This window comes from Streptomyces sp. NPDC051133 (genome assembly GCF_040682635.1).
In the GTDB taxonomy this organism is placed as follows: domain Bacteria; phylum Actinomycetota; class Actinomycetes; order Streptomycetales; family Streptomycetaceae; genus Streptomyces.
Map to the genome: position 1 here is coordinate 1 of NZ_JBFBBK010000038.1, position 56,879 is coordinate 56,879.

At 69.3% G+C, this 56,879-nt stretch carries 48 protein-coding genes and 6 pseudogenes; 35 read left to right on the forward strand and 19 right to left on the reverse strand.

Annotated features, from left to right (window positions below; genetic code table 11):
• Nucleotides 1-1,543: 1,543 nt before the first annotated feature.
• The gene (locus tag AB0N17_RS31690; RefSeq protein ID WP_366015015.1) at nt 1,544-4,465 is read right to left on the reverse strand and encodes a BTAD domain-containing putative transcriptional regulator; all 2,922 of its coding nucleotides are present in this window, start codon (nt 4,463-4,465) and stop codon (nt 1,544-1,546) included.
• A gap of 433 nt (nt 4,466-4,898) precedes the next feature.
• On the opposite strand from AB0N17_RS31690, the gene AB0N17_RS31695 reads away from it, so the two are divergent.
• The 6 genes from AB0N17_RS31695 to AB0N17_RS31720 all read left to right on the forward strand — a co-directional run bounded on the left by AB0N17_RS31695 (nt 4,899) and on the right by AB0N17_RS31720 (nt 14,077).
• A complete protein-coding gene (locus AB0N17_RS31695; protein ID WP_366015016.1) occupies nt 4,899-5,414 on the forward strand; it encodes a hypothetical protein in 516 nt (171 codons plus the stop codon).
• A gap of 732 nt (nt 5,415-6,146) precedes the next feature.
• A complete protein-coding gene (locus AB0N17_RS31700; protein ID WP_366015017.1) occupies nt 6,147-6,749 on the forward strand; it encodes a DUF6000 family protein in 603 nt (200 codons plus the stop codon).
• 491 nt (nt 6,750-7,240) lie between these two features.
• The gene (locus AB0N17_RS31705) at nt 7,241-9,187 is read left to right on the forward strand and encodes a prolyl oligopeptidase family serine peptidase (protein WP_366015018.1); all 1,947 of its coding nucleotides are present in this window, start codon (nt 7,241-7,243) and stop codon (nt 9,185-9,187) included.
• A gap of 887 nt (nt 9,188-10,074) precedes the next feature.
• Nucleotides 10,075-10,443, forward strand: coding sequence for a MerR family transcriptional regulator (locus tag AB0N17_RS31710; protein WP_366015019.1), 369 nt, complete (start codon nt 10,075-10,077; stop codon nt 10,441-10,443).
• A gap of 47 nt (nt 10,444-10,490) precedes the next feature.
• On the forward strand, nt 10,491-11,507 hold the full coding sequence (locus AB0N17_RS31715) for a zinc-binding dehydrogenase (protein WP_366015020.1): 1,017 nt from the start codon (nt 10,491-10,493) through the stop codon (nt 11,505-11,507).
• A 158-nt stretch (nt 11,508-11,665) separates the two neighbouring features.
• A complete protein-coding gene (locus tag AB0N17_RS31720) occupies nt 11,666-14,077 on the forward strand; it encodes an ADP-ribosyltransferase domain-containing protein (RefSeq protein ID WP_366015021.1) in 2,412 nt (803 codons plus the stop codon).
• A gap of 120 nt (nt 14,078-14,197) precedes the next feature.
• Here AB0N17_RS31720 and AB0N17_RS31725 read toward each other — a convergent pair whose 3' ends face one another.
• The 4 genes from AB0N17_RS31725 to AB0N17_RS31740 form a co-directional block, all read right to left on the reverse strand.
• Complete coding sequence (locus tag AB0N17_RS31725) at nt 14,198-14,416, reverse strand: hypothetical protein (protein ID WP_366015022.1); 219 nt, start codon at nt 14,414-14,416, stop codon at nt 14,198-14,200.
• Between the two features lie 387 nt (nt 14,417-14,803).
• On the reverse strand, nt 14,804-15,253 hold the full coding sequence (locus AB0N17_RS31730) for a hypothetical protein (RefSeq protein ID WP_366015023.1): 450 nt from the start codon (nt 15,251-15,253) through the stop codon (nt 14,804-14,806).
• The gene (locus AB0N17_RS31735; protein WP_366015024.1) at nt 15,250-16,239 is read right to left on the reverse strand and encodes a metallophosphoesterase; all 990 of its coding nucleotides are present in this window, start codon (nt 16,237-16,239) and stop codon (nt 15,250-15,252) included. The genes AB0N17_RS31730 and AB0N17_RS31735 overlap by 4 nt, the downstream gene beginning before the upstream one ends.
• Nucleotides 16,239-16,532 carry a cupredoxin family copper-binding protein gene (locus AB0N17_RS31740; protein WP_366015025.1) on the reverse strand — a complete coding sequence of 98 codons (294 nt, stop codon included), beginning with the start codon at nt 16,530-16,532 and terminating at the stop codon, nt 16,239-16,241. The genes AB0N17_RS31735 and AB0N17_RS31740 overlap by 1 nt, the downstream gene beginning before the upstream one ends.
• A gap of 661 nt (nt 16,533-17,193) precedes the next feature.
• Here AB0N17_RS31740 and AB0N17_RS31745 point away from each other — a divergent pair.
• The 8 genes from AB0N17_RS31745 (at nt 17,194) to AB0N17_RS31780 (ending at nt 23,359) form a co-directional block, all read left to right on the forward strand.
• Complete coding sequence (locus tag AB0N17_RS31745; protein WP_366015026.1) at nt 17,194-17,796, forward strand: sigma-70 family RNA polymerase sigma factor; 603 nt, start codon at nt 17,194-17,196, stop codon at nt 17,794-17,796.
• Between the two features lie 25 nt (nt 17,797-17,821).
• Entirely contained in the window at nt 17,822-18,616 is a 795-nt protein-coding gene (locus AB0N17_RS31750; protein WP_366015027.1) for a zf-HC2 domain-containing protein, read from the forward strand.
• Nucleotides 18,617-19,523: 907 nt separating this feature from the next.
• Nucleotides 19,524-19,946 (forward strand): ATP-binding protein, encoded by a 423-nt coding sequence (locus tag AB0N17_RS31755; RefSeq protein ID WP_366015028.1) that lies wholly within the window; start codon nt 19,524-19,526, stop codon nt 19,944-19,946.
• Nucleotides 19,947-20,233: 287 nt separating this feature from the next.
• Nucleotides 20,234-20,641: a hypothetical protein gene (locus AB0N17_RS31760; RefSeq protein WP_366015029.1), complete on the forward strand. Its 408-nt coding sequence runs from the start codon at nt 20,234-20,236 to the stop codon at nt 20,639-20,641.
• A 447-nt stretch (nt 20,642-21,088) separates the two neighbouring features.
• Complete coding sequence (gene tatA, locus AB0N17_RS31765; RefSeq protein WP_366015083.1) at nt 21,089-21,364, forward strand: Sec-independent protein translocase subunit TatA; 276 nt, start codon at nt 21,089-21,091, stop codon at nt 21,362-21,364.
• Nucleotides 21,365-21,613: 249 nt separating this feature from the next.
• Nucleotides 21,614-22,540, forward strand: a complete 927-nt coding sequence (tatC, locus tag AB0N17_RS31770; RefSeq protein ID WP_366015030.1) for a twin-arginine translocase subunit TatC — start codon at nt 21,614-21,616, stop codon at nt 22,538-22,540.
• 223 nt (nt 22,541-22,763) lie between these two features.
• Nucleotides 22,764-23,057, forward strand: coding sequence for a hypothetical protein (locus tag AB0N17_RS31775; protein WP_366015031.1), 294 nt, complete (start codon nt 22,764-22,766; stop codon nt 23,055-23,057).
• A gap of 134 nt (nt 23,058-23,191) precedes the next feature.
• Entirely contained in the window at nt 23,192-23,359 is a 168-nt protein-coding gene (locus tag AB0N17_RS31780; RefSeq protein ID WP_165939570.1) for a hypothetical protein, read from the forward strand.
• A gap of 237 nt (nt 23,360-23,596) precedes the next feature.
• On the opposite strand, the gene AB0N17_RS31785 is transcribed toward AB0N17_RS31780, so the two are convergent.
• Nucleotides 23,597-25,156: a helix-turn-helix domain-containing protein gene (locus AB0N17_RS31785; RefSeq protein WP_366015032.1), complete on the reverse strand. Its 1,560-nt coding sequence runs from the start codon at nt 25,154-25,156 to the stop codon at nt 23,597-23,599.
• Between the two features lie 293 nt (nt 25,157-25,449).
• Here AB0N17_RS31785 and AB0N17_RS31790 point away from each other — a divergent pair, with 293 nt between their 5' ends.
• Nucleotides 25,450-25,749 (forward strand): hypothetical protein, encoded by a 300-nt coding sequence (locus AB0N17_RS31790; protein ID WP_366015033.1) that lies wholly within the window; start codon nt 25,450-25,452, stop codon nt 25,747-25,749.
• Nucleotides 25,740-25,949, forward strand: coding sequence for a hypothetical protein (locus tag AB0N17_RS31795; protein WP_366015034.1), 210 nt, complete (start codon nt 25,740-25,742; stop codon nt 25,947-25,949). Before AB0N17_RS31790 ends, AB0N17_RS31795 begins: the two co-directional genes overlap by 10 nt.
• 316 nt (nt 25,950-26,265) lie before the next feature.
• On the opposite strand, the pseudogene AB0N17_RS31800 reads toward AB0N17_RS31795, so the two are convergent.
• A pseudogene (locus tag AB0N17_RS31800) lies at nt 26,266-26,629 on the reverse strand (radical SAM protein); the annotation flags it as partial.
• A 263-nt stretch (nt 26,630-26,892) separates the two neighbouring features.
• On the reverse strand, nt 26,893-27,102 hold the full coding sequence (locus AB0N17_RS31805; RefSeq protein ID WP_366015035.1) for a hypothetical protein: 210 nt from the start codon (nt 27,100-27,102) through the stop codon (nt 26,893-26,895).
• An 82-nt stretch (nt 27,103-27,184) separates the two neighbouring features.
• Here AB0N17_RS31805 and AB0N17_RS31810 point away from each other — a divergent pair, with 82 nt between their 5' ends.
• Entirely contained in the window at nt 27,185-27,496 is a 312-nt protein-coding gene (locus AB0N17_RS31810; RefSeq protein WP_366015036.1) for a TetR-like C-terminal domain-containing protein, read from the forward strand.
• 121 nt (nt 27,497-27,617) lie between these two features.
• Nucleotides 27,618-27,890, forward strand: a complete 273-nt coding sequence (locus AB0N17_RS31815) for a hypothetical protein (RefSeq protein ID WP_366015037.1) — start codon at nt 27,618-27,620, stop codon at nt 27,888-27,890.
• Nucleotides 27,891-27,946: 56 nt separating this feature from the next.
• On the opposite strand, the gene AB0N17_RS31820 is transcribed toward AB0N17_RS31815, so the two are convergent.
• Nucleotides 27,947-29,155 (reverse strand): GH25 family lysozyme, encoded by a 1,209-nt coding sequence (locus AB0N17_RS31820; protein WP_366015038.1) that lies wholly within the window; start codon nt 29,153-29,155, stop codon nt 27,947-27,949.
• Nucleotides 29,156-29,298: 143 nt separating this feature from the next.
• Nucleotides 29,299-30,243, reverse strand: a complete 945-nt coding sequence (locus tag AB0N17_RS31825; RefSeq protein ID WP_366015039.1) for a peptidoglycan-binding protein — start codon at nt 30,241-30,243, stop codon at nt 29,299-29,301.
• Between the two features lie 239 nt (nt 30,244-30,482).
• On the opposite strand from AB0N17_RS31825, the gene AB0N17_RS31830 reads away from it, so the two are divergent.
• The 9 genes from AB0N17_RS31830 to AB0N17_RS31870 all read left to right on the forward strand — a co-directional run bounded on the left by AB0N17_RS31830 (nt 30,483) and on the right by AB0N17_RS31870 (nt 42,968).
• Nucleotides 30,483-34,343, forward strand: coding sequence for a helix-turn-helix domain-containing protein (locus AB0N17_RS31830; RefSeq protein WP_366015040.1), 3,861 nt, complete (start codon nt 30,483-30,485; stop codon nt 34,341-34,343).
• Between the two features lie 219 nt (nt 34,344-34,562).
• Complete coding sequence (locus AB0N17_RS31835) at nt 34,563-34,943, forward strand: peptidoglycan-binding domain-containing protein (RefSeq protein WP_366015041.1); 381 nt, start codon at nt 34,563-34,565, stop codon at nt 34,941-34,943.
• A 247-nt stretch (nt 34,944-35,190) separates the two neighbouring features.
• Nucleotides 35,191-36,147 carry a peptidoglycan-binding protein gene (locus AB0N17_RS31840; protein ID WP_366015042.1) on the forward strand — a complete coding sequence of 319 codons (957 nt, stop codon included), beginning with the start codon at nt 35,191-35,193 and terminating at the stop codon, nt 36,145-36,147.
• Between the two features lie 247 nt (nt 36,148-36,394).
• Complete coding sequence (locus AB0N17_RS31845) at nt 36,395-36,790, forward strand: hypothetical protein (RefSeq protein WP_366015043.1); 396 nt, start codon at nt 36,395-36,397, stop codon at nt 36,788-36,790.
• 171 nt (nt 36,791-36,961) lie between these two features.
• Complete coding sequence (locus AB0N17_RS31850; RefSeq protein ID WP_366015044.1) at nt 36,962-37,504, forward strand: DUF4232 domain-containing protein; 543 nt, start codon at nt 36,962-36,964, stop codon at nt 37,502-37,504.
• Nucleotides 37,505-37,789: 285 nt separating this feature from the next.
• Nucleotides 37,790-38,833, forward strand: coding sequence for a hypothetical protein (locus AB0N17_RS31855; protein ID WP_366015046.1), 1,044 nt, complete (start codon nt 37,790-37,792; stop codon nt 38,831-38,833).
• 451 nt (nt 38,834-39,284) lie between these two features.
• Nucleotides 39,285-39,680, forward strand: a complete 396-nt coding sequence (locus AB0N17_RS31860) for a VOC family protein (RefSeq protein ID WP_366015047.1) — start codon at nt 39,285-39,287, stop codon at nt 39,678-39,680.
• A 518-nt stretch (nt 39,681-40,198) separates the two neighbouring features.
• Nucleotides 40,199-41,947, forward strand: coding sequence for a serine/threonine-protein kinase (locus AB0N17_RS31865; RefSeq protein ID WP_366015049.1), 1,749 nt, complete (start codon nt 40,199-40,201; stop codon nt 41,945-41,947).
• Between the two features lie 562 nt (nt 41,948-42,509).
• Nucleotides 42,510-42,968, forward strand: a complete 459-nt coding sequence (locus AB0N17_RS31870; protein ID WP_366015050.1) for a hypothetical protein — start codon at nt 42,510-42,512, stop codon at nt 42,966-42,968.
• A 64-nt stretch (nt 42,969-43,032) separates the two neighbouring features.
• On the opposite strand, the gene AB0N17_RS31875 is transcribed toward AB0N17_RS31870, so the two are convergent.
• Nucleotides 43,033-44,373 carry a hypothetical protein gene (locus AB0N17_RS31875; RefSeq protein ID WP_366015051.1) on the reverse strand — a complete coding sequence of 447 codons (1,341 nt, stop codon included), beginning with the start codon at nt 44,371-44,373 and terminating at the stop codon, nt 43,033-43,035.
• A gap of 627 nt (nt 44,374-45,000) precedes the next feature.
• Nucleotides 45,001-45,375: pseudogene (locus AB0N17_RS31880) on the reverse strand (DUF6083 domain-containing protein); the annotation flags it as partial.
• Nucleotides 45,376-45,707: 332 nt separating this feature from the next.
• Between AB0N17_RS31880 and AB0N17_RS31885 the strand changes: the two are divergent.
• Nucleotides 45,708-46,511 (forward strand): annotated as a pseudogene (locus AB0N17_RS31885) (helix-turn-helix transcriptional regulator); the annotation flags it as partial.
• Nucleotides 46,512-46,806: 295 nt separating this feature from the next.
• The gene (locus AB0N17_RS31890) at nt 46,807-47,064 is read left to right on the forward strand and encodes a hypothetical protein (RefSeq protein ID WP_366015052.1); all 258 of its coding nucleotides are present in this window, start codon (nt 46,807-46,809) and stop codon (nt 47,062-47,064) included.
• 583 nt (nt 47,065-47,647) lie between these two features.
• On the opposite strand, the gene AB0N17_RS31895 is transcribed toward AB0N17_RS31890, so the two are convergent.
• Nucleotides 47,648-48,049, reverse strand: coding sequence for a hypothetical protein (locus AB0N17_RS31895; RefSeq protein WP_366015053.1), 402 nt, complete (start codon nt 48,047-48,049; stop codon nt 47,648-47,650).
• 813 nt (nt 48,050-48,862) lie between these two features.
• Between AB0N17_RS31895 and AB0N17_RS31900 the strand changes: the two genes are divergently transcribed.
• Nucleotides 48,863-49,528: a Type 1 glutamine amidotransferase-like domain-containing protein gene (locus AB0N17_RS31900; protein WP_366015054.1), complete on the forward strand. Its 666-nt coding sequence runs from the start codon at nt 48,863-48,865 to the stop codon at nt 49,526-49,528.
• Between the two features lie 145 nt (nt 49,529-49,673).
• On the opposite strand, the pseudogene AB0N17_RS31905 reads toward AB0N17_RS31900, so the two are convergent.
• Nucleotides 49,674-50,021: pseudogene (locus AB0N17_RS31905) on the reverse strand (ATP-binding protein); the annotation flags it as partial.
• A gap of 209 nt (nt 50,022-50,230) precedes the next feature.
• On the opposite strand from AB0N17_RS31905, the gene AB0N17_RS31910 reads away from it, so the two are divergent.
• Nucleotides 50,231-51,022, forward strand: a complete 792-nt coding sequence (locus tag AB0N17_RS31910) for a hypothetical protein (protein ID WP_366015055.1) — start codon at nt 50,231-50,233, stop codon at nt 51,020-51,022.
• Between the two features lie 10 nt (nt 51,023-51,032).
• Nucleotides 51,033-51,446, forward strand: coding sequence for a hypothetical protein (locus AB0N17_RS31915; RefSeq protein WP_366015087.1), 414 nt, complete (start codon nt 51,033-51,035; stop codon nt 51,444-51,446).
• A 318-nt stretch (nt 51,447-51,764) separates the two neighbouring features.
• On the opposite strand, the pseudogene AB0N17_RS31920 reads toward AB0N17_RS31915, so the two are convergent.
• Both AB0N17_RS31920 and AB0N17_RS31925 read right to left on the reverse strand, forming a co-directional pair.
• Nucleotides 51,765-51,980: pseudogene (locus AB0N17_RS31920) on the reverse strand (NTP pyrophosphohydrolase); the annotation flags it as partial.
• A gap of 107 nt (nt 51,981-52,087) precedes the next feature.
• Complete coding sequence (locus AB0N17_RS31925; protein ID WP_366015056.1) at nt 52,088-52,816, reverse strand: TetR/AcrR family transcriptional regulator; 729 nt, start codon at nt 52,814-52,816, stop codon at nt 52,088-52,090.
• A gap of 87 nt (nt 52,817-52,903) precedes the next feature.
• Between AB0N17_RS31925 and AB0N17_RS31930 the strand changes: the two genes are divergently transcribed.
• Both AB0N17_RS31930 and AB0N17_RS31935 read left to right on the forward strand, forming a co-directional pair.
• On the forward strand, nt 52,904-53,764 hold the full coding sequence (locus AB0N17_RS31930; RefSeq protein WP_366015057.1) for an SDR family oxidoreductase: 861 nt from the start codon (nt 52,904-52,906) through the stop codon (nt 53,762-53,764).
• 189 nt (nt 53,765-53,953) lie between these two features.
• The gene (locus AB0N17_RS31935) at nt 53,954-54,298 is read left to right on the forward strand and encodes a transposase (RefSeq protein ID WP_366015058.1); all 345 of its coding nucleotides are present in this window, start codon (nt 53,954-53,956) and stop codon (nt 54,296-54,298) included.
• 259 nt (nt 54,299-54,557) lie between these two features.
• Here AB0N17_RS31935 and AB0N17_RS31940 read toward each other — a convergent pair.
• The 3 genes and pseudogenes from AB0N17_RS31940 to AB0N17_RS31950 form a co-directional block, all read right to left on the reverse strand.
• Nucleotides 54,558-54,656 (reverse strand): annotated as a pseudogene (locus AB0N17_RS31940) (IS5/IS1182 family transposase); the annotation flags it as partial.
• 163 nt (nt 54,657-54,819) lie between these two features.
• Nucleotides 54,820-55,245 carry a DUF4267 domain-containing protein gene (locus AB0N17_RS31945; RefSeq protein WP_366015059.1) on the reverse strand — a complete coding sequence of 142 codons (426 nt, stop codon included), beginning with the start codon at nt 55,243-55,245 and terminating at the stop codon, nt 54,820-54,822.
• Nucleotides 55,246-55,431: 186 nt separating this feature from the next.
• On the reverse strand, nt 55,432-55,878 hold the full coding sequence (locus AB0N17_RS31950; protein WP_366015060.1) for a DUF1772 domain-containing protein: 447 nt from the start codon (nt 55,876-55,878) through the stop codon (nt 55,432-55,434).
• A 90-nt stretch (nt 55,879-55,968) separates the two neighbouring features.
• Between AB0N17_RS31950 and AB0N17_RS31955 the strand changes: the two genes are divergently transcribed.
• The gene (locus AB0N17_RS31955; RefSeq protein WP_366015061.1) at nt 55,969-56,547 is read left to right on the forward strand and encodes a TetR/AcrR family transcriptional regulator; all 579 of its coding nucleotides are present in this window, start codon (nt 55,969-55,971) and stop codon (nt 56,545-56,547) included.
• The last annotated feature ends 332 nt before the right edge of the window (nt 56,548-56,879 follow it).

Genomic DNA, 56,879 nt, shown 5'->3' on the forward strand with positions numbered 1-56,879 from the left:
GGGGGAGTTGTGGGCGTTTTGCAGCACTAAGGTGCTTCGTAAGTGAATTGGGTCACCTTACTTGTGTAAAACGCCATAGAGTGCTAAATCGCCACACGAAGAACTTTCACGCTCTATGGGGAAAAATCACCCATTGTGGTGTGAACCTGTGCCTGTTTCACGGGTCGGCGGATGCGCTCCGCCCACGCAGGGCTCGCTGCCCTGGCGCCGCTGAGTGCCGGCTGTCTCCGCCTGGAGTCTGGACGTGGGGGAGGAGTGGTCGACCGAGGTCCCCACCCCCGGTCCGGGACCGACGGCGGTGGCCGCTTGGCTGTCCGCAAGGGGCCTGCGGACCGCCGGCCGGGGGCGGCTCCCGTTTCCCGGCATAACGCGAGGCCCTCGGCCTGGGCGGCTCACTGGGCTGCCGCTCGCTGCGAAGGGACCACGTCGCCCGCTGATAAAGACGGCGGCCCCTGCGTGATTCAATAACGGGCCGGTCACGAGCACACCGGCACCCCTACACGGGAGGATCCGGGCTGACCGTCTCTGAGGTCCACCGTCTGCTCTCGGGCGGCGCCCTCTCCTGCCCCCCGGCCGGCCAGCCTGGCAGCCACCACCGCCGAAAGGGGCGGGGCTCGAGAGACCGTCACCGGCCACCTCCCGGCCTTGCCCCGGGAGCGTCGGCGGTCCGCGGCCTCCCGCGGCCCGGGGTCCCGCCTGACGCATGAGCCTGTCCTGCGCCCGCCGACGAGCAGGACGAACGCTTCTTCCCGGCCGGGTGCCGCTGCGGCCGCCGCGAGGACGAGGTCGGCACCTGGTGCCGGGCGCACACATCTGCCCGAGGTGTTCAAAGGGCGCGGTGCGGTCGCGGGGCATCTGCCCGGGATGCCGCCAGGACCGGGCCCTTCCCGACCTCCGCTGCTCCCCGGCGGTCCTCCCGCTCGCGGCGGGTTCGGGCGGCCCGGAACATGGAGCGGTGGCCTGCGGGTATGGGCCCTGCCTCACCTCGTGCCGTGGTGTGGCTGGGGAAGCGAAAGGCCCTACGTATGGCGCTGTTTTGGGGTGGTGGCGGCGCAACGCGGGCAGGCGGCCGACCGGTGGCCGGGCGTCGAGGGCCTTGAGGCGCGCGTGCACGCGCCCGGGCTGGGCGGGCGGCATCCGGTCTTCGTCTCGTCGTGGGGCCGGGCCGGTCCACAGCTGAGCGACAGGAGGGGTCTCTTGTGAAGCCTGCGACCCACTCGCATCCGTCACTGCCGGGGCCGTTGCGGCGGTCCTCGTCACGGCCGGTGGCGCCCGCGCCTCGGGCGTGGTGCTGTGTCCCACGGAAAGAACGTCGTGGGAGGTGGCGAGCACGTCCTCACCCGCCCGCCGGGCGCGTCCGTACTGGGCAGCGGACCGAACTCCACCCACCAGGGCTGGCTGCTCCAGATCGAAAGCGCCGGTCTCACCCGCGATCCGGCTCCCCGACCTGAAGCCGCGGCAGAAGCGCAGCATCTGGTCCGGCCCGACGGGCTTCGAGGTTCTCGGGCAGTGCACGCGGGACGGCATGGCGCATCCGGGCAGGTCACGGCGATGATGGCGGCGCTGCAGCCTTTCTCTGGTGCGTGTCACCGATCGTCTGCCATAACCGTTGGGCTCGGTCACGGTGCCGGTGCGCCAGGTGGTGGATGCCGGCGGCGTCGTCCAGGTCGCCGATCAGTTGCCAGCACGCGGCCTCGTCCTGGCGGTCCCCGTGCCGGTGGAACAGGTCCGCCGCGCGTTCCAACGCCGGGTTCGCCCGGTCCCGGTCGTGCTGACCGGCGTAGACGCGGCCGACTTCCAGCAGCGTGTACGCGGCGCACCGCTCGTCGGCCAGTTCCTCGAAGGTGGTCAGCGCCTGCCGCAGGCAGCGCAGCGCCTCTTCCGGATCACCGCGCCGGTCGTGCAGGCGGCTGAACCGACGCAGTACGACTGCCACTCGATGCCCGTCGTCGAGGGCCCTGGCCTGGCGCAGGGCCTCGTCGAACCAGGACTCCGCCTCGTCGAGTTCGCCGTGCATGAGCCGCATCACGGCCATGGAACAGGACAGTTGCGCTTGGAGGTGCCCGTCTCCTTCACCGACTGCGAGAGCCAGCGCCTGCTCGACACGATCGGCGGCTTCGTCGTAACGGCCCTGCACCCGGCTGACCGTGCCCAGCATCGCCACCGACAACGCCTCTCCGCGTTTGTCCCCGCCGTCCTGGCACAGCTCGGCGGAGGATTTGAGGGCATGGGTCGCCCCGTCGAACTCGTCGCGGTAGATGTGGAGTTGGCCAAGCCCGCGCAGCAGCACCGATGCGCCGCGCCGGTTGCCGGCGGTCTCGGCCGCCTCCAACGCGAGCCGGTGTCCGTGTTCCCAGTCCTGATACAGGCACCGGTGGTCGTAGTAGGTCACCGTGCCGGCCGTCAGTTCCCAGGCCAGCTCGTGCAGTCCCCAGTCCACGGCCAGTTTCACCGCGCCGAGCAGGGTGTCGCGTTCCGCGTCGAACCAGCCGACCGGGTCGGCCATGAGCCGGTTCACGACCGCGTCGGGCAGCGACCGGCGCGGCGCCGAACCGGGCGCGGCGGCCAGCAGCCCGGCCGGCAGCCGATCGGTGCCGCGCCCGACCAGATCGAGCCAGACGGACAGCACCCGGATGATCGCGTCCCTCTTGTCCGCCGCCGGCAGTCGGGCGGCGATCTCCATGGCACAGGTCCTGATCAGGTCGTGCAGGCGGTAGCGCGGCTGGCCGATGGCGTCGGTGGCGGTGAGCCGCACCAGACTGGCGTCGACGAGCACGTCCAGCACCTCCTCGGCGTCCGAGCGGTCCAGCAGCGGGCCGAACACCCAACCGGGCAGGGTGTAGGCGCCGAGCAGACCCAGCAGGCTCAAGCCGCGCACCGCGTCGGCCGGCAGCAGCCGTAAGCTCAGTTCGACGCTGGCTCGCACGCTGAGATCACCGATCCTCAGCTCGGCCAGCCGCCGGGACTCGTCCTCGATCCGCTCCCGCAGCACCCGCAGGGTCCAGGCGGGGCGGCCGGTGAGCTTGGCGCCGGCGATCCGGATCGCCAGCGGCAGGTTTCCGCAGCAGTCGAGGATCGCGTCGGCCTCCGCCGCCTCCCGCTCGACCCGCCGCCGCCCGACGATGCCGGTGAACAACTCCCGCGCCTCTGCGGGGCTCAGCACGTCCAGGTCGATGTGCCGGGCGCCGGGAAGTTGCGTCTGCAGAGTGCGGCTGGTGATCAACACGGCACAGCCGTCGGCCCCCGGCAGCAACGGCTGAACCTGACCGGCTTGACCGGCATCGTCCAGCACCACGAGCATCCGGCGGTCCGCCAGCAACGACCGGTAGAGTGCGGCCCGTTCGGACAGGCCGTTCGGGATCGCGCTGCCGGCGATCGAGAGTGCGCGCAGCGCCTCGGCCAGCATCAGTGCCGGGTCTCGGGGCTCGTCCGATGTCCCGGCGAGGTCGAGGTAGAGCTGGCCGTCGGGAAAGGCGGCGCTGGCCAGCCGGGCGGCGTGCGTCACCAGACAGGACTTGCCGACACCTGGACCGCCCACGATGACGGCCACCGGGGCCCGGTCCGGCGCCGACGCGTCGAGTAATCGGGCGACCTCGGACAACGCGTCGACGCGGCCCACGAAGTCAGGTACATCGAGCGGCAGTTGACGCACCGGCATCGCCATGTCCGGTTCGGTGGCCGCCGCGCCAGGACCTTCCGGCCGTGTGTCCGAGGGGCCGCTCGCCGGGGCAGAAGCCGCCAGGGCGGGATCGGCGACCAGGATGCGCCGATGCAGCGCCTGGACCGGCGGGGTGGGGTCGACACCGAGTTCGCCTGCCAGTGTCTGGCGCAGCCGCTCGTACACCTGCAGCGCCTCGCCTTGTCGCTGGCACCGGTAGAGGGCGACCATCAAGTGTTCGGCAACCTGCTCGTCGTAGGGGTGTTCGCGTCGCAGGGCGGTCAGCTCCTCGACGACCTCGCGATGACGACCCAGGTCGAGTTCGATGCCCAGACACAGTTTGTGCGTCGAGGCGCGCTTGTCGTTCAACCGTGCCGCATCGAACTCCAGGGCCCGGCTGGAGATGTCGGCCAGGGCGTTCCCACGCCAGCAGGCAAGCGCGCGCCGCAGCGCGACAGCTGCCTCGAAGGGGGCTTTGTGCCGTTCGGCGAGGTGCCGCTCGTGGTCGAACTCCAGTAGGTCGAGCTGGTCGGGGGTCAGGTGGATCTGGTAGCCGCCGCGCCGCGTGCTGATCAAGGAGCCGGGTGCTCCGCACGCGGCAAGGTTGCGGCGCAGCCCGGACAGAGCGTCCTGGACCTGACGGACGGCGGTGGCGGGTGCTCTCTCGTCCCACATCACGGTGACGAGCCGTTCCATGGCGACGACGTTGTTGGCGTCGACCAAAAGGGCGGCCAGCATCTTCGCCTGCCGCGGTCCGTCGAGCCGGACTTCGCGCCCGGTGATCTGGGCGTGTAACGGTCCCAGCACGCCAAATCGCATGTTCCCCCCGGTACTTCACGCTCAGCGCCGATTGCCTCGCTGACCTGGCATTAGGACGAACCTAGGACGGCCGGCGGACCCGCGTCCATAGCGTCACCGTGGGTCACTCAGCCATTCCCGTGCAACGAAAGGAACGGCAATGCAACGTTCGGCCAAGGCGGCGGTGATGACCGCGACGACGGCCATCGCCACTGTCACCGCTGTCGCCGCACCGGAGTGGCCCAGGCCCATGGCTGACCGATGGGCGGGCAGGACCGCAGGACCGCAGCTCTCACCGGCCAAGCGGCCACGCCCAGCCGGGGCAGGACGGTCGGCCTGAACCGGAGCTCGTCACCGACGCAGGAATGCGCCGGATGAGGAACGAGGCACACGCTCACCGGTCTCACGAACCACGCGAAAGCGTCGACACTGGAAGGTACCCATGAGTTTCAAGAAGGCACTCACCGTCTCGGCAGCCGTTGCGGCCTCCCTGGCCGGCAGCCTCCTCACGGCGACCGGCGCCCATGCCGCCACCCCGTCGCCCGGCACCCACGTCGCCTCCCCGGCGTACAGCGCACACGCGTGCCGGTCATGGACCACGCACAACTACGCGTACATCACCGACAACATCTCGATCGACTCCTGCTACTGGGTCGAGAACAACGGCTACACCATCTCCGCCACGATCCCGTTCCAGAACTACTCCGGCACCGGCGTGGTGTACTGCGCGCACGCGATCAACGTCAACACCGGCGGCTGGGCGCACGACTTCGGCTGCGGGTCCGGGGTCTCCACCGGCCAGGGCACCACTGTCGCGGGAACCGGCGGTGGGGCGCCCGGATACAGCGAATACTGGGATGCGCCGGCGGGCACCTACGTGGTCTCCACCGGCTTCTGGCTGAACGGCAGGTACTACGGCGACGTACAGAGCCCGAGGACCACCATCGGAGCGCACTAGCCCCACCAGGGTCGAGCGGCCGCCAGGTCCGAGACACAAGGCTGGTGGCCGCCCGCCCGTTCAGCAATGCATCCTGGCCGGAAGACGCCGCCTCAGCGTCGCTGGCGAGGTGATCGGCTGAAACCGCACGACACTCTGACGCCCCGCCCCGCCCCGCCCCGGTCCCCAGGCCCCCTGTCCGATGGCCACCGAGCCCCATCGGCACGGCAAACGAGTCGGCAGACAGTCGGAACCACGCGCATGTTCTCTGTCTAGCCGCGGCTGCAGGGCTGGCGCCCCTTGCTGAACGGCGTCCAGCCCGAAGAAGCGGAGGCGTTGAGTGAGGAACCAGCTCCTGAGGCCTACGCCTCGATGTACGACGTCGCCTGGCTTCACCGGCAATCTGCCACTGGCCTGAAGGCAGGCAGCCGGACGATACGGAAGGCGCGTTGCCACTCGACGGGCCAAGGGGCTCAGCCGAACCCGGCGGACCGTGGAGCGGGCGGCGGCTACCCGGCCGCAGCGTCGGGCCCCTGACCCCGGCCACCCCAACCCACCTTGCTCAACGGCGTTTGTCATCGTCCGACCGGACCGCGGCGTAGGTGGGCCCAGGCGCCTACTGGCCCACGTGCACCAAGCGTTCGCTCGGGTCAGACGAACCGGGGCCCATGTGGCGTCCGCCCATCCCGGGATCACCGCAGGCGTGTCCGTCCCACGCCCTCAGCTGCATGATTGTTGCGAGAGGATGGGGTGGTGATCCGCCACGACCCTGAGATACAGGCTCTGTTCCGCCGCTATTGCGCCCCCGCGCGCCGCTACCTGAAGCTCGGCGGAGCGGTGCTTCGTATGGCGCGCGAGGAGTACGAGCCGTTCGTTCATGCCCTGGCCGCTGACGCGCATGCTGTCTCCGACGCCGAGCTCACCATCCTCTTCGAGGGCAGCTGGCGCGAGCGGCGGACCGCGGCCTGGCTCGCCGCCGTCTCGCGCCGTGACCACTTCCGCGAGCGTCTGGGAGCACTGCTGCTGGAGAGCGAGGTCTGCTGCGCTGGCGGCGCCTACTGCGTGGCGCTGGCGAGTTTCGGCTCCGCACGGGACGCCGACCTCCTCGCCGCTTACCTGGATCGCTACCTGCGCCGGCCCGACCTCGCCTACGACCAGCCCATAGTCATGGGCGCCCTCGCGTACACCGACTCCGTCCTGCACGGCGACCGGGCCAGCCGCTTCCTCCAGGAGGGCGGCCTGTGGCCGCAGTGGTTCCAGGACGCGCCCCACATGCACGGCGATGACGGCATCTCGACCTACCTGGGCGGCATTCGCCTCGCCTGCGCCGTCATCGACGAATGCGCCGAGACCTGACCCCCATCGGACCGAACGCAGGCTGTCCTGCCTGAAAGCGTGCGTGGACGGCGGCATGCCGGGCCCGAGTGCGGTTGCGAACCGGTGCCCGGTCGGCCACGGAGAACCGGACGCTTCCTCTTGCGCGGCGACTCGGGCCCGGGTTCGGGAGGCGCGGGAACAAGGGCTTGAAGGCACTGGAGGTGGCGGGCGATTGCCCGCTCGGCGGCCTCGCTCAGGTTGTGCCAGAGGTGCCACCGGTCCGCGAGCTGAATGGCCTGCGGGGCACGGCGGCAGCACCTTCGGGGAAGAGCGGAGCCCGGTCGCGGCAGACGATCTCGACGAGGACGGTGGCCGTAGCGTCGGCCCTTGCGGGTGTCGGACGAGACGATAAAGCGCTTGCATGACGCAGTACTTCGGATGCACCGTCCAGCCAGACGGCCACGCCTTGGATGCGCGTTTCATCATCCTCGGTCGGACGTCAGTATCCGCGGCCTGCGAAGGGACGTCATATGGCTGCCATCGACAAACTGCCCAGTGCCGAACTCCTGGTGGACGGCGCATTGCCCGTCTCCCCGGTCATCTCCCCGAACGGGCGCCTTGTCGCGTACTGCGTCGAGGCACCCGACCCGAACGGCAGGCGCTCGAGCAGCTTGTGGTTGAGCCCTAGTGACGGTTCGTCACCTCCCGAACCGATCGCTCCCGCGGTGGCATGCCAACGTCCTCGCTGGAGCCCGGACTCAACCTCGCTGCTGTTCCGTTCGGACGGCCAACTGCACCACGTGCGGACGAACGGCACGGAGCGAAGCGCCGCGCAGGTCCTGACCAATTGGCGGGGCGGGATCACGGACCACTGGCCGCTGGCCGACGGGCGGACCGTCGCCGTGTTGGCAGAGGACGAGGTGAATCAGGACGAGGGGGATGATCCGATCCTCTGGGGACACAGCCCAAGCACCCGGCTACGACTGCTGAATCTCGACACGCGTGAGCTACGGACGGTGGACGGGCTGGCTGATCGGCATGTGGTCGAGGTTTCCCAACGGCCGGACGGTGGACCCCTGGCCATCGTCAGCTGGGCCCATGCGGACACCGACCCCGGCATCTTCACCGCCGAACTGCACCTGGTCGATCCTGCCAGCTGCGCGGTACGCAGTCTCGGGCGCCTCGAACTCCAGGCCGACTCCCCTGCCTGGTGGCACGCGCACGATGGTTGGCACCTGGCCTATCTGGCAGTGACCCCGCCCGGTCTGGTCGGAGGCATGGCAGTGCTCGACATCGTTGTGCCCGCGACCGGCCCTGCGGCGGTGCACCGCAACCTGACCGAGGGGATGACCGTATGCCCCGCGGAACTCGTGCAAGTGCGCGACGGCGCTCCGCTGGCCCTGTTCGCCGACGGCCTCGACACGGCGATCTACCGGCTTGATCCCGACACGCAGACCTTCCACCGCGTATCCGCACGACAGGGCCTGATCGCTTCGCTGGCGTCCAGCCACGCAGGCGGCCCCATCGCCGCGCTGGTGAGCGCCGCTCCAGCGCCCGCTGACGTCTTCGCGGGATCGGCGCAGGGCCCGTTGTCCCGACTCACCGATACCAGGCCCGAACTGCGCGAGATCGACTGGGGCACCCAGGAGCGCCTGTCCTACCAGGCCGACGACGGACTCGGTCTCGACGGCCTGCTGATCCTCCCACCCCATCAGACGCACGAAGACGGCCCTTTCCCGCTGGTCACGTTCGTGCACGGCGGTCCCTATCACCGCTGGGCGGACGAGTTCGACCCCGGGTGGTTCTCTCCGGGCCAGTGGCTCGCGAGTGCCGGCTATGCCGTGTTCCTTCCCAACCCGCGCGGCGGCCAGGGCCATGGCCACGCGTTCGCGGCCGCGGTGGCAGCGCGGGTCGGCTCCGAGGAATTCAGTGACATCCTGGCAGGGGTCGACCTGCTGGTGGAGGCGGGCGTCGCGGACCCGGACCGGCTGGGGATCGGCGGTTGGAGCCACGGCGGGTTCATGGCGGCCTGGGCCGTCGGACAGACCGACCGGTTCAAGGGTGCCATGATGGGCGCCGGAATCAGCGACTGGGGTATGCAGGCTGCGATCGGCGAAGAAGGCGCCCTGGAGGCAGGCCTCGGTGGCAGCCACGGCTGGGAGGGACCCGGCCCTCATCACCACGACGCGCACAGCCCGATCAGCTTCGCCTCCAGAATCCGCACCCCAGTGCTGATCTTGCACGGCCAAGACGACACCAATGTGCCACTGGGCCAGGCGCTTTTCTTCCACCGGGCACTGCGCCGCTTCGGGGTCGAGCACGAGTTCGTGGTCTATCCGCGTGAAGGACACGGCTTCGCGGAACGCGGTCACCAGATCGACTTTCTCCACCGTGTTCGCGACTGGTTCGACCGCTGCCTCGGCGGTGGAGTCCCACCGCGCAGCTGCTCATCGTCGGACCACCAACCGACAAAGTAACGGCCTAGAAGTCGAGGCCGTCGAGCGACTCGGTGAAATCCCGAGTCAAGACGAGGGGGTTGCTGGAGGAGCCCAACGGTGTTCGACGGGTGGCTACCCCGCCGGCGTCTGCAGTGACGCCCAGATCACGACGCATCGCCTCTCTCGTGACGCTTATTAGGGACCAGAGTGCATGCTGCGCTTCTGCGGCTGACTGAAGGCTCTCGCCAGGCCGGGGATTTCCCTGTTCCAGGCGTTTGATCTGTCCATGTCGCGGTAGGCGTCTTTGGACCCTTCCAACGCCGCTACGTCCTCCTGCCGGAGCGTGCGATCCCGCATGACGTACAAGTGTCGGCTGAGCGCCGTAGTGAACTGCCTGGCATCCCGATGCAGCTGTGTGTAGCAGCTCCGGCGTAGCTCACGATTCTCGCGTGATTCCTGGATGGCGTGGACCATCTCCAACTCGCGCTTCTTGGCCCTGTCGGCGCCCCGCTGGGTCAGCAACGCGCCGCCGAGAGTTCCCGCTACACCAGTGACCGCTATCAGCACCGCCCCTACGTCCATTCGATCACCCTAGTAACCTCGATAAAGAGACGCCGAAGAAACAGGGAAGCCGGAGAATCCACGGATGTTCCCAGTCCTCGCTGAGTGAAGGATGCGCCTTTTTCGGCCGCCCCGGTCAGCGACGGCGGGACGCGGCCCGCGCCGCCTGCCGGCGCAGGGCGGCGACCCGAGCCTGGCTCCGGCGCGGCGCCGGAACCGGCCGGTTGCCAGGTCGACCCATGCGACCCATGGCTCAGGCGGTTTCGGCAGGCCGAACGCTGGGTGTGGCGGGGCAGCAGGTGTGGGTGGTCAGGAGGTAGTTGCCGCTTGGAAGTTCGCGGAACGCCCGGACGTTGCTTCCAGATATGAAGACCAGCGAAGCGTCCAGGGCCAGCGGCGTGAGTGCCAGGTCGTTGCGGTACTACGAGGACGAGGGCTTGATAGTCCCGGGTCGCTTCACCAACGGGTACCGCGACTACTGCACGTCGACCATCGACCGAGTCCTCGTCATCCGCTCGCTGCTGGAGTCGGGACTGCCGGTGCGTTTGATCAAGGAGGCCCTGCCTCGCCTCACGGAAGGTCCCGGTGATGTCGGCACAGACGTGGTGTGTGCCGAGTTCTTTCACGAGGTGCGGAGCTATCGCGATCGGCTCGCTGCCCGCATTGCCGATCTCAGTGCTCAGCAGGCAGCACTCGACGTCTACCTGCGAGAGGCCCGGACCGCTGACGCATGATCGCCACTTGACCTTGACGCCTGTGTGAAGCTTCTACGTTCCCGGGCATGGAGATCAAGGAGCAGTACCACAGGGCCGAGCAGACGATGCGGGCCCTGATTCAGCATTCGCACCGTGGGCCGAAGGACCAGAGCCTCGCGACGGTCCATCGCCGGCCCACCCCGGGCCCAGGCGAGTATCTGATTCGAGTCGGTGCCGCCGGGGTCAACTTCGCGGACGTCATGCAGACCCATGGAACCTACGCAGGAGGACCACGGGCGCCCTATGTGGCGGGCTTCGAAGCGGCCGGCGAGATCGTTGCCATCGGTACGGACGTCGTCAACCCACTTGAGGTTGGCACCCACGTGGTCGGAGCCGGCCCGGGCGCCTTCGCGCAGTACATGACGATGCCGGCCACGGAGGTGCTTGCGGTCCCATCGGGTTGGTCGGACGCTGAAGCCCTTGGTCTGGTGTTGAACTGGGCGACCGCGTTGGCGGCATTGAAACCGCTGGGCGAGGTCAAGAAGGATGACGTGGTGCTCATTCATGCCGCGGCCGGCGGTGTGGGCCAAGCCGCAGTTCGCCTCGCCCACCATTACGGCGCACGCGTGATCGCCACGGCCTCACCGGCCAAGCACCGCGCCGTCAAAGCGCTCGGCGCCGACGCGGTCCTGGACAGCGCCCGCCCCGATCTGGCCGCGGAGATCATGCGCCTGACCGGCGGCGTGGATCTGGTCCTGGAGTCTGTAGGACAAGCCACGTTCCAAGTCAGCCTGGCCGTCACCAAATCCTTCACCGGACGCATCGTCGTGTTCGGAGCCGCCTCCGGCAATGCCAGTCTGACCGCACATGACCTGGTTTTCACCCATCCTGTGCAAGTCAAGGGCCTGCACATAGGCGCGTTGGCGACTGCGGCCCCGTCCATCTATGACGAACTGCTCGCCGACATCAGCACGCTCATCGCTGCTGGCGTGTACGTGCCCGGTACGCCTCAGGTCCACCCCCTGGCGGAGGGACCGGCCGTGCTGCAGGAACTCGAAGCGGGCCGGACCTGCGGCAAGCACGCCCTCGATCCGTGGCGCTAGAAACCGAGCGTGACTCACCGTAACCGAAGGCGTCTTGTCACGGCGGGCTCGTCGGCGCGCCTGCCGGTAGGTCACCGGCCCCTTGCCGGGGCTGCGTTGTCAGTGGTGGCAGATACGTTCGAGGTCTTGGAACCGCTGTTGGAAAACAGGAGTGGACGATGACCGAGAGCAGTGTGCTGCCCGTGCTCAGGGTGGTGCTGACAGATGTCAACGAGCGTGTGGTGGAGGCGTGGCGTGCCGCGTTCGCCGACACCCCCGGCATCGAGATCCGCAAGGGCTCGATCCTCGACGAGGACGTCGACGCCTGGGTCACACCCACGAACTCCCGGGGCCGGATGGACGGCGGGGTCGACGCCGTCATCAAGCGGTACCTGGGGTCCGGCATTCAGGTGCGAGTCCAGCGGGCGATCCGTGACCGGTTCGCCGGACCCATGCCGGTGGGCAGCGCGGTCTGCGTCCCGTCCGGAGCCACCGTCCCCCGGTACCTGATATCGACGCCGACGATGGTGCGGTCCTCACAGAACGTGAGCGCCACGCTGAACGTGGCGCTGGCGTGCGCGGCCGCTTTCCAGGCCGTCCACCGGCAGAACCGGAAGAAGCCGGGCAGTATCCGGTCCGTGGCGCTGGTCGGGATGGGAGCGCAGACCGGCCAGGTGCCGGCCCGGGTGTGCGCCAATCTGATGTGGACCGGCTACACGCTCTTCCACGACCATTGGTTCGAGGACGACGACGAGTTGCGGTCCACGATCATCTCCCAGCTCCACGGGATCGAGAACGCGCCCGTGGACCAGCGGGTGCGCATCGTGCCGCCGACGGCCATCACGCCCGCCGCCGCCGCGTCGGCGCCTGAATCTGCCGCTCCCGCCCATGCCGCCGCCGCCTCCTCTCCACCTGCCACGACGAGCGAATGCGCCTCCGACATGACCGAATCGACGACCGGCGTCCCGGCTCCGGGTCAGCCGCTGCAGCCCCAGCCCGATGCGAACGACCCCCTCGCCCTGACCGAGCTCTTCGACGGCGGCGGGGAGGCCTGGCTGCCGCTGCTGAAGCCGGTCATCGAGGCGCAACCGGACGCCGCACGGTTCATCGGGAAGGACCGCAGCCACGAGGTGGTCCCGGTCCGCGAGCTGACGTTCCAGGCGCTCAAGCCGAACCCGCCGCACAAGTGGAAGGTCGTGGTCTTCGGTCAGAACCCGTACCCGCGGCCGGAGAGCGCCACCGGCATAGCCATGTTCGACAACACTTTCAGCGACTGGAAGGACAGCCAGTTCGGCCGGGTCGTCAGCATCCGGTGCCTCATCAAGGCGGCGGCGATGTGGAAGTACGGCATCGCCAAGAAGACCCCGATCGCCGACGTGCGGGCGCTGCTGAAGGAGCGGGACACGGTCCAGCCGCCGGAGTGGTTCCAGGCGATGCTGACGCAGGGCGTGCTCCTGCTGAACGCGTCGCTGACCGCGAGCGGCGACGGGGCGATGGGTGCCGACCAGCACACGGCGTTCTGGCGGCCCGTCGCCGAGCGCATCGTCGAGGAGATCCTCAAGGCCAAGCAGGACGCGACCGAGGAGGACCGCGGGGTCGTCTTCGCGTGGTGGGGGGCGCACGCCCGCAGCCTGAAGCGGGTCGTCCTGCGGCTCCAGCAGAAGTACCCCGACGTCGATGTCCGCCACCTCGACCATGCGAATCCGGCGGCCCAGGGCGACATCTTCTGCGAGGGCGACCACTTCGCCCAGGTCAACGACGCCCTGACCACACTGGGCGCCGACCCCATCGACTGGCTGCCGAGCAAGGGGTGGAACGAGTCCGCGGCCGGTGCGGGCGGTGCGGACGGGGATGTCTCAGCGCGTATGGGCGCCTTCATCGAGTCGACCATGAACCTGCACCAGCTGTACCTGGAGCGCCTCACCAGCGTCAAGGACGAGGGCCTCGTCCTGCCCTCGATCACCGGCGTCTTCGACTCCCCGCTGATGGACTTCCAGGACGCCGTCGCCCCGGTCTCCACGGCGCTGTCGGGGCTGGCCGGGCACATCCGGCGCTCCCACGACTTCGGTAAATTGCGTGCGGACCAGGCGGCCGGCGGCGGCCTGTCCGCCGACGCGATCGCCGCGCTCCACCTCTACACCTGTGAGTCAGCCTTCTACCGCGAGATCAACAGCGTTCTGCGCTCCCCCGACCGCACCAGGGTCACCCCCTACCTGCCGTACCTGCGGCTGCTGTTCTCGGCGGTCTCGGAGCTGCCCACCTACACGCAGCCGTTGTGGCGCGGGGTGTCGCTCGACCTTCGGGCGCAGTACCCGGTGGGCCGGACGGTGACCTGGTGGGGCGTCTCCTCGTGCACCTCCGAGCTGAAGGTGGCCAGGGCGTTCTTGGGCAGTCGCGGCAAGCGGACCCTCTTCGAGGTGACGCCGGCCCGGGCGGTCGGGATCAAGAGCTTCTCCGCCTTCACCGGCGAGGAGGAGTACATCCTTACGCCGGGTACCCAGCTCAAGGTGACGGAGGTGAAGAGCGAGCCCCGCGGGCTGTGCACGGTCCGGCTGAGCGAGGTCACAGACGGCGCTCCCGTGGTGTCCTGAACCGCCGCCGCCCCTGTTGCGACCTGGGGTTTCCATGTCCTGAGTGAGCGGCACGAGTTCTGGATGGTCGTGCCCGGTGAAGGCGTCGAGCACTTTCGCGCGGGGCTCGCCGTCCGCCGGTCAGCTCGGTCGGTGGTGGAGCAAGGTGGCCCGCAGCTCGTTCTTGGTGACCTGCTCAGCGGGGAGGTGGAGCGTCCAGCGGCGGGCCTCGCCGTCCATGGGCAGTACCTTGACGACGGTTTCCAGCGGTGGGCAGCCGACTTCGCCACAGATGAGTTGGCGGATTATGACGGCGGTGTCGTCGTCCAGGCCGAGCAAGGCCCGTACCGTGTCACTCATTTCGCGGAGGTGCGGGCTCGGCCAAGCGATTCCTGGGCGCGGTTCCAGGTACATGGGGGTGCTCCTTGGTTTCGGAATGAGGGGCGGGCGGCGCAGACAGCGCCGGTGAGGCCGATGGTGTGTTCGGCGGCGAATCCGACTTCACAGGCGTCGCTACAGGCCCGCCTCTCGACGGTGTCGGTGGCCACGGGCGCGGTGTGCTGCGTCCACGGCACGGCTGGGGGTGGCGGCGCCGGCCGGGGGGAGGGGGGACGCAGCCGGTGCGCCCCCCGGCCTGCCTATGGGCGTACGGCGTTCACACCGCTGTCCGCCTACGGCTCGCGCTCTGCCGGTGCCGCCGCCCCCCGAGCCAGAACGCAGGCATCCGGGCGGCTTCGTGAGGGTCGTTCAGGTGGGTGGTGTGCGGGTCGTGGCCCAGTCGGGTGTGCTGACGGGCGGTCGGGCAGCGCGTGGTTGTCTCGTCATGGTCACCTGCCAGATGGCGAGGAGCAGCAGCGTGCCGGTTTCGGCGAGGATGCTGAGGACGGCTTGTGGTGCGGGCTGCAGACCGGTCTCGGTGAATCCGAACACGCCTACGGTCCGCGAAGCGGTGAAGCCGCCGAGAGCGCCGAGAGCGACGCCTGCCTCGGCGATCCTCAGCAGCGGGGGTGGGGTCCCGACCAGCAGCACGGCGGCGAGGGCGAACGAGGCGCTGGCCTGGAGCAGGAACAGGGAGCCCACGACGTGGATGAAGCGGTACCCGCCGATGTAGAGCTGGGCGTGGATGTACCCGCCGGCAGCGAGGGTTGCGGCGGTCGCCGTCCGCAGGGTGGGGGAGAGGAGTCTTCGGGCGTTCATGCCAGCCTCTGGTCCTTGACGGCGAGTTCGCGGTCGCCTTGCCGGTAGCCGACGCTGCGGATGCCGAGTGCGTCTTTCAGCTGCCGGGCAGGGACGACCTGCGGGGTGGGGGCGGGAGCGCGGCCCGGTTTCGGCAGGGGGTAGGCCGTAGTGGTGGCGGAGTGGAAGGTGATGTTGCCGTCCGTCTTGGTGAACAGCTGGTGGACGTGCCCGTTGAGACAAGTGACGGAGGAGAAGCGGCGAAGGAGAGCGATGACCTTGAGGGCGTCATCGGTACTCCAGCCCCACTTCGGGTACATGGCGAACAGCGGGATGTGGCTGAAGACCACGATGGGGGTGTCCGACGACAGTCCTGCGACGTCTTTGCGGACGAAGTCGATCTGTTCGTTGCCGAGGTGCCCGAGCTTCTCCAGGCTCATGGTGTTGACCAGAGCGATGAAGTGCACTCCGTGGGTGTCGAAGCTGTACCAGCCGTCGCCGAGCGTGCCCATGCCGAAGGTCCGCCGGTAGGCGCGGCCGGCATCGCCGATGGAGTCGTGCTCGCCCGGCACGGTGAAGATGCGGTCTGCCTTCAACCCCGCCATCAGCTGCTTGACTTGGTCGAACTGCCCGGCTGTGGACAGGTGAGTGAGGTCGCCGCTGTGCATGACGAAGTCCGGTCTGTATCCGAGCGAGTTGACCTGGTTGATCGCTTCGGTGAACGAGCCGACCACGTCCACGTTCGCCGGGCCCCGGAATCCGATGTGGCTGTCGGAGATCTGCACGAACCGCAGCGCGCCGCTTTCAGCCGCAACGGGTTCGGCGTTGGTGTCCCTGGAGTCCGCTATGTGGCTGATCACCTCTCCACTGGCCACGGTCAGCACTACCGCTCCGCCGAACCACCCCGCGTGTCGGAGCAGTTGGCGCCGGCTCATGCCGTTTTCGACTTCGGGGTCTCCGGCGTCTTCGGCCGATGCCCCTTCGTGACGGTCGTAGTAGTTGCTCATCAGGTCACCTCCACGGTGCCGGTCATGAACGGATGGATGGTGCACAGATAGGCGTAGGTGCCGGGTTTGGTGAACGTGTACGAGTAGGTGGCGTGGGTGGCCAGGGCGGCCGAATGCAACGGGCCGCCCGATCCGGCGCTGGTGACGGTGTGGGCGTCGGCGTCCCGATTGGTCCAGGTCACCGTCGTGCCCGCTTTGACCTTCAGCGCGGCCGGGGAGAATGCGAAGTTGTTGATCGCCACGGCGTTGCCGGCCACCCGTGGGGCCGATCCGCCCGAATGTGAAGGGCTCATGGGCATGCTCATGCTCATGCTCGGCATAGGTGAGGCGCCGGAAGCGGAGCCCGCCGAGTTCCCCGGCCCCGTGGCTCCGGGCATGCCCGCCATCTGGTGCTGACCGGCAGCGGGTGTGATGGCCCCGGCTCCGGTGGACGAGGAATGCGCCGACTGGCCGCATGCGCTGAGGAGCCCCAGCGCGGTGGCAGTGGCAACGGTGGCGACGGTCAGCCCCGCCGCGGTCCGTGATCGACGCCCTGGCGTGCGAAAGTTCAGGTACATGGTGTCCGCTCCTCACTGATCAGGCGGTGGCAGGGGCTGCTCCGGCTGGGCGCAAGTAACCGCAGGGATGGGCGTGGATGCCGTGTTCATGGGCGTGCGCCCCTGATGGACCCGGCGATCGAGCACCGGCCGAGGCTGCGTGATGGCGCCGACTGAGTCGGTTCTTGTCTGGCTCCACGGACGGCGGGGGCCCCACGGTTCGGTAGATATGTACTTTTTATGAGACCTCTTGGTGTCGAGGTGAATCAGTCGGCCTCCGGCTGCGGGCCTCGCACGCTGGGTCCCATTGGTGCCGCAAGGCACGGCGGGGCGACGCGCCTGCGGTGCTCGCAGAGCGTCACCGAAGGTGCGTGGTGCGTTACAGGACAAAGCGGTATATATGCGCGATGATCTACTTATGCCCTGGAGTTCCCGAAAACGTGGTCCAAGGACCGATCCGGATCGCTCCGCGAACCGTGTCTCTGGTAAAGGGACCCTTTCGATCGCGGACGAGGAACTGCTGCGCACCCTGTACGCGGAGCACGCAGGAGCCCTGTTCCACTACGTGCTGCGACTGACCTCAGGAGACTGGCAATGGGCGGAGGATGTGGTGCAGGAGACGATGCTGCGAGCCTGGCAGCATCCCACCGCGTTCGACCCCGCACGCGGCCCGGCCCGGGCATGGCTGTGTACGGTCGCCCGGCACCTGGTCATCGACGCCCACCGGGCCCGGCAGGCGAGGCCGTCCGAGGCCGGTGGCGAGGCGCTGGAGTGGACCGCCGAGCAGAAACCCGGCGAGGACGAGATCGAGAAGGCGCTGGAGAGCTGGGCGGTTGCCGACGCGCTGCGGTCACTGACCCCGGATCACCGCGCCGTCCTGCTGGAGACCTACTACCGTGGCCGGACCATGGTGGAGGCCGCGCAGGTGCTGGGCATCCCGCTGGGCACCGTGAAGTCGCGCACGTACTACGCCCTGCACGCCCTTCGGCTGGCACTGCAGGAGCGGGGGATCGAGCCATGACCGTGGTGTACAGGAGGTGGCGACCATGAGTGCGGAGCACGACGCCCTCCAGCTGGCGCTGGGGGGATACGTACTGGGCACGCTGCCCTCAGCGGAAATGGAACGAGTGCGCGTCCACCTCGCGGAATGCGCCGATTGTCGGGCCGAACACACCCAGCTGACGGGATTGCCTGCGCTGCTGGCGACGGTGACCGAAGCCGAAGTCGAAGCCTCGGGCCGTACGGCGCCGACGGCCGACGGGGACCTGGCCGACCGGCTGGTGGCGCGAGCAGCCGAAGGCGCGCACGGCCCCCTGCCCGAACGGCCCGCCACACCCGCGGTGTCGCCGGTGCCGACGGGGGGTCTGCTGGAGAGGCTGCTCCAGCAGGCCGCGTCCCGGCGCCGCAGGACCTGGCGTCTGCAACTGGCCGGCGCTGCCGCCTCGGTGATGTTCATCGCTGCAGCGGCCGGCGGCACATGGCTGGCGGCTGTCGGATCCGTGGGCAGTCAGGCGGCACCGCCCGGGCCGACCGCGCCGGCTGCCTATCGCACCTTCTCCGGAAACGATCCCGCCACCGGCGTCTCCGCCTCGGTGAAGGTCTCGCCCTCTTCCTGGGGCAGTGTCGTGCAGGTCTCGGCCAGGGGGGCACCCGCCGGAATCACCTGCTGGCTGCAGGCGGTCGGGCCCGGCGGAGCCAGGACGAACGTCGCCAGCTGGCGGGCGGGCGGGTACCCTCCCGGTACCACGATCCAAGGCGCGGTCGCCATGTCTCCAGGAGCCATCGAGCACTTCGAGATCCACGCAGGCAACGGTCAGAAGCTGGTCACCATCCGAGCGTGACGCGAGGCCAGGACGGTCGCGTCACCGGGCCCTCCCCCCAGTGACGCGACCGCGGCTGTCGGGTGTGAGCGCCCGGCGGCGCATGAGGCCGAAAAGACCTCGCCGTCGATGGGTCGCCGCGGGCGGAGAGGCGGCGGCCGGGCGACCCGAAGCGAGCCGCCTCAAGGCCGGTGGGCCAGGCTGGGGGAGTGCGCTGCAGACGTCCAGCCGATGGCCACCGGAAGTCTTGCATTCGTGACGTCGCCCGCACAGTCATGCTCGTGATCACCGTCGTCGACCGGTGCGACCATGCTGTGGCTCGCTCACAGGGCGCTGACCGGCTTCCGTCACACGGCCCCGGCAGCGGCGGGCGCGCCACCCCGCAACAGGCCCCTCGGGTGCCGATCGCGTGCACGGTTGGGCACGCTCTACGGGGGCCGGCGGCGTGCGCCTCAACCTCCACGCGGAGGAGGCCGAGGCCGGCGTCCTGATCGCTCTCGCAGCGCGCCGACGGTTTCTGGGCCCTGGTCACCTCGCTTCCGGCTGCGACGAATCGGACCGGCCCTCAGCCGGCTTGATGCGTGAATGCGCCGACGGCGCGCGCACTTCCTGTCCGGGTGGCCGGTGGCGCCGTTCTGGTCATTACGAGGACCCGGCCGAGGTGTTCCCCCCTCCGCCACTCGAGCAGCGTTATGCGGCTCGCCAAACGGCCGACGACTTCAACGCTCGTTCGCCTCCGAAGTCCGTGCGGCCCGACTCGCAAGAATTCGAATAAAAGGGCCGAATTGCTCGAACCGTGCGGCATGCGTCGTCCGTGGAACTCAATGAGCGCGGTCATACAGAATCCCGCCGACCTACCCTCCCGAAGTTGTTGGCGGCCCCCTTTCCGGCCTCCGCACATCCACAGAAAAGCCAGAGGACCATGTTTGTGACCGATACCCCCAGTCCGAGTTCACTGCTCGGTCGGCACAGCCGCCACCGGGCGCTGCTCACCCTGCCCGCGCAGGAGGCGCACGTCCCCGCCGCTCGTCACTTCGCGGCCGATCTGCTGGAGACCTGGAGCGTGCCGGCGAGCGAGCGGGACTCCGCCGTCCTCATCGTCGACGAACTCGCCGCCAATGCCGCGCAGTACGGCCACGAGCGCATGACCCTGCTGCTCGTCCTCGACGACGGCACCCTGCACATCGTGGTCACTGATTCCGGCATGAGCGTGGAACACCATCGCCCCGACACCGCCCCCGACGAACACGGCCGCGGCACCAGCATCGTCCAGCACCTCGCCCAGTCGACCGAGGTCCACCAGACACGCAGCGGCCGCGAAGTCCGCGCCTGCCTGAGGTGCTCGCCATGACCGGCCCGGACGTTCCCCACGAGCTGCGACCCCCTGCCGGCGCCGGCACTGCCGCACAATGTCGGGTCACCGGGGGCGGCTGCGGCGCCGGGGCACCCGACGACCCGCCCAGTGCGCCTATGCGACCCACGAGCCGTGTCCCATCGGCGACTGCCCGAGCCCGGCCCCAGATGCCCATGCAGTCCTCGGCACGCCCATCAACCCTTGATCACGGCGACCCTGACCACGACACGGCACTGCGTCAACGCTGCGGCGCCGGCCCCCTACGCGCATGCGGAGGTGTGAGCGTGAACGTCACCCCGAACACCGGCGAGGGCATCAGCGCTCCGCCCCCGCACGAGGCATACGCGAATGCGCCGGACCTGCGCCGCGAGATACACCAAGTGCTCGCTCTAGGAGCCGAACGCGACGGCCGCCAGGCCAGGACCGTCACCGGCCCTCTGGTCGATGCGACAGTCGCCGAACGCACCTGGCGGCTACGCCAAGCCGCCCTCATGGACCGGATGGCCCTGGGCGACCCCGGCCCCGGCCCGGTCGCGGCCGCCGCGGAAACCGCCGAACAGCTTGTCCTGCTCGACCGCAGCCATCCTGACCTGGTGGCCGGCCCGCACCACCCCGACGCGATCACCAGCCGTCGCCTGTATGTCCGCCAGGAGTACGCCGCCTGGACGGCCGCCGGGCGCCCCGGGGCCTGAATCGACCCCGATCCGACAGGAAGAGGAAGACATGACCCGCAACGACATCAACACCCGGTACGCCCCCGCAGCAGTCGGCCAACTCCCCTTGCCCTGCGCTGTTCCGGCCGAGTGCGGCCGCGGCACGGAGGGGGGAACTCGTCGCCGTACGGACGGACGGGCAACCGTGATGGACCCACCTGCACGCAGCAGCGGGCCGTCGTCCGCGGCCAACGGTGTGCGCCTCCCGCCGCGTCAACCTTCCGCAAGGCCCGGTCGTGGGCGAGATGCTTCTTCGGGCGGCGGGCGAGGCTCCGCGCGCGCTCGGCGAGCGATGGGCGCCTGCTCGGGGCGGCAGGACACGATCCCCCGCGGGTGTCCCCGCTCCCACCGCTGCCGTGCAGGAACAAGCGGCACGGATCGCCGGGGCAGGTATGAGGGCCAACGCGTTCGAAAGGGGGCATGACGATGTTCCGCAATGCGCTGGAGCCCTGGCACTTGCTGATCCTGGTCGCCGTGGTGGTTCTGATCTTCGGCTCGAAGAAACTACCCGACACGGCCCGGGCGCTGGGCAAGTCGATGCGGATCCTCAAGAACGAGACCAGGGCCATGAAGGACGACGGCGCCTCGAACGAGCCGCGCCCGGAGCCTGAACCCGCACCGGGACCGCCGACGATCCCGGGCACGTCCGAAGACATCGCCACCCCCCGCACCGCGCCCAGGGACAGCGGGACCGGCGACTGAGACTGAGCCCGGTCCTGCCCGCCTCTGGCTCATCCCCGCATGAGACGCCGCCCGAGAGTCTTCCCGGCGGGCTCACCCCTTGTGCTGCCCACCCACCCTCGGGCCGGGCTGGGCAGATCACCTCCTGGACGCTCTACCGGCCGCAGCCAGCGCCGTAGCGACCCCGCGGCCCCGCCGGGTGACGGAGACGATCAAGTACTGACGCAAGGCCGGTGGTATCCGGTCTGCTGCACGAGATGAGGATGCGGCGTGCCGCAATCAGCCCGCAACAAGCAGAAGGATCCCGAGGGGCGGATGCCGCTCGCGAAACACCTTCGTGAACTCCGCAACCGGCTCGCCAAGGCGGTCCTTGCCATCCTGGTCGTCACGATCGTCGCGGCCTTCTTCTACAAGGGCATCGTGAACTTCTTCACCAGGCCGGTGCTGAGCTCGGTCGGCTGCCCGACGTCCTTCGCCGATCTGGCCAAGCGGACCGCGGACACCACCTGCGCGCGGATCACGATCAACGGTCTGCTCGCACCCTTCACCCTGGCTCTGAAAGTGTCCCTGATGGCCGGCGTCGTGCTGGCGACGCCGGTATGGCTGTACCAGCTGTGGGCGTTTGTCGCCCCCGGCCTGCACAACCACGAGAGGAAATACGCCTACGCGTTCGTCGGCGCGGGCGTCCCCCTGTTCTTCGGCGGCGCTGTCTTCGCCTACAAGGTGCTGCCCACCACCGCGAAGGTGCTGATCGGTTTCACCCCGCACGGGGTGGAGAACCAGCTGCCGCTGGACGATCTGCTCGACCTGGTCACCCGTATGGTGGTCGTCTTCGGTCTCTCCTTCGAGATGCCGCTGCTGCTGGTGATGCTGAATCGCACCGGGGTGCTGTGCGGCCGACGGATGCTCGGCTGGTGGCGCCGCATGATCGTGGGGATCACCGTCTTTTCGGCCGTGGCGACGCCGAGCACGGACCCGTTGACCATGCTGGCGCTGGCCGCGCCGATCTGGGTGCTCTACTTCGCCGCCGTCTTCCTTTCGCTCCTCAACGACCGGCGCAAGACCCGAAGAGAGGCAGAGGAACGCGGCGACGACGAGATGTCCGACCTCGACCTCACGCCGCAGGACATCGGCGAAGTCGAATCGGTGTCCACCAGCAGCGTTGTCACATGGAAGGGAGGCGAATCCGGGCTCTGACAGGGTGAGGCCGGGGGCCGCTTGTCCGAGCTGCGCTGGTGCGTGCTGCGTATGCGCTTCGCCTGATTTCGGCAGTCCGGGCAGCGGCCCGGACGGTCTGTCGACACCGCCTCCCACGCCAAGGTGCCGGAGAAGTCGCTGACGCGCTCCACCCGCACATCGATCCCGGGAAACAGCACAGCCAGTCGGATGACGTCAGGCGCTCTGGGGTACACGGCTTCGCATGGCACCGAAGATCGAACGTATCGAGTTCCTGCGGGCCGTGCGGCAGCTGCACCGGGTCCGCTCCTTCTACGTGGTGGGCGTCTTGCTGTGGGCCATGTCCTCTGTATGGACCGGCTGGCAGGCTCCTGGGAGCCGGCAGATGTGGGTGTCCGTCCTCCTCCTGGCCGTCTTCACAGGTCTCCTCGTCACCGCGGGTCTGTCCCTGCGGCGTCTCGCAGTTCCCGCGACGGGCCGGCCGGTGCATCACGCTGCCTCGCCCAAGGCGGCGAGGACCCGCAACGCCCACGCTTGAGGGGACGTCAGCCTGCCGGCAGAGCTCGGCGGGGCTCCTGCCGGGCGGACGATTCGTTTTTGGGGATCCCGCCCATGTCTGTTGGGCCGGTGTCCGGGCATACGGGCTTCACTTCCTACTGAGAGGGGCTTGTCATGCTCGGCATAGTCGCGGCAGTGCTGTTCTTCATCGCGTTCCTCATCAACGCAGCCGAGATCAGCACCAATCACACGTTCTCGTCTGTCAACGTCATGCTTCTGGGCCTGACTGCGCTGGCCTTGCACGTTGCGGGTATCGGCAGCACCTGGTCCCGCAGACGCTGACCGCAGAGCCCAGCCGGAGAGACCACGCCGACCTCCATCCTTGCTGCTGCCCGGGCCGTAGGCCCGTTGGCCTGTCCCGGGCAGCAGGGTCGGCTTCTTGTGGCGCGTAGCGCCAACTGGTGGCTGACGTCGGGGTTGTAGGCACCCGGCGTGCACGAGGAGTGGCCGTTTACCCCGCACATCGACAGCCAAGCAGGCCGCACGCGCGGACGCAGGGCCATGGTTCGGCGCCGCGGGTCAGTGCGCGGCGCTCACGCTGAGTGCGTGCTGCGCGAGCCAGAGGTCGTGCCGGGCGGTCGGTGGGCGGAGCAGGGAGCGCTGCAGGAGTGCTTCGGCGCGCGCCAGCCGTTTGCGGACGGCGGTGTTCGACAGGGACAGGGCGGTGGCGGTGGCTTCGATACGGGCATCGTGCTGCAGCCATACGGTCAGTGTCCGCGCGAGGTGTGCCGACCCGGCGGTCGCGGCGAGCGGCTGGAACTGGCTGCGGGCCCATCGCGTGACGGCGGGCGTGGCCAGCAGGCCGTCGAGGCGGCGGAGCGCCTGCTCGCCGTCGAGGGGTACTGGGCGAGGTGCTTCGCCGGCAGGGCAGGTGGTGGCGGTGGCGCGGAGGGCGAGCGCGAGGACGGACTGGTCGGCGAGCCGGTCGAGATCGAGGGCGAGCCGGCGAGCGATGTGCTTGAGGCGGGCGGACAGGGTGTTGCGGTGGATCCGCAGGTGTTCGGCGGCTTTGGAGGAGAAGCTGAGCCAGGAGGCCGCGGTGGCGAGGAGTTCAGTGCTGCCGGGGTCCTGCGGCCGTCTGGCCGCAGGACCCCGCAGTGGTGTCAGGAAACCCTCGGCCCAGTCGACGAGGTCAGGGCCGATCGCGAGTGCCAGGTCAGGAGCTGAGGCGAAAAGTGCCCGCCGGTCGGCGCGGTGGCGGGCAGTGGCCAGGGCGTGCATCGCCTGGGCGTATGCGGCGGCCGTGTCGGTCAGCGCTACCGCTTCACTCACCCCCATCCAGCACTCGGCGATGGCCGCGTGTGCCTGCTCCGGGGAAGGAACACCCGCGTCGGCCACGTCGCCGGAGGCCGGTACAAGGGCGATGAGATGTTCGTCGTACACCGTGCAGGGCACGACCCACGCTCCCGGGGCGCCGGCCCTCAGCCGGGCGGCGACTTCACTGCGCAACCCGCGTGGCCGCTCGACGACCCAGACCCGAATGGTCTCGGGCAGCTCAGGCAGCAGCACTCCCGACACCTGACGCGCGGCCGTCACCTGGCCGTTCATCAGCAGCTGCAGCACCGCTTCGCGGGTACGGCCGTCGGCGGCCTCCAGCCGGGAACGCAGCCGATCTGTGTGCTCGGCCTTCCAGCAAAGCCTGAGAGTCGACGCCGCGTCCGCGAGTAAGGACGCCAGTCCGGCGGCCTTGGACTGCGGCGTCACCGCGACGAGCACGGGCGCGGACGTGGTCACCGGGCTGTCCAGCGGATAGAGGAATACGGTGTGCCCCTGCACATCGACGGCCATGGACTTCGCCCTCCGCTCGACGAGTTCACGCACCCCGCGCAGGACCGCTTCCCAGACTCCCGCGGCGGTTGCATGCCTTGGCCGCCGGGCCGAGGACATCACCGCTCCGGAGGTGTCGATCAGCAGCGCATCCGCCCCGCTGCGGGCGGCCAAGTAGCCGAGCGCCGCCTGGGATCCCCCTGACCGGGCCGCGCGATGCAGCGCCAGCACCTCGTCGGCCCGTTCCACCCGTCTCGCCGTCGGTGTCGCCAGGACCAAGGCAGCGCCGAACGTGTCCGTCCCACTGGCCATGCTTTCCCCCCAGAACAATGCCGGAGCCGGCCCGAGGTGCGCACCAACCCCCGGTCTGTGAGGCGGGCTTTCCCTTCGCGGGCCGGCATGCAGATCCAACTCGTATGTGGATCATCCAAGTTTTCGAGGCGTTCGTCCCACCCGCCACGCGGTCCGCTGTGCCTTCAGGCACCGGAACCCGGCCTTCACTGTGCAGCGCGACACCGGCCGTGGCCGCGCCCTGCCCTACGTTCGACTGCGGATCGCCAGGGGAGGCGATCGCGCTTCACCGTCCCAGGAAGAGAGTCACACTCATGCTCAGGAACTCCCTCGCCCGGCTGGTCGCGATAGCGGTGGCCGCGCCGGCGCTCGCGCTGACGATGTCCACCTCGGCCTCGGCCGCGGGCAATACCGTCAGCTGGCAGAACGATCAGACGGGTAAGTGCCTCAACTGGGGCAACGACGTCTTCGGCAACTTCAGGCTGGACCCGCCGGGGAACTGCGACAGGTCCACCCACGGGTGGTCGCAGTGGAAGGAGACGTCGGTGGACGGCAAGTACTGGACGTTCCGCCCTGACGACACCTCAACGGTCACCAGGTCAACATGTGCCTGACCTCCTACAACACCCTCGTCTACCTGGAGACCTGCCAGGACGGCAACTGGTGGCAGCAGTGGGAGGAGATCTGGACCTCGAGCGGCTGGAAGCTCAAGCACCGGGGTGACGGCTGGGTGCAGGGCTTCTACCTCGACAGCGACGGCTCGCGCACCTACACGGAGCCCGGGAACAACGGCCGATACCAGCTGTGGCACTGAACAGTCCCAGCACCCCGAACACGGCTGAAGGCGATCCTGCCGGCCTGAGCGGCACTTCGGCGGCCGCCGCAGCGCCCGCAACACATGCTGCACACGCCCCGACGACGTCGTTGAGGATCTGACCCTCTCCACAGGGGGGAGCAGTCGAGGCGCAACCCCCACACCGCTCTCCGCTCCGCAAGAGAAGCGGAGAGCGGTGTGGGGCACGGAGCGGGGGACTGCCTTTCTCCCCCTCTTCAGGACAAGTCATCGGTGAGGGTCTGACGCCGTGATCACCTCCGGCACCTCGGACGTCAGCGACTTCTCGCAGGTCCGATCAGGGCAGCCCGGGGCGGCCGGCCGCCGTCGGGAGCGGCAGTACGGGCCCCTGCCGGGCCGGAACGCGTTCCAGGACGCCGCCGGCGAAGACGTCGTACAGCGGGAGCGTCTCCAGGTGCACGTAGCCGATGTGGCAGTCGCCCGGCTATGGGGCAGGGACGCGGTCGCAGTGCCGCCCGGTAGGAGCCGTCGTAGAGGTTGCCGAGCTCGGTGCGCACGAGCTGGCAGCGGCGGACCGTGCCTTCCCCGTCGACCGAGACGACCGACTCGCCGGTGCGGCAGGGCGACCCGGCGCTGGCATGGGGATGCCGGCTGTACGGGAACAGGGGGTCGAGGTCCGTCCAGGCAGCCGCGTCCGTGTCGTCACGCAGTGAGGAAGCCGAGAGCCGTCGCGACCGGCCGCTCCTGGCGCGCGGCAGCGCTGGACGGGCGGACCCGAACGGTGGGCCGGTCGATCCCGGCAGGGCGCCGACTCGTCCGGGCAGCCGCGTCCCACGCGTGGACCAGCCCTCCGGTCCTGTCCGTTCGGCTTGGTGCGTGGTGCCCGTACGGCACGGAGGACCAGTCCGCCGCAATCAGCGCAACTGGCCTGCAGAGTCACGTGAGTTATCGAAGACGGCGTGCGTCACCCGTTGTGGGGCCCGAACGGCGGAAGCGGTGGCCGAGCCGGTGCCGATCCCCCGTGGCGGCCCGCCACGGCGGCGGCCAGCGCGAGAATGGCCTCGACCTGCGCGATCTGAAGGTTCACATCGGTGGGCCCGCGACCCCTGATGAAGCCTCTCACCGGCGTCAGCGCATCGATGGCAGCCTGGGCATGCTCCTCGTAACTGGCCACGAAACGGTCCCCCTCACCTTGATCACACAGGCGCTGCAACGTATCACGCCGGCTCCGGACGTCCCGACCGGCCTGCACGGCCGTGAGCCACGTGATGACCCACACCCCCGGCGGGCGCGTACTGACCGAGCTGATCGGCGAGGCACAGACCGACGAGGATCTGGCCACCGCCTACCGGAAGCTGTACTCCTCGCACCGGCGTCGGCTGGCGGCGGAGCGCCTCCACCGGGCTCAGGAACTCGGCCAGATCCGCACCGGCGTCGACGTGCAGGTCCTCGTCGACCAGCTCTGGGGCGCCGTCCACCACCGACTGCTCATCCCCGACGAACCTGTGACGGACGACTTCGTCGTCGCGCTCGTGAACAACCTCCTGGACGGAGTAAGCCCGAAGTAGGGCGGTCGTGACCGCGGCGAATCCGGTGGTGAGGGCGGCGCGGTGGCCGGACGGCGGGCTCCTGCTTCCGAAGCACACGCGTCCGGGTCCGGTTGTCAGTGGCAGCTGCCAGGCTGGAGGGATGGACCGAGATGACGAACAGCTGCTACGCCGCCGGGTCTACGGCGCCGACCACGACCAGCCGGGCCCGCTGTCCGACCGGCGTTACGCCGAACTGGTCGGCGGCCCGCTGGACGGCTTGCTCCTCGACATCACCGGCTTCACGGAGGACAGGACCGACACGGGTGTCGCGCTGGCCACCGAGCTGGGGCGGTTCGGAGCCGGGGGCCGGGCCAGGTACGACCCGCGCCCCGGTGACCCCGACCGCTGGGACTGGACCGGCGACACTCCCTGACCGTCCCGGGCCCCGTGGAGGCGTCGAAGGGTGCCGGGACCCGGTGCGGCAGACGTTCAGCAGCTCACCAGGTTCATCCAGGTGCTCGCGCCGATCACCCCGTCGGAGGCCAGCTTCCTGGACTTCTGGAAGGCGACCACCGCCTTCAGGGTGCCGGCCCCGAACCGGCCGTCGACCGTGAGAGCGGCGCCGTGGGCCTTCAGCTCGTCCTGCGCGGCCCGTACGGCCGGGCCGGTGTCGCCCTGCCGTACGGTGACGACCAAGTGCTTCCAGGTGTTCGGTCCCACCATGCCGTCAGGGGTCAGCCCCTGGCTGTTCTGGAAGGCGACCACGGCGTCCCGGGTGGCCGTCCCGAACCGGCTGTCCACCGTGAGGGCCGCCCGGTGAGCGTTGAGCAGGTACTGCACGGTGGTCACCTGCCGTCCTGCCTGCCCCTGGAGCACGAGGGGCCAGTTGGGGGCCGGCGGCGGAGGTGTGTAGTCCCGCAGGGCGAACGTCCTGAGGTCTTTCAGGCCGCCGTTGAAGACGTCCTGGTCCCCCAAAAAGACCCCCGATTCCGCCGTCTGCCAGACGGTGTACGTGCTCCATCCGGCGGGCAAAGGGGTGGGCGTGCCGGACTGGTTGACGATCCACAGCGGGACGGTCGTGCCGAAGCCCCGGTAGTTCCCGGTGCAGGTCGCCCACCAGCCGGCAGGGGTGTAGATGACCGGGTGGCGTCCCGTCCGGGCGTGGTATTCGTTCACGAAGGCGGCTATCCAGCTGGTCATCGCACCGGGGCCGAGCCCCCAGCAGGGGTCGCCGTGCGCGTCGGCCTCCATGTCCAGGGCGCCGGGGAGGGTCTTGCCGTCGCGTGTCCACTTGCCGCCGTGGGCCAGGAAGTAGTCGGCCTGCGCGCGTCCGCCGGAGGCGTCCGGGCGGGCGAAGTGGTAGGCGCCGCGGACCAGGCCTGCGCCGGCCGCCCCGTCGTACTGCTGTGTGAAGTAGCTGCTGGTGTAGGTGACTCCTTCGGTCGCCTTCACGTAGGCGAAGGAGGCGCCCGCGGCGGCCGTCGCCCTCCAGTCGATGTGGGGGTTGTGGCCGCTCACGTCGAGCCCCCGTACCGGGGCCGCGGACCGGGCCGTCCCGGCGACCGCGGTGGTGTCGGCGTGGGCCACGCCGTGGGCGTCGAGGCACAGGGCCGCGAGCGCTGCGGCGAGCAACGCCGCACCGCGGGCTCGCCATCCGGCTCTGCTCGGCCGGCCGCTGCGGTGGTGAAGACGGGTCATCGCTGGCTCTCCGTTGTGGTTCCGTGGTCGCTCGGTCGTGGGCGGCATCGTCGGCGCTCCGGGGACTGTGGGACCGCCCACGGGCCCTCGCAGGCGCCTCAGGCACCGTGCAAGGGCCCCTGGAACGGTCGGGCGTGGCTCCGTTACGGGCGGACCAGGCCGTAGAAGACGGATGCGGACAGCGAGTAGGTCTTGTCGTAGACGCCGTGCTTGCCGGAGCCGGCGGGGTCGGAGGTGTTGCCGGAGACGACCCGCACGGTCCTGCCGCTGACCTGGTCGACGACACCGATGTGGTAGCGGTTGTGGGCGCTGCCGAAGATGATCAGGTCGCCGGGTTCGGCGGTGGCGAGGCCGCCGGAGCCGACCCACTTGTGGTGTGCGACGGCCCAGTCGTAGACGCTGGGCACGTACTTGATGAAGGGGATGTCGACGCCGGACTGCCGCCAGACCCAGGTGGCGAAGGCCGCGCACCACTCGTCGCACACGCTGTACGGCTTGCCGGGTACGCACTTGTGCGAGTCGGCCGTGACACCGATCTGGCTCTTGGCGGTGTTGACGATCTTGGCCCGCAGCGCGCTCGTGGTGTGGCAGCTCTTGACGAGCCGCTCGATGCCCATGGCCTTCATCGTCAGCTCACCGGCGATGCCGTCCGCCGTCAGACGGTGGGCGGACTGGTAGCGCTTCACCGCGCTCGTCGTGGCCGCCCCGTAGTCGCCGTTGGCCGGGGCTCCGGCCTTGCTCTGGACCTGCTTGGTCACGGAAGTGAGTCCGGCGAGCGTCTGCGGGCCGATGACGCCGTCGAGGTTCAGGCACCGGTCGCCCTGGAAGGCCTGTGTGGCCGCTTTGGTCCTGGGGCCGCCGACACCGTCCACGCCGCCGGCGTCGTAGGCCAGCCCGTTCAGGTCGCGTTGGGCCACCTTGATCTGCGCCGAGGTGGCCGCCGGCCCGGCCGTCGCCGCAGTGTGTGCCGAGGCCTGACCCGGCATGACCGCCAGGGCGCCGGCCGCGGCAGCCGCCGTCAGCAGACCGATGGCGGCCCGCCGGGAACGCCGCACCGGTCGGCGGGCCGCACGCTTGTTCGTCAACATGTCCTAGGACTCCTCACGTTCGGGGAGAGGCGGTGAACCGCCAGCGGCATCCGCACGGCGTTCGATGTCGCCGGTGCGCCCGCTGGCAGGTGCCCGGACGGCGGCTCCCCCGTGTCCGCCGTCGACGCAATCAGTTCTACGGCTCCTCGCGTTGTCCGGTGTCGCAGAAGAGGCTCCGGACAACCGGCTCCGGACAATAGGCTCGCCGCGTCACTTCACGAACCCTGGGGGAGGACCGCGTGCCGAGGAAGGAACGGCCGTTAGAGGACGACGGCAGCCCGCTGACCGAGTTAGCCGCGCGACTGCGCCTGTTGCGGGAGAAAGCGGGGAAGCCCACCTACCGCCAGCTCGCCGTCAAGGCGCACTACTCGTCGACGACACTCGCGGACGCGGCCGCCGGCCGGAGACTGCCCAGTCTGGAGGTCACCCTCGCCTTCGTCCGGGCCTGCGAGGGCGACGAGGAGGAATGGAAGGCGCGCTGGCACGCGGTCGCGGCGAGCGTCGGTCCGGCGTCGCCGGACGAGCGGGACGACACGGGGCAGAACCATGACCGGCCGTGTCCCTACGTGGGCCTCGCGGTGTTCCAGCCGGAGGACGCCTCCTGGTTCTTCGGGCGCGAACGGCTCACGGCCGACCTCGTCACCCGCGTCCGGGCCGATCGTTTCGTGGCGGTCTTCGGCGCCTCCGGGTCCGGCAAGTCCTCGCTGCTGCGAGCCGGGATGGTCCCCCGGCTGAACGGGGGCGATCCGAACGGCCGCCCCGGGTGGCCGACCGTGCTGTTCACCCCTGGAGCACACCCTCTGGAGGAGTGCGCGGCCCGGCTCGCGGCCGCCACCTCCGGGACGGCCACGGCGTTGCACAGGGAGCTGAGCGGCGACCCCCGGTCCTTGCACCAGACCGTGCTGCAGGCGCTGGCGGCGTCGGACTTCTCCGACGGCACGGATCTGGTGCTGGTCGTGGACCAGTTCGAAGAGGTCTTCACCCTTTGCCAGGACAAGACCGAACGCGACCGCTTCATCAGCGCGTTGGTCACGGCGGCCCGGGCGGCCAACAGCCGTACGCGCGTCGTCATCGGTGTCCGGGCCGACTTCTACGCGAGCTGCTCGCAACACCCCGAACTCGTCGCGGCCCTTCAGGACGCCCAGGTCCTCGTCGGCCCCATGACGACGGAGGAACTGCGCCGCGCCGTCAGCCGGCCGGCCGTCCGGACCGAATGCGCGGTGGAGACGGCCCTCCTGGCCCGTGTCGTGGCGGAGGCCACCGGACAGCCCGGCATCCTGCCGCTGGTCTCCCACGCCATGCGGGAGACCTGGCTGCGCCGCCGTGGCAACACGCTCACGTTGAGCGGCTACGAGACGGCGGGCGGCATCACGCACGCCCTGGCCAACACCGCCGAGGCTCTCTACCAGCAGTTGACCGCCGAGCAACAGCGACTCACCCGTTCCGTCCTGCTGCGGATGGTGGCCCTCGGCGACGGCACCGACGACACCAAACGCCCCGTAGCACTCGAGGACCTCGGCCCCGACACCGGCGCCGTGCTGGACCTTCTCGCCCGGGCCCGCCTGGTCACCCTGGACCGCGACAGCGCCGAACTCACCCATGAGGCGCTGCTGCACGCCTGGCCCAGGCTGCGCCGCTGGATCGACGAGGACCGGGCGGGCCTGCTCATGCACCAGCAGGTCGCCGAAGCAGCCGCCTTCTGGCACCGGCAGGGGCGTGATCCGGGCGCCCTCTACCGGGGCGGCGTCCTGGCAGCGGCGCGTCAGTGGGCCGCCACCCGTGGCAACTCGCCGGCCCTGGGTTCCCGCATCGACGAGTTCCTTGCCGCGTCCGCCCGCCACGCGGGCCGCGCCGCCCGACTGCGCCGAGCCGGCATCGCCGCCGTGTGCGCCCTGGCCCTCGTCGCCTCGGTGGCCGCCGGCGTCGCGTTCAAGAAGACCGCGACCGCCCAGATCCAACGCAACAACGCCATCGCGGGAGAGGTGCAGGTACAAGCCGGCCAATTACGCGACTCCGACCCCTCACTCGCCGCCCAACTGGACATCGCCGCCTATCGCCTCCGCCCCCGGCCGCAGTTGCGCACCGATCTGATCAGCGCCGCCGGCGCCCCGGTCGCCAGGCGCCTGGCCGCCGGCAGCGGCACCGTGTTCGCGGTGGCCTACAGCCCCGATCGCCGTACTCTGGCCGCGGCGGGAGCGGACGGCATGATCCGGCTGTGGAACGTCACCGACCCGGCCGACCCGGTGCCGCTCGGCAGCCCCGTGGCCAGCCACAGCCAGTGGGTTTACTGGCTCGCCTTCAGCCCCGACGGCCGCACCCTGGCCTCCGCCGGACGCGATCACACGGTGCGGCTGTGGAACCTGACCCGCCCCGCGCACCCTGCGCCCTGGGGGAAGCCGCTGACCGGGCACGGGAGTTACGTCTTCTCCGTCTCTTTCAGCCGGGACGGACGCACACTCGCCAGCGCGAGCGACGATGGGACGGTCCGGCTGTGGAACGTCGCCGATCCGGCCCGCCCTCAGCGGCTCGGGCAACCGCTCAGGGGACACGACCACGGCGCGGTGGCCTCCGCCGCGTTCAGCCCCGACGGCCGCACCCTCGCCAGCGCGGGCCACGATCACACCATCCGGCTGTGGAACGTCGCCGACCCCGCCCACCCGCAGCGCTTGGAACGGCTCACCGGCTTCAAGGACACCGTGTACGCCGTCGCGTTCAGCCCCGACAGCCACCTCCTGGCAGGCGTGGGCAACGACCGCACCGTACGGCTGTGGAACGTTGCGAACCCGGCCCATCCCGTGCCGCTGGGGACGCCTCTGTCCGCTCATCACGACACCGTGTACGCGGTCGCCTTCAGCCCCGACGGCCAGATCATGGCCACCGCCGGAGCGGACCACACCGTCCGCCTGTGGAACGTCACGGACCCCTCCGCACCCGTACCGATGGGGCAGCCCCTCACCGGCCACACCGAATACGTCTACTGGCTGGCGTTCAGCCCCGACGGGCACTACCTGGCCTCCGCCGGCGCCGACCACTCCGTAAGGCTCTGGCACCTCCCCGGCACCACTCTCCCGGATCCGAGCTACGTCAACACCGTGGCCTTCGGTCCCGCACGGCACGTCCTGGCCAGCGGCAGCACCGACGGCACCGTCCGGTTGTGGAACGTTGCCGACCCGGCCCGCCCCGCCCCTGTCGGCCACCCCCTGACCGGCCACCGAAGCGCCGTACGGAAAGTCGCCTTCAGCCCCGACGGCAGCCTCCTGGCCAGCGCCGGCCGGGATGGCACCATCCGCCTGTGGGACGTGCGCGACCCGGCGCGGGCGGCCCCGGTGGGACAGCCGCTCACCGGCCACAGCGGTGCGGTCTACTCGGTCGCCTTCAGCCCGGACGGCCGGACGCTCGCCGGCGCGGGCTATCAGGACCACCAAGTGCGCCTCTGGGACGTCTCGCGGCCGGCGCACGTCACCCGCCTGGGCGAACCGCTCACGCTGCACACGGGACCGGTCACCGCACTGGCGTTCAGCCCGCGCGGGCATGTCCTGGCCACGGCCTCCGCGGACGACACCACCCGGCTCTGGGACGTGACCCGTCCCGCAAGGCCGGTGCCCCTGGGCGGCCCCCTCGCCGCCGGCAGCGGCGGCGTGTACGGAGTCGCGTTCAGCCCCGACGGCCGGACCCTGGCCACGGCCAACGTCGACCACACCGTACGGCTGTGGAACGTCACCGACCCGGCACGGCCGCTGCCCACGGCCGAGCCCCTGACCGGACACACCAGCTTCGTCTACGGGCTCGCCTTCAGCCCCGACGGCCGCACCCTGGTCAGCAGCAGCGACGACCACACCCTGGACCTGTGGAACGTCGCCGACCCGCGACACCCCTCCCAGTCGGGTACCGCTCTGGTCGGCCACACCGGACCCATCGACGACGTCGCCTTCAGTCCCGACGGCCGCACCCTCGCGAGCGCGAGCGACGACCACACGGTGCGGCTGTGGACCCTCGACCCCGAGCAGGCGATCCGGCGGCTGTGCGCCGCCGGCGGTGTCACCGCCCAGCAGTGGCGCCACTACGCGCCCGAACCGGCTCTGAAGCAACCCTGCTCCTGACGCGGCCGGCAAGGGTGGACACCCCGCCCAAACCGGCCTGACCTGCAACATTCCGCCGCAGTTGTCCGGCCGCTGTTGTCCGGTGTTCGTCCGCCGACACCGGACAACGACGTCGGCCTAGAAAGGGTCCGGTGGCCGGCGCGGAACCCCGGCTCGCGACGCCGCGGGGTCCGTCGCCACAAGCCACCGCACCCATCGGACGAACGAACGGAAGAGCAGATGTTCACTCGGAAAATCGCTGCGAGGGTCGGCCTCCTGGCCGCTGCCGTGACGGTCGTCACCGGCGGCCTGTCCATGACGGCGAACGCCTCGCCTGCCGCGGCCACCCTCCAGTACGGGAGCCACGGCTGGGGAGTCAAGTGCGTGCAGGAGGGCGTCAACGACTGGGCGTCGCGGACCGGGCACGGCCGGCCGCTGCAGGTCGACGGCGGCTTCGGGTCGGGGACCCGCACCTGGGTCAAGAAGTTCCAGACCGCCTCGGGCCTCGGCGCCGACGGCATCGTGGGCAAGCAGACCGGCAACAGCGTGCTCGCCAACCTGCAGGGCGACAGCACCTGGCGGCACGACTGCTACTACTACGTGCCCAGCACCCACGGCTGACCTGCACCGTCCCCCCACGGGGCGAAGGACGAATCGCCCGTCCGAGCACGAGCACGACCACCATCACGCGGCCACCGCTTTCGGGGGAGGCGGTGGCCGCCCGGTGGCCGGCCGCCGACATCCGGCCCTTCACCACTCCGCACCCCCACCACCCAGCCGCACCCACCATTGAGGAGCTACCGTACTCATGCGCACCCTGGCTCGAAGGCTTCGTCGGAGCCGAGGCACGTCCGCGGCCCTGCTCGCCATGGCTCTGGCGTCCGGCATCACCGCGGTCGACGCCACCACCGCTGCGGCGTCCGCCCTCCCTGCGGCCGTGCAGGCAGGCGCACCTGCGGCCGTGAACGCAGGAGCACCTGCGGGCGTCACCGTGCAGGCGTCCTGGCCGACGGTCGGGCCCGGCCAGCGCGGCGTGGACGTGACCACCGTCCAACTGCTGCTCACCGCCCGCGGCTACACGACCACCGCGGACGGGGCCTTCGGTCCGGCAACCGCCGCGAAGGTGAAGGCGTTCCAGAACGCCCAGAACCTCACCGCCGACGGCATCGTCGGTCCCAACACCTGGGGCAAGCTGGTCATGACACTCAAGTCCGGCTCCACGGGGGCGGGCGTCAAGGCAGTGCAGGACCAGCTCACCGACAACGGCTACGCCGTCACCGTGGACGGAATCTTCGGGACCGGCACCGCCGCGAGCGTCAAGGCGTTCCAGGCGGCGAAGCACCTCACCGCGGACGGCACCGTCGATGTCAGGACCTGGGCCGCCCTGGTCGAGGGCGGCGGCGCCGCCGGCGGCGGCAAGCTCACCGACGCCCAGGCCATGGCCCGGCTCAAGGCAGCGGGCGTCACCCGGTCCTCCTCGGGCAACTGCACCGACCGCAACCGCAAGAACTGCACGAGTCTGCAGGACATCCGGGCCCGCACCGTCGACGGTGTCATCGCCCTGAAGAAGCAGAGCGGCTGCCGTATCGTCATCACCGGCGGCACGGAGGTCGGCCACGCGGGAGGCACGTACAGCCACTGGAACGGCTACAAGGTCGACGTGGCCCGCACCTCCTGCGTCACCAACTACATCGAGGCGCACTCCAGGAAGCAGTACAAGCGCGGGGACGGCGCCTGGGTGTGGCGCGTGACCTCCGCCGGCAAGACGGTCATCGACTACGCCGACGAGTACTGGGCCAACCACTGGGACATCACGTACTACTGACGCCCCCACCTGACGGTGCCCGACCTGCCCCGGATGCCTACCGCGCACACCGCGCACCGTCGTCGTGACGTTCACCCCCGCCCCTGCCCGCAGGGGCGGGGGCATCGCGCTTGACTGTTCGGGGGCGGTTCTCCGCCCGCAGGCGGTTCGCTTCGGCGGGGACGGGAGCCGGGGCCCCGACCTCCCCACCCGGATCCTTCAGCAGCGGCCGACCTCGGCAGCAACTCGGATGCCGCATGATTGAACGGTGCTGATCGAACTGGAGAAGCTCGCGAAGTTTCCCTGGAGCCCATGGCTGGCTCAGATCCGGACCCCGTTCGGACGGACCGCGGTCCGTTGGTGCGGTGACCAGACTGCGGTGCCTGGCGAGTACCACGTCGAGTGGACGGTCGATCAGGACATCGTCTGGGGGAAGAATGTGAAACCCGCTGACGATTCCGGACCGGGAGTCCGGCCTGGCGGCCACTGCGTTGTTCTGCGAGGAAGGCTGGATCCTACAGAGAATGGTGCCGCCGTGCTGGACTTGCACGGCACCTTGATCCTGCTGGATGTCGCTGATCAGCTGCCTGACCACGTCGCCCATACGTGGGTCGACCTCTTCGTCGAGCGCGAGAAGATCAGTCTCCACCCGTACGAACTCTGACCAGACGTCAGCCTCTGCCCGTCGCTATGGGTGACGCACGCCCAGCCGGCCGCTGTAGTTGAGTCTCTCATCCCGTACACGGAACGCCTGCCGGGTATGGGGCGTCTTCAGGTGCGTAGGCGCGCACTGACCTCGCGCGCCGATTCGTATACGAGGGGAACCCGAAACGTCATGAAGAGCAAGCTGACCGCCGTGGCCCTTGCGGCCGTCGTCGTCGCCGGCACCGCCGCCGCCGCTGTCCCGGCCTCGGCCACTCCCGCCAAGCCCCGGCCGGCCCGCTGCCACACCGCTGATCTGAAGGCCGGCTTCGCCACGGGGGATGACGCGAAGCCGGAGATGGGGCAGACCAAGAAGCAGACCCAGGCGTACATCTGGTTCACCAACCAGAGCAAGCGCACCTGCACCCTGTCCGGCTTCGCCGGTGTCGACATGATCGGCGCTCAGAAGACCGACGGGACCTGGTCGCTGGCACGCTCCTCCAAGAAGCCCGGAAAGCTGACCTTGGAGCACGGGGCCACGGTGGACTTCAGCATCACCCTGCTCCCGGTGGCCAAGTCCACGGCGCAGAAAGAGAAGTTCGTTCCGGCCAAGTTCCTGGTCACCCCGCCGAACGAGACGCAGCACTTCACCCTGAAGTGGCCTTTCGGCGGCCAGATCCTCAAGCAGGACGGCGCCACCCACCCGGCCACCTACCTCAACCCGATCGGACAGTAATCAGCCGGACGTCCCTGTCTCCGCCTGGAGCACCGGCAAAGAAGGCAAGCGCGCCATGAGCGGGACAGTGTCCCGGTACTGACCGGCTGATCCGCCTCTTCCTGACCGGGAAGAGGCGGATCAGCGGGGCGGCCTCCGTCACCGTCCGGCGGTGCCCGGGGGACCGGGGCGCTTCGCACCGGCGCCCGCGGGTGGTGAGCTGTGCGGGAGTGAGCTGGGCGTAACGGCCGGTTGTGCCTTGGACCGGCGGGTACTTGCGTCGCCATGGGATCTTTGGGTTCGCCGGTGCTTCTGGCGTTGTTCGTGGTCAGTGCGGCGGTCATCTGGTTTGCGGGTATCAAGCTGTCGGACACCACCGATGTGCTCGCTGAACGGCTGCATCTGGGCAGCGCGCTGGGTGGTCTGATTCTGCTGGCGATTGCGACGAACCTTCCCGAGATCGCGATCACGGCGAGTGCGGCGATGGCCGGCCAACTCGATGTCGCGGTCGGCAACATCCTGGGCGGCATCGCCATCCAGACCGTCGTCCTGGCGGTGCTGGACGCCGCGGGGGTCCGCCCGCGCGCCCCGCTGACCCGGCTCGCGGCCAGTTTGCAGCTGGTCCTGGAGGGCGCCTTGGTGGTGGTCGTCCTGGCCGTGGTGGTGATGGGCACCCAACTCTCCCCGACCCTGCACGCCGCGCGCCTGGCCCCCGCTTCGGTGCTGATCGCAATCCTGTGGGTGGTCGGTCTGATCCTGCTCAACCGGGCGGGCCGGGGCCTCCCGTGGCGGGAGGGCGGCGACGCCCCGGACAGTCAGCCCGAACCGCCCGGCCACTCCAAGGGCAAGAAGGAGAAGGCGGCCAGTGACAAGGGCGTGAGCACCGTCCGAGCCGTGCTGGTGTTCGCCGCAGCCGCGCTGGCCACGCTCGTGGCCGGTGTCGTGATCGAGCGCAGCGGCGAGGAGTTCTTCGCCCGGCAGGGCCTGAGCGGTGTGCTGTTCGGCGCGACCATCCTGGCCGCGGCCACCTCCCTGCCCGAGGTCAGCACCGGCCTGACCTCCACGAAGCTGGGCGACTACCAGCTCGCCATCAGTGACATCTTCGGCGGCAACGCCTTCCTGCCCGTGCTGTTCCTGCTCGCCACGGTCATCTCCGGCAAGCCGGTCCTGCCGGCCGCCCACGACACCGACATCTACCTCACCGCCCTTGGAATCCTCCTGACGGTCGTCTACATGGCGGGGCTGATCTTCCGGCCGCGCCGCCAGTACGCCCGCATGGGCGTCGACAGCACGGCCGCGGTGGTCATCTATCTCATCGGCATCGCCGGACTGGCCACCATCGCCACCTGACCGCGAGGCGCCACGGGGCCCAGGTCCGGCAGTGCTGTCAGGCGTCCGCCGGGCGCGGCACAAGCTCCAGTCAACGCCTCATCCGCCGTGCGGGAGTCCGCGACCGTGGTCATCGTTGCCTGCCTGCCTGCCTGCCTGCCTGCTGGCGGTCGTGTCGGTCCGGCGGTGCGGCATGGACCGTGGTGGGGACCGGCTGACGCGCACCAAGCAGCCGCTCCGGCAGGCCCCTACCCCGCACCTGTCTCTCATCGAGGGGTGACAGGCAGCGCTCCTTCGCGCGTTCACAGACCAGCCGGCGACGGTCGGATGCCGTCTGACCGCGCCCGCTCCCGCCTTCACCCTCGCGCCTCCTGGATGATCGATTCCAAGAGTTGGTGGTCGTAGCGATTCAGGACCGAGGGGTGGCGCGACACCCTAGGCTGAGCCTCCATCCGCACTGCCTGGGGGAGTAATGACCAGTAGGTTCACCGAATTGGTTGTCGACTGCCACGATCCGGAGCGGCTCGCGGCCTTCTGGTGCGCGGTCCTGAGCTTCAAGGTGATCGACCGGAGCGAGGGCAAGGTTGAGATCGGCTCATGGGAGCCGACCGTCGAGCAGGTCCGGGCCCGCCAGATGCCGCCCACCCTGCTCTTCATCAAAGTGCCCGAGGGCAAGACCGTGAAGAACCGGCTCCACCTGGACGTCAGCCCGATCGACGGCAGTACCGACGACGAGGTGGCCAGGCTGCTTGGCCTTGGTGCCACCAAGATGGACGTGGGCCAGGGCCCTGTCCGGAGCTGGGTGGTCATGGCCGACCCCGAGGGAAACGAGTTCGACGTCGTGCGCACCCTGGCACCGTCGGAATAGACGATCACTCTTAGGGGCTGGTGGTCGTAGGCGGTCGGTGAGCGCAGGATGGGCTGTCCGCTCTGGTCGTTGTGCCAGATGGCGGCGGTCAGCGTAAGAGGATGCGCTGGCCCTTGAAGGTCGGCCCTTGCTCGGATGAGATGGACATCCCAGCGCAAACGGCCGCCCACGAGGGCCTGGACACCGCAGCGCTCCAGCTCCGCACCACAGTCCTGACACACCGCGGGTACCTATCGGATTCGAAAACGGCCTGCTCCGTTTCCCACCCCCAACGGGAACGAGGTTGAACGTCAGGCTAGGCAGGCGTTGACCCGCCCGTGCCAGGAGGACGGTCAACACGTCGGCCTAGTGGTCGACCGGATCGCAACGGCGGCCCGCGTTTATCGTGAAGCGGTGCTGCCGCCGTTCATCCGCGCGCTGCGCCGCTCCCTCGATCACCACCGCCGGCGCGTACCGGCCCGGAGGGTTGGAGCCACCTGCGCGGCGCCGTGTCACTGGTATCTCGTAGGCTCCCGGCCATGAGCGATGGGGAATCCGGCAGACGGGTCATAGACGGGCGCTTCGAGCTGGAGGCGCGGCTCGGTGGCGGCGGCATGGGCGTGGTATGGCGAGCGCGCGATCTGGTCCTGGACCGGGCCGTGGCGGTCAAGGAGGTGCGGCCGCCCGATCCGGGTCTGGCCGAATACGACCCGCAGGGTGCGGCGATGCTCAGAGCCCGGGTACTGCGCGAGGCACGGGCACTCGCCCGCGTCGACCACCCCAATGTGGTGACCATCCACCACGTGGTGGACGGCGGGGAGCACACCTACCCGTGGCTCGTCATGGAGTTGGTGACCGGCGGATCGCTCCAGGACAGGCTCGCAAAGGGGCCGATGCCGCCCGTCGAGGCCGCCCGGCTCGGCCGCGAGGTGCTGGCCGCGCTGCGCGCAGCGCACGAGGTGGGCATCCAGCACCGGGACGTGAAGCCCGCCAACGTTCTGATGAGGCCCGACGGACGTCCCGTCCTCACCGACTTCGGGATCGCGGCCATCAGGGAGTCGACCGCCCTGACCGCGACCGGGTCTGTCATCGGCACGCCGGATTACATGGCGCCCGAACGTATCTCCGGCGGCGAGGGCGGGCCGGGCTCGGACCTGTGGTCGCTGGCGATGATGCTGTATGTCGCAGTCGAGGGGCATCATCCGCTGCGCAGGGGAACCACACTCGCGACGCTGGCGGCCCTTCTGAGCGAGGAGCTTCCGCCGCCCCTCCAGGCCGGAGTGCTGACTGGCTTCCTGAACGCCGTGCTCGTCAAGGACCCGGCCGGCCGGGCCGACGCGGAGAGCGCTGACTGGATGCTCGCGGAAGCGGCCGAAGGCATGGATAGGGCTCCGAGTGCTCCGCACGGGGCGGGCGGGGCCACCTCGTACCGGCTGGCACCTTCGCCGGGGCCGACACCGACACCCCCACCCTCCGCACCGGCCGGGTTCGGGCCGCCTTCGGGCTTCGGGCCGCAGGGGGGCTTCGGACCGTCGTCTCCGCACGACGCCGTGCCCGGCCTCATTGGGCCGCCGACCCCCTACCCGGTGGGCTCCACACGGCCGACGCCGCCGCGGCCGGGCGGTCGTGCGAAGAGCCGGATCACGATCGCCTCGTCCGTCGTGGTGACCGTGCTGGCAGGAGTCCTGGTGTGGACCCTGATACCGCAGGCAGGCGACAAGGACGGGGGAAAGGCCGCCAATTCACCCGTCTCGTCCTCGACCAGAACGACGGACCCCACTCCCACACCGCCGAGAGCGTCCCGTTCGGCGCCGGCGCCGCAGGCCGATGCGAAGACCGACCTGCTCACCCCGGACGGCATCCGGACGGCGGTGAAGGAGATCAAGGCCGCGACCGGCACGGACCGGGCGTGCGACTTCACCGTCTATCCGGACTACGTGTCCGCGGAAATCATGGTCAAGGGCAGCTACACCAAATACGACAGCTACACCTACCGACCGGGTCAGGGCGTTGAGAAAGGCATCATCAGCAGCGCCCTCATCGGCGGCGAACGCCCTTTCAGCCTGGACAACTTCGACTGGGACGTCCTTCCCGCTCTGCTGAAACGGGCGGAAAAAGACCTGAACGTGAAGCGGCCGACCATGCGCTACGTCCTGGTCCGCCCAGCCGACACCACGTTCAGCACTCCGCTGGGACTGGCCGTCTATCTCGCCGACGAGCACGTCACCGGCTATCTGGACGCCGACCTGAAGGGCAAGGTAACCCGGGTGATGCCGGCCCAGGACTGACCGGCCTGAGGCTGACCCCGGCGACGTGGTCGGCAGACGCCGCTGCGGCCCGAGCCCAAGGCGAAGACCGAACCCACGGGTGCTTGGCGTCGTAGGCGTGGATCGTGTCGGGCAAGCGGCGATCTCGACCGACCATCGCGTTCAGCTCCGCCAGGGAGCCGACCCCCACGTCGATATCAACGGGGGGGGCGTTGACTTTGCCTCCCGGTGCGCGCGCTGACAGATCCGGGTCAGCCGCCGCCCACGGCTCAGCTGCCCTGCTGGGGCACCGCGAAAGCGACTTCCCAGGGCTCGTGGTCCGGGGCAGTGCAGACCGCGCGGCCGTGGATAGATCCGCACCTACGTGGAGATACCCCTGTGCCGGTTGAGGCCGGTGGCACTTGTGCCAGTCCAACCAGTCGGGGAATCCTGCTTGGCGTTCGCTGTCTGAGGTGTAGGTCCGCTGGTAGGCCCGTTTGTCGGCCGGGGTGCGGTGGGCTTCGAGTTGTGCTTCTGCCGTGCTGACGGTTCATCGATCGGCCATGCTAGGTGTGCCCCAGTGCGAGCACTACGAGGAGGAGACGTGGCTGAGCTGGTCAGTCGTCAGCAGTATCCCGTGGACGTCGATCACGGCGGCTTCGCGCTGGAGGATGCCGACGACCGGCACGTGCCGGTTCGGTTCCCTGAAGGTTTCGAGCCAGACGCATTCCTTTCAGCTCACCCAGGGCGCCTTGACTTCACGAGTGCGGGTCACACGCACACCGCGGACGTCACTGTTGAGGTCTGGGATGCCGAGCCCTCCGTCCCGTCCGGCGCCTGGGAGGAGAGCGCGGCGACTCGTCTGTCCTGCTCGTCGGGGGAGCTGCGGGCACGGTCGATCACCGGCGGTCCGATGCCGGAGCTGATTCCCTTGTCGGATGGGCCGGGAACCTGGTACGTGCGAGTGGTGTGCACGGGCCGAAGGGAGCTCGCTGCGTTGGCCGAGGAAGGTGCTGTGGACGGAGTGGAGCGCTACGTCGCCCAGTTCTGGCCTCAGAGCTAGCGGACCAGCGGGCGCGGATCACGGGCTGCGTGATCCGTGGCCCGCCGAGTGGATGCACGTCCCGTCAGGAAACGATCTTGACGATGAACCCGTCGTCCGGTCCGTCGAGGATGCGGTTCTTGTCGTAGAACTGCGCCAGCAGGATCCCTGCGGCGCCGTTCTCCTTCTTGCTGACCGGCATCACGCTGAAGTTGTTCGGTTCGGCCCGGTGATCGTACTTCGATTGCGCAGCCCCCTCGTAGGTGCTCTGGAAGGGGTATTCGTCGCATTCCCTGGTGCCGTTCTTGGTATATCCGGCACCGTAGTACTTCTTGCAGTTGTAGACCGATTTGTTGTAGTTCTCCTTGCGACGCTTCGAGTCCCAGTACAGGCGTGTGAGCGGATCGTCGGCGGTCCGGCCCGGGAAGTGCTTCTTTGTGCTGGGCGGCAGCGTGCTGGACGGTTTGGTGAAGGCCTTCTGGATGTGGAGTGCCACACCCCGTTCCGGTGCCTTCGCTTTGGTGCTGTACTGCAGCGTGGCCAGGACGCTCCACGCAGCGGCGCCCTTGGCAGCGTTGGGAAGGTAGCCGGCCTTGTCCCAGCGCGGCGGCAGCATGAATAGATCGTGCTTTCCCGGATTGGTCAGCGCCCAGCCGGGCGGCGCTTCGAGGTCGATGGTCGGCTGGTAGACGGCGAAGACGGTGTCGGCCTTCATGCCGGTACTTCCCTGAGCCGCCTTGGCGTTGACGGTGTGCTTGAAGCTTCCCTTCGCCAGCAGTTGCGCCCAGGTCCTGGTGACCGGCATGGTCACGCCGCCTCGGGTGTAGTGGACTGAGGAGGGCCAGCTCTTCGTGATCCTTCCGTTGGTCACGATGCCCAGGCCGCGTGCCGCGTTGGTACCTTCCGCATTGAAGGCCTCGAAGTCGTAGGTGACCGTGATCGTGCGGCTGTCCTTGGGGATGGTCCCGATCGCCAGCACGTCGAAACTGCTCGTTCCGACAGGCTTGCCGTCCACCAGCCAGACCTGGCTGAGCAGGGTTCCCGAGCACACCGCGAAGCGTGACTTGAGGTAGAACTGCGAGCTTCCGAGCCCCCGGATGCACTCCTGCGGAGTCATGGAGTGGGCCGGCTCCGGCAGGGTGACCGCTGAGCCGGCTCCCACAGTAAGGCCATGTGGCGCTTGGATCGTGGGCACTGTCGAGTCCTCACCGGACAACGGCGCATAGCTCTTGGCGGGGCCGACCGTCTCACGTGGCAGGAGCGGCTGCGAGGCATCCCTGGCCGCCAGGCGCTGCAACTTACTGAGGCCGCCGGGCTGCCTGATCTCGCTGAGACTAGGTGCCTTGGTGTTCAGCGGCAGCGCATAGGTCTCCATGCGCGCGATGTTGCCGCCGGCGGCGTGCGCGGCCTCAAGCGGTACGGTCAACGAGGCCAGCAAGGTGGGGAGCAGTACGGCAGCCGTACGTATTCGCGCCCGCCAGGACGGACTTCTCTTCATCGATCCCCCTGTTTTCGAAAACGGCTTCGAGCGTGGCCCTGACAGGGGTATCAGTCACAGGAGCTTCACAGGCCCGGTCGGGCTCGTTCTGACGCGATTGCACCAATCGATGACCGGAAGGCAATACTGGTCGACGAGAGAAGCCGTCAACTCCTGCTAGATGTCCCGGAGTTCGCCGGGGCGGCTGGCGTGGTCAGGGGTGGTCTCGACGGCGGGGCGCGGCGTCACGATCGGGCCGTCCGTCGGACCCGGCCGACAGGCCCGGGGCGTCGTGCGAGGGTGGGCGGGCGGGTGTGGGACTTTGCTGAGGTCGTAGACCGCCATGTCCTGGGCGGGAGGGACCAGTTGACCGTGTGTCTGGGTGGCCGGCATCAGTACCGGGGTGCCACCTGGGGTGTCGGTGGTGAGTAGCCACCCGGCCCGGCCCGTCGTGCAGCTGCTGTACATCCGCTACCTCGTGGCCGGCCGGTCGATGAGATCCAAGACGGCCGGCTGAAATGCCGGGTCGTCCGGCGAGGTCGGGGGAGGGGTAAAGGCGCCGGCGTCGTTCAGTCGGCGGGTGTTCGCGGCCAGTGACCAGCGCAACCCGGCCCGTTCGGGCTGGGCCGGGGGAACATCTCGGGCGGGGCGGACGACGGCGTGCGACACTCGACACCAGCTACTGCCGTCTCCAGCCGGGTATGCGACACCGGAACTGACGTGCCACCGGCACGTGGTGGGTACCCGCGCGGCCGGCAGTTCGCGCTTTGGCGGCGGCGCAGGAGTCGGCTGATGCCGTCGGGGGAGACGTGCAGGGAACGGCGTACGCGGTGGTTGACCAGGCTGCGTCCCAGCGCCGGGCCGGCGGAGGAGGTGTGGAGCGCATGCGGGCGAACCTGCCAGCCAACACGCCGGATCCGTGGCAGCAGCTCTGCGGGATCGCCTAGTCAACGCCGCCCAGTGGGACTGAAGCGCGAAGGTGTGATAGCCCGACAGGGTCCCGGATCATGGCCCACCTTGCACGGCATGCGCGCGGTGCCCTGCCACTTCGGCGTGCGCGGCCATCCCGTATCCGCGTCGGCTCGATGCCGGTGCCGTCGGCCCCGCCCTGTGCCGCGGCTTGGCCACCGCCGCTATACAGGCTGGCAAAGACCTCATCGAGACCGCACGCCACGGCGGCTGCCGAGGTGCCCCAGGTAGGCCTCCAACCGTACGCGATTCGTACGCCAGCCGTAGGCACTTTGTGCGCTTTACGGGGTAGGGTGCCGGTCAGGAGGCGTTGCATCTCCGAGCTTTTCGACGCCGTCGACGCGCTGGTCGCGTCCCGCTCACCGCTGCCGCCGACGGAGGAACGCAAGCGTCTCCGCATGGCGCACGGCCTCACGCTGGACGACGTGGCCAGCGCGCTGAAGGTGCGCCGGGCCACGGTGTCCGGCTGGGAGTCGGTGCACAAGCCAACCGGTGCACAAGCCAACCGAGCCGCGCGGCGAGGCACGCGAGGCGTATGCGCGACTGCTGGGCAAGCTCTCGCAGCTCTACCCCCTGCCTTCCCTGGGCTTAGCGTCAGCGCCGGTCACGGACTCTGCCCACAGGTCCGGTCTGCGAGCCCTGCGGTCACGACTGCACCCGAGGCCCCTCAGGGCGCACCTGCTCCCGAGCAGGCCCCGCCGAGCCCGGCGCCCACCGCCAAGGCCACGTCGACGTTGCGCCGCCCGGGCACGAGAGAGACGACACCAGCGAACACTGCGACGGCCACCGGCCCGCGGTTCGTGAACGGACCGCTCGCGGTCATCGACGTCGACGCCGACGGCCAGGTGCTGGCGTACTGCACGGGCGGCCTGGTCCTGCACGTGCCCGCCAAGTCCTTCCCGGCCCTGGTGGAGTGGACGCTCGACGAGGCGAAGCTCGGGCAGCCGAAGTTGTCTGGGCCGGGCAAGGACGCCGACGCGCTGCTCGTGCTCACCGAGGCCGCGCTGGAGCGCTACGGCCTCCCGGTCGCTCTCACCGATGAGGAGCGGCTCGCCGGTGGGCTCCCGGAGAGCCACAAGGTCGTCAAGCAGCTGGCGCGCGCCCAGTGGAAGCTGTCGGATCCGGAGGCGCGCCGGTCGACGGCGGGTGGGATGCGGGGGAGTGGGCCGGGTCCGGGAAGATGGGTCAGTTGCCGGCCGTCGCGAACAGCGTCCACGCGCTCGCCGAGCTCCTGCGCGGTCCCCTGCTGGTGGCGCGGTCTGGCCCCGCGGACGGCAAGCTCGCCATCGCTTACCAGGCCGCACTCCACCTCGCTGCCATCCTCATCTGGGCCCGCAGGCGACCCAGATCCGCAGCTGAACTGATCACGGTGAACCCACCCAGTTACCCTTGCTTCTGCGTGAAGATCAATCCATGGACGACCTCGTGAAGTTCCTTCGGGACCGCAATATGGAGGACAACCACGCCTACGCCGAGGTGGCTCACCGCTTCGGCGCCGACGCCCTCCTCGACAGCCACCTTCCGATGCTCGACCTGGTCGACACGCTGGCCAGGGACTGCCAGGCAATGGACCCGGCGGATTCACGTCACGCAGGGCTCGCCTATGCGATCAAAGTGCTGGCGCAGTCCTACGCCGAGCACTCCCGGTACCGCCAGGAGTGGCGTCCGTAGGCCGACCATAGAGACATCCCCAGATGCAAGACGGCCCAGCACGGCGGTTTCGGCTGCCCAAGCCAAGCCGCGATCGAGTTCGTCCACGCATCGCCCCCAAGGTGTCTCCCACCCGTGCTGCCGGAACCCCACCGCACCACCATGCGTGACACAGCGAAGGCGACAGACGCCGCGGCCACGCCCGCCCGGTTTCTTCCCGAGGGCCCTGACCGTCCGATCATCCGCCGGTCGACATGTAACAGGGGGCGGCGGAGCAGGGCGAACGCCCGGCGGCGCCCGGGTCGAGGGTGCCGCGCTCGGCGGCGGCCGCCACGTGCCGAAGCACGGCGGATTGCGGCGGGCCGTCGTCGAGGAGGAGCGCGCCGTGCCAAGGCTGCGGCCAGCCGTCCATGCCCACGAAGTCGAACGGGACCGACGTACCAGCATTGCTCGTTCTTCAGGCGTTCATCGGGTCCAGACGCTCGATGGCGGACCAGGCGTCGGGCAGACGGTCCCCGTCGTGGCGGGCGACCGCATCGACGGTGCCGTCCTCGCATACGAGCCGCCCCGAGCACCGGGAACGGTGCGCGGGGTGGCTGTGTGTCTAGCAGTGAGGCAGACCCCCGGGCGAGAGCCGGAACCTCAGGTCGCCGTCCACATACGGTCCGTAGGTCCAGGTATACGGTTCGTCGACATAGATGCCGTTCGCGATGACCGCAGAGGTGCGGTACCAGACGTCGCCGGTAGTGCCGACGTATCCACCGGACACCCAGCAGTCCACAAGAACCTGATCGTTCGGCGGCGAGAGGGTGAGGTCGTCGGCCTTGCCGCATGTCGCGTAGGGGCATGTGTAGACACCCACGTGGTAGGGGGTGTCCAGCGTGGCCCACTGCGGGTTGGAGCCGTGGTTGTTCGAGTTCGGGTCGGCGGACGCCTGCGAGGTCACGCCGAGGATGGATGCCCCCGCTATGGCGAGCGCGGCGAGCGCCTTGATCGAACGAGTCATGATGTGTTCCCCCTGTTTGTGGCGGCGGCCGGCCATGGACGCCGGACGTTCGAGTTGTTTGCATCGATTGGGCCGGCCTTGCGCGAAGCGGCCTGACCATGCTCCTTCGGGTAGCCGGGTGGAGTCTCGTTCCCGTACAAGTCCGTACACCCCGGACGGCCCCTGTCGGCCGACCCGAATGTAGGACGGCGCTCTGATTTCGATCGTGCATGACGGCTCGCTCAGGGGCCGTGGTGCACGATCGAGGCTATGGGCTGTTGTCCTAGGTCCGTCCTAGGACTGTCCTGGTGCCCTCCGTGCACACGAGCGCATGTGACAGGTCGGATGCCTTGTTGGTGACAACCAGGCTGCTACGACCGTTTCCCATCACCAACTCAGCCGGACCGCTGGTGACAACTCCTGAGCTTCGGCTCATTTCAAGCGAACGACCTGGCCATTCTCGCGCGAGTCAACGGACACCACTTCCTCGGAGCAGGGCCCTGGTTGGCTTCGTTCACTTCAAGCAGCAGCGTTTGTCCTTCAGTTTGGGTGGCGATGGGCGGTCGGCGGGGCCGTGGATGTTCACGAGAAATGACGAAATGACGTCAGAACTCCTCCTCGCACCCGCAGAGTTAAACAGCGCGGCCTGTGGCCCGTTGGAAGTGGGATGCGAGTGCCTGGCCTTCGGCCCCAATCAGGACCGAGAGCTCGTGCTCCGTGAGTCCGAGTGCCTGTTCCGAGTGCCTGTTCCTGATGCAGCCATGACATGGTGGTGTCTGTGACGCGTTGACGAACGGCTCGTTGTTGACGCATGCGGCGCTCCTTGGGAAGGGCATGATGAAGCTTCTCCTCACCGACTCCGGCGTCAAGAACGCGAGCATTCAGGATGCGTTGGTTGACCTCCTGGGTAAGCCGATTGCCGAGTCCAGCGCCCTGTGCATCCCCACCGCGGGATATGGGGGCCCGGGCGCCGATCCGGGCGGGCCATGGCGATTCGTCAGCGGACGATCTTTCAGCCCCATGACCGAACTGGGGTGGAAGTCGGTGGGCGTGTTGGAGCTCACCGCGCTGCCCAGTATCGAGGCGGCGCTCTGGGTCTCCTGGGTCCGGGAGGCCGACGTCCTGCTGGTCAACGGCGGTGACACGCTGTACCTGTGCCACTGGATGCGGGAGTCAGGGCTGGCGGAACTCCTGCCGTCGCTGCCCGACACGGTCTACGTGGGTCTCAGCGCCGGGAGCTGTGTGATGACCCCCCGCATCGGGGAGGAGTTCGTGGGCTGGAAGCCGCCCACCGGCGGCGACAGCGCGCTGGGCGTGGTCGATTTTTCGATCTTCCCGCACCTGGATCATCCGGGTTGTCCTGAGAACACCCTGGCCGCGGCAGAACGATGGGCAGCCCAGATCGCGGGTCCGGCGTATGCGATTGACGAGCAGACCGCCATCAAGGTGGCCCACGGCGCTGTCGAAGTGGTCTCCGAGGGCCACTGGAAGTCATTTTAGACCGAGGTCGTGCTCGGCGGTGTCCGCACTCATCGCGATGAAGCCGGGCGAGCACGAGCTCCAGGTTCAAGGATGGGTTCACACTTCGTGGGGACGGCCCGCCGCCCGTGGGGGCGGCGGGCCGTCGAGGAGGGGTCTGCAGGTGTCAGCCGATCTTGGTGGGTTCCTCGACCCGGGCGTGGGTGGAGGCGAGCCGGTAGGAGTCGGTGCCGGTCTCGATGATCGTGCCGTTGAAGGCCAGCCGGTCGACGATGGTCGCGCAGAGCCGGGGGTCGGTGAAGGTCTTCGTCCAGCTGCCGAACGACTCGTTGGAGGCGATGGCGACGCTGTTCTTCTCCTCGCGCTCGGTCACGATCTGGAACAGCAACTCGGCGCCCTGCCGGTCCAGTTCCACGTATCCCGACTCATTGATGCACAAAAGATCGACGCGGCCGTAGCGGGCGATGGTCTTGGTGAGTTGCTTCTCGTCGGCGGTCTCGACCAGCTCGTTCACCGGTCCTCGCTCTCGTCCTGCGTGGCCGCCGTTGCGAGCCGGGCCTGAACGAACAGATCGTGGACGCCGTGCTCGCCACCTCGCCTACACGAAGTAACCGGTAAGCACCGTAAGGACGATGGGGGTTCTCCATGCCGCGTTCCAACTGGCCACTCCTTCGGGGCCGCACCCGGCCACTCAAGATGAAGGAGTGGGGCGACCTGGCCGTCATGGACCCCGACGCCCGCAAGCAGCCGCGCGGACGAGCGTTCCTGGCGGCCGAGAAAGACTGGCTGCACATCGACGCCGGAAGCGCCCCGGAGAACCCCATCGTCACCCTCTACGCCGGAGAGGACCCGGGAGCAGAGAGCGGCTGGGACGAGGTCGAAGAGATCACTGTGACCTCCACGACCGGCTTCCTCGCCCTGTGCGACAGCGGATACGAGCCTCTGCGCAAAGAGAACCTCGCCACCGCGGGAGCCGGCCCCTACCTGATCCGCGTCCATGCCAGTGACCGGTCCACGGACGGCAAGAAGCCCGGCTTCCTCATTCAGATCATCCCCGGCGAACGTACGAGCACGCAGCCCGAGCCGCCCTCCCTCACGATCGAGCAGGCCGCCGGCCCACTCCTGGTACGAACGTCCTTCGAACGGTCGGTCGAGTGGGTACGCTTGCTGCAGAGCCTCGAAAAAGGCTCGCAGCACTACGAGTCGATCACCGTCATCGACAACCACACCTACGCCGGTTTCACGGCAGATGAACTTCAGGCGCGTATCGGCCGCGATGACGAGGGCTGGCCCGACAGCACTCTCATCCTCATCGCCGACGAACGGGCACTGGACTCCGCGGAGTTTCCGCTGCTGGCAGTGAACAACCTGCCCGACGATGACGACGATCCGTTCAGGATCACCCTCGCAGCGGCCGGCTCCTTCCTCGTCAACATGCAGCTGGCGAACACGAGCTTCGGCGACTGGGGCCGTGGCGTAGACGCCGATGGTGTCTACCGGGAAGAGCATTACTGACAGTGCTTGCGTGAGGGGACTGATGGTGGAGACTTCCTCGGCTTCAGGCGATGTGCTGGAGCCGATCAGGCAGCACCTGCGAGACCGTTCCGATGGCGTCGACGTGGGTCCTGGCTGGCGGCAGTTGGTGCTTGAGTGCCATCAGGCGGTTGTCGCGGAGTTCCCTAAGTACGAGCTCCTGGCCGTGAAGCAGAAGTGGGGGGCTTTGGCCTTCCAGGCGTTCCCGCGGCCGTGGAAGCCTGGCGGCAGCTGGACAGCTGCGGAGTACTCGCGTCTTCATGCTGTCACTGATGCGTTCGCCGGCCGCAGCGAGGGCATCTGTGAGCGCTGTGGTGCCGATGGCTCACTGCGGGAGAGCCGACGGGTCCACCTCGCGCTGCGTGATCGGTGCGAGACGCTCGTTCCGGAGCACGGTCGTCTCTGACCGGTGCTGGTTGCTCGTCATCGCGCAGGCCAAAGAGAGATGCCTGCCAGCTGGGGCCCGGCGAGGTAGATCGTGTCGGCCTTCTCGTAGGGGGCGGCGATGCCCCGCCCCTGCTTGAGGACTCCGGTGCCGGCAGCGGCACCACATGGGACGGCGGAACACCCCCGCGCCCGCGGGGGTGGTTCGGTGCACCTGGGCCTCCCCGGCCGAGAGAGACGCCGTCGTCCCCGCGCCTGTGGGGGTAGTCCCGACAGCTTCCGCACCGGCGGCGGCAGCCAGTGGTGCTCCCCGTGCCCGAGCCGGAAAACAGTGCCTGGGCTCGCCGACGCCGACGGCGCCACCGACCGCGACCTCATAGAGCCCGGGGAAGCGCGACAGTTGCTCCGGCCGCCGGTGGACGAGGATCCGGCCACGCTCATCACGGCACATCGTCACGGCGACCCGATGCAGCCAACTCTCCCGGACGGCCTGCCGACGGGTGACTGCCCCCACCGCACGATCTTGACCGTCGACACGCTCCACCAGTTCATCCACGAAGCACACCCTGGCAGAGCGCACTGACAACGCCGTTTTCTCGGCGGTACCAACCGTTCTCGGGCATCAGCCGTTTTCGCGCTGCGCAGACGGAGCCAGACGCGCGATCAGGCATGTGGAGTGTCTCTGTCCGCTGCGAGGCGGGTGAGCCACTCGCGGAGCAGGAGCTGCTCGGCGTCGCTCAGGACATCCGCGTCGTCGGGGAGTGCGGCGCGTAGCGCGCGGGCCGCTGAGGTGGTGCCGGTCTCCGTGACGGGGATGGTCGGTTCGGCGCGGGTGATGGCGGTGACCATGGCCTCGCGGAGGGAGGTCAGCAGCGCCGGACTGCGGCGGTCTGCCGGGGTGGAGTGCCAGGTGGTGACCGCGCCTCGTCCGGTGGCCTGGATGATCTGGGCAGCCAGCTCCTCGTCGACCCGCAGCCATCCTCCGGCCGCCAGTCGGCGCACCCGGCCGCGGAGGATCTCCAGGCCCGCGCGGTGTGCCATGTCCGCCTCCCGGCCGGTGGCCCTGTCCATCACGGCGAACAGCCCGGGGTGGGAGATCCCGAACTCCACCACTGTGTCCCAGCCGCGGCGAAGGTCCTCCACCACGTCCTGTGGTTCGGGATCGAGCTGCGCGCGCTTGCTCTCCAGGAACTGCGCGTAGCCGTGCTCCGCGACCGCCTCAAGGAGACCTTCCTTGTCGCCGAAGAGCCGGTAGATCGCCGGCGGCTGCATCCCGGCCGCGGCGGCGACCGCCCGGGTGCTCACCGCATCCGGGCCGCCCTTCTCCAGTAGGTCGACGGCTGCCTCGACGATGCGGCGACGAGGGCTGTCGGTGGTGTCACGCGTAACCATGAATCGATGATATCGAAGATTTGATTCCACTGATTTTCCAGTGTTAACGTAAAGATGGTTCCACTGGAAACAGCGTCGGGAGAACTCGTGATCATCGTGACCGGAGCCACCGGAAAGCTCGGCCACCGCACCGTCGAACGCCTCCTGGAGCGCGTCCCCGCCAACCGCGTCGGCGTCAGCGTCCGCGACCCCCGCAAGGCCCAGGACCTTGCCGACCGCGGCGTCCGTGTCCGGCAGGGCAGCTTCGACGACCCCGCCTCGCTCCTCCATGCCTTCGAAGGGGCCGAGCAGCTGCTCCTCGTCTCCCTCGACCGCACGGGCGAGGAATGCGTCACCGGTCATCGCGCCGCCATCGACGCCGCCGTGAAAGCAGGCGTCGGCCGTATCCTCTACACCAGCCAAATGGGCGCTGCCCACGACTCTCGCTTCCAGGCGTGCCGCGACCACGCCCGAACCGAGGACCTGCTGCGCGCCACCGGCCTGCCCTGGACCGCGCTGCGCAACGGCTTCTACGCGTCCAGCGCCTTGCAGTTCCTGGAGTCCGCCCGCCACACCGGCGACATCGCCCTCCCCGCCGACGGCCCCGTCGCCTGGACCGGCCACGACGACCTCGCCGACGCCACCGCCGCAATCCTCGCCGACGAGGGCCGCTTCGAAGGGCCCACCCCGCCACTCACCGGCGCGGCGGCGCTCGACTTCGGCACCGTCGCCGAGATCGCCTCCCAGGCCACCGGACGGCCCTTCACCCGCACCGTCATTCCCGACGACGCCTTCCACGAGCAGGCCTTGGCGCACGGCGCCCCGGCCCCGATCGCCGACCTGATGCTGAGCATCTTCGCAGCAGCACGCAATGGTGAGTTCACCACCGTCGGCTCAACGCTCGCCGAGCTGATCGGGCGAGACCCCGCCACCTTCGGCGCCCTGCTCGCGCGCGCCTGGGCCGAATAGCCCGGTACGACGCAGGGTGTGGGCGCGCAAGGACGCACCCGGCGACGCACCGTCCCCGCCATAGCTGGATCAGGAAGGCACGCGCCTTCGAGCCGATGTGTTCAAGAAATGCCTCCCTGAAACCCTGGAGATCCCTTCGAGGGACGGCGAGCAGGCTGTTCGGGAGCTCGGATGGCTGGAGTCTTCGGGGTGTCCGTCAGCCTCAGCACGGTGCTGCGGCTCGTCGAGGCGCTGACCGAACCGGATCTGCCAGCCCCGAGAGTGGTCGGCGTCGACGAGTACGCGACGCGCAAAGACCGGCACTACGGCACGGTGCTGGTCGACGTGGAAACGCGACGGCCGGTGGACCTGCTGCCCGACCGGGAGGCATCAAGTCTGGCCGCCTGGCCGGCCAAAAGGCCAGGGATCGAGGGCGTCTGCCGGGACCGGGCCCCCTTCTTCGCCGAAGGCGGGCAGAGGGGCGGCCCTGCCATTGGCCGTGAAAGAGGTCTTCCGGAGGTGGTGGCGTTGGCGAGGAGTTCGACCGTGCGATAGGCGGCGGCCCCGGGACGATCCTGCGCTGATGACAGTCTGCAGGCCCCATTTGGGAGTGTGGGCGGCGCTGGGCACGGTGGCTGGTGAGGCCGAGCCGGCGGGCAGCGACGATTATCGACTCGTGGTCCCCCGGTGCCGTGTCCCCGGCGACGGCGACGGCGACGGCGACGGCGACGGCGACAGCGTCCGGCCGGGTGCGGGGGCGGCCGACGGGCCCGTGGACCCGGATCTTCCGCAGGACGGGGATGAACTGCGGTTCGTCGGCCGCCTGTCCGGCGGTCAGGACGAACGCCGGCGGGTTGCACCTGGGGTCGGTGGCGAGGTGGATCCTGCTGGTCCGGCCGCCTCGCGAGCGCCCCGAGAGGGCGGTCTTGAGGTGGAGCCTTCCCCGGCGGCGAACCCGTCTCGTCCCTCCTGCTCGGGGACCGCTTCGGCGTCGCGACCGCTTTGTTCTTCGGGGTTGCCGATCGGTAGGTGCGGCTCGCTGAGCCCACGGAATGATCACGACCCGCCCTGCCGCCCTAGGCGGGCTGCGGAGCGGGGGTTGCCGCAGCGGCCGCGACGTTGCGGGTCTCACGCATCATCAGCAGGCCGTTGACCACCATCAGTGTCGCGGTCAGGCAGTGGACGCCGAGCGCGGTGGCCACGGAGCCGTGGTGGACCAGCACGGTGGCCATGTCGCCGTACGCGGCGAGGGCCTCCACCAGCAGCACCCAGCCCAGCGCCCGGCGGTGGCCCGTCACCAGCAGGACGGCCAGGACCAGGGCCAGGACGACGTCACGGATTCCCTTGATGATCAGGAAGCCGTCGCCGTCGCCGGACGGCCAGCGCGGGAGGCCGAAGCCCGGCGCCGTCGCCTGCGGGCTCAGGATGAACTTCGTCCCGAACCAGAGGATGAAGAGGATGAAGGCGGCGGCCAGAACGGTATTGATCTTCTTGAGCGACATTGTTCTTCTCCTGTCGAGTCTTCGTCAGCTCGGTGAGTTCGTGGCGTTAGCTGAGTCGTTGCGCGCCACCTGACCGGCGTCGGCCCGCGGGGTCAGAAATCCGAAGCCTTGCAGGGCTCATGCCGACGGGCGCGAAAGCCGCCGGTGGACAGGGGCGGACCGGCCCATGTCGTGGCAGCGGTGGTATCAGACGAGGGCGGAGGCGAGCAGGGTGAAGGCGGCGATGATGACGGCGACGCGGACGTAGTGGTAGCGCTCCCAGCGGTGCAGCTGCTCCTTCCAGTCGGCGGGCCGGTTCTCGGGGGTCCAGGTCTTGTTCCGGTTGTTGATCGGGACGAGCAGCAGCATCGACATGACCACGCTGACGATCAGCAGGCCGGCGGCCGTGACGACGAGTCCGGCGCCGTGGTGGTGCCATCCGGCGACGGCCCAGATCGCGCTGAGGACGAGCGAGCCCATGTACCAGAACGGCATCAGCGCGCCGAGCATCCGGCCGCCGTGGGCGTGGCCGAGCTGGCCGCTGTCCTGGGGAAGCGCGTCCAGGATCCGGTTCATGATGAAGGCGACGGAGAACTCCACCCCCACCATCAGCCCGACGACGACGGTGGTGACGACCTCAAGTGCGTTGAGCATCACGATCCCTCCGTGAACTAGCGTTGCTAGCTGATGAGGCAACGCTAGTACTGCTGCCGCTCGATTGTCTAGCGATGCTAGAATTGATTCATGTCAGTACAGGAACGCAAGCAGCGCGAACGGGCGGAGCGCGAGCGCCTCATCGTGGCGACGGCCCGCGAACTCGCCGAGCAGGAGGGCTGGGACGCAGTCACCACCCGCCGGCTCGCCGAGCGCATCGAATACAGTCAGCCCGTCCTCTACAGCCACTTCCGGGGCAAGCGCGAGATCATCGGCGCCGTCGCCCTTCAGGGGGCCGCCGAGCTGGCCACGGCAGTGCGGGCCGCGACGTCCGCCGCGGACGGCCCGCGCTCGCGGGTCGCCGCCCTCGCCCGCGCCTACCTCGACTTCGCCGCACGCAACCCGGCTGTCTACGACGCCTTGTTCCAGCTCGACGGCGGCCTGGCGTACGCGCAGGAGGACACCCCCGAGCCTCTGAAGGACGCCTTCGCCGCCCTGCTGGAGACTCTCGGTGAGGTCGCCGGCGAGGGCGTCCGCCCGGGGCTGTTCACCGAGGCGTTCTGGGCGGCCCTGCACGGCCTTGCGACCCTGACCCGCGCGGGTCGCCTGCTGCCCGAGGACGCCGAGCCGAGGGTGGATCTGCTGGTGGACCGGCTCGCCATGGTCTGACACACCGCCCAGGCGGGCACGCGGCCGGGCCCGGGCCCCGGCCTCTGCCTGCCTGCGGCAACGCTTCTGTTCGAGCCCTGGCCTTGGTGTGCGACGCCCCGTCAACCCTGCGTCGGCGGGGCGTGCTGCCGTGGTGTGGACCGCCATCACGAACGGGCCGACCCGGAAGCGCGCCGCCGTGGGTTCGCCGCCGTGTGCCACCCGGCTGCCGGACCACTTCAACGGCCGACCGTTTCCTGCTCGGGCGCAGCTTAGGCCTCAGCCGATCGACAATTCTGCTCGACGAATTGTCACATCCAGCGGCCTTCCGATCATCCTGGATCGTTCTCGAG

Bases quoted from the DNA above. Each gene is read 5' to 3' on its own strand.
- AB0N17_RS31750 (WP_366015027.1), top strand. From the start codon at position 17,822: ATGAGTGCGGAGCACGACGCCCTCCAGCTGGCGCTGGGGGGATACGTA.
- AB0N17_RS31865 (WP_366015049.1), top strand. From the start codon at position 40,199: ATGAGCGATGGGGAATCCGGCAGACGGGTCATAGACGGGCGCTTCGAG.
- AB0N17_RS31780 (WP_165939570.1), top strand. From the start codon at position 23,192: ATGCTCGGCATAGTCGCGGCAGTGCTGTTCTTCATCGCGTTCCTCATC.
- AB0N17_RS31715 (WP_366015020.1), top strand. From the start codon at position 10,491: ATGGAGATCAAGGAGCAGTACCACAGGGCCGAGCAGACGATGCGGGCC.
- AB0N17_RS31725 (WP_366015022.1), bottom strand. From the start codon at position 14,416: ATGAGTGACACGGTACGGGCCTTGCTCGGCCTGGACGACGACACCGCC.
- AB0N17_RS31895 (WP_366015053.1), bottom strand. From the start codon at position 48,049: ATGACTCGTTCGATCAAGGCGCTCGCCGCGCTCGCCATAGCGGGGGCA.
- AB0N17_RS31695 (WP_366015016.1), top strand. From the start codon at position 4,899: ATGAGTTTCAAGAAGGCACTCACCGTCTCGGCAGCCGTTGCGGCCTCC.
- AB0N17_RS31890 (WP_366015052.1), top strand. From the start codon at position 46,807: ATGGACGACCTCGTGAAGTTCCTTCGGGACCGCAATATGGAGGACAAC.
- AB0N17_RS31835 (WP_366015041.1), top strand. From the start codon at position 34,563: ATGTTCACTCGGAAAATCGCTGCGAGGGTCGGCCTCCTGGCCGCTGCC.
- AB0N17_RS31815 (WP_366015037.1), top strand. From the start codon at position 27,618: ATGGACCGAGATGACGAACAGCTGCTACGCCGCCGGGTCTACGGCGCC.
- AB0N17_RS31720 (WP_366015021.1), top strand. From the start codon at position 11,666: ATGACCGAGAGCAGTGTGCTGCCCGTGCTCAGGGTGGTGCTGACAGAT.
- tatA (WP_366015083.1), top strand. From the start codon at position 21,089: ATGTTCCGCAATGCGCTGGAGCCCTGGCACTTGCTGATCCTGGTCGCC.
- AB0N17_RS31785 (WP_366015032.1), bottom strand. From the start codon at position 25,156: ATGGCCAGTGGGACGGACACGTTCGGCGCTGCCTTGGTCCTGGCGACA.
- AB0N17_RS31740 (WP_366015025.1), bottom strand. From the start codon at position 16,532: ATGAGCCCTTCACATTCGGGCGGATCGGCCCCACGGGTGGCCGGCAAC.
- AB0N17_RS31775 (WP_366015031.1), top strand. From the start codon at position 22,764: ATGGCACCGAAGATCGAACGTATCGAGTTCCTGCGGGCCGTGCGGCAG.
- AB0N17_RS31950 (WP_366015060.1), bottom strand. From the start codon at position 55,878: ATGCTCAACGCACTTGAGGTCGTCACCACCGTCGTCGTCGGGCTGATG.
- AB0N17_RS31860 (WP_366015047.1), top strand. From the start codon at position 39,285: ATGACCAGTAGGTTCACCGAATTGGTTGTCGACTGCCACGATCCGGAG.
- AB0N17_RS31790 (WP_366015033.1), top strand. From the start codon at position 25,450: ATGCTCAGGAACTCCCTCGCCCGGCTGGTCGCGATAGCGGTGGCCGCG.
- AB0N17_RS31730 (WP_366015023.1), bottom strand. From the start codon at position 15,253: ATGAACGCCCGAAGACTCCTCTCCCCCACCCTGCGGACGGCGACCGCC.
- AB0N17_RS31840 (WP_366015042.1), top strand. From the start codon at position 35,191: ATGGCTCTGGCGTCCGGCATCACCGCGGTCGACGCCACCACCGCTGCG.
- AB0N17_RS31910 (WP_366015055.1), top strand. From the start codon at position 50,231: ATGGACCCCGACGCCCGCAAGCAGCCGCGCGGACGAGCGTTCCTGGCG.
- AB0N17_RS31705 (WP_366015018.1), top strand. From the start codon at position 7,241: ATGGCTGCCATCGACAAACTGCCCAGTGCCGAACTCCTGGTGGACGGC.
- AB0N17_RS31850 (WP_366015044.1), top strand. From the start codon at position 36,962: ATGAAGAGCAAGCTGACCGCCGTGGCCCTTGCGGCCGTCGTCGTCGCC.
- AB0N17_RS31735 (WP_366015024.1), bottom strand. From the start codon at position 16,239: ATGAGCAACTACTACGACCGTCACGAAGGGGCATCGGCCGAAGACGCC.
- AB0N17_RS31955 (WP_366015061.1), top strand. From the start codon at position 55,969: ATGTCAGTACAGGAACGCAAGCAGCGCGAACGGGCGGAGCGCGAGCGC.
- AB0N17_RS31945 (WP_366015059.1), bottom strand. From the start codon at position 55,245: ATGTCGCTCAAGAAGATCAATACCGTTCTGGCCGCCGCCTTCATCCTC.
- AB0N17_RS31825 (WP_366015039.1), bottom strand. From the start codon at position 30,243: ATGTTGACGAACAAGCGTGCGGCCCGCCGACCGGTGCGGCGTTCCCGG.
- AB0N17_RS31795 (WP_366015034.1), top strand. From the start codon at position 25,740: ATGTGCCTGACCTCCTACAACACCCTCGTCTACCTGGAGACCTGCCAG.
- AB0N17_RS31900 (WP_366015054.1), top strand. From the start codon at position 48,863: ATGATGAAGCTTCTCCTCACCGACTCCGGCGTCAAGAACGCGAGCATT.
- AB0N17_RS31745 (WP_366015026.1), top strand. From the start codon at position 17,194: ATGCCCTGGAGTTCCCGAAAACGTGGTCCAAGGACCGATCCGGATCGC.
- AB0N17_RS31820 (WP_366015038.1), bottom strand. From the start codon at position 29,155: ATGACCCGTCTTCACCACCGCAGCGGCCGGCCGAGCAGAGCCGGATGG.
- AB0N17_RS31925 (WP_366015056.1), bottom strand. From the start codon at position 52,816: ATGGTTACGCGTGACACCACCGACAGCCCTCGTCGCCGCATCGTCGAG.
- AB0N17_RS31710 (WP_366015019.1), top strand. From the start codon at position 10,075: ATGAAGACCAGCGAAGCGTCCAGGGCCAGCGGCGTGAGTGCCAGGTCG.